Origin of the sequence: Pseudomonas fulva (genome assembly GCF_023517795.1) — a bacterium.
Taxonomy (GTDB): Bacteria; Pseudomonadota; Gammaproteobacteria; order Pseudomonadales; family Pseudomonadaceae; genus Aquipseudomonas; species Aquipseudomonas fulva_D.
Window position 1 is genome coordinate 2,285,263 of record NZ_CP082928.1, and the last position, 56,940, is coordinate 2,342,202.

The 56,940-nt window shown below is 65.5% G+C and carries 52 protein-coding genes and 1 riboswitch (2 of these 53 cut by a window edge); of the genes, 23 read left to right on the plus strand and 29 right to left on the minus strand.

The window, feature by feature from the left end:
- Positions 1-832, plus strand: the 3' portion of a protein-coding gene (locus K8U54_RS10220) for an Ldh family oxidoreductase (RefSeq protein ID WP_249910018.1). Its footprint begins 173 nt before the window's first position; 832 of the gene's 1,005 nt are visible here — the last part of the coding sequence; the start codon falls outside the window, past its left edge; it ends in the stop codon at positions 830-832.
- Here K8U54_RS10220 and K8U54_RS10225 read toward each other — a convergent pair.
- From K8U54_RS10225 to cobG, 5 genes are all read right to left on the minus strand, one after another.
- Complete coding sequence (locus K8U54_RS10225) at positions 825-1,346, minus strand: hypothetical protein (RefSeq protein WP_249910019.1); 522 nt, start codon at positions 1,344-1,346, stop codon at positions 825-827. The two genes, K8U54_RS10220 and K8U54_RS10225, sit on opposite strands and share 8 nt — an antisense overlap.
- 123 nt (positions 1,347-1,469) lie before the next feature.
- On the minus strand, positions 1,470-3,128 hold the full coding sequence (gene cobJ, locus K8U54_RS10230; RefSeq protein ID WP_249910020.1) for a precorrin-3B C(17)-methyltransferase: 1,659 nt from the start codon (positions 3,126-3,128) through the stop codon (positions 1,470-1,472).
- A gap of 37 nt (positions 3,129-3,165) precedes the next feature.
- Entirely contained in the window at positions 3,166-3,918 is a 753-nt protein-coding gene (locus tag K8U54_RS10235; RefSeq protein ID WP_249910428.1) for a precorrin-2 C(20)-methyltransferase, read from the minus strand.
- 23 nt (positions 3,919-3,941) lie between these two features.
- Positions 3,942-4,574: a precorrin-8X methylmutase gene (locus K8U54_RS10240; protein WP_249910021.1), complete on the minus strand. Its 633-nt coding sequence runs from the start codon at positions 4,572-4,574 to the stop codon at positions 3,942-3,944.
- Positions 4,571-5,926, minus strand: a complete 1,356-nt coding sequence (gene cobG, locus K8U54_RS10245; protein WP_249910022.1) for a precorrin-3B synthase — start codon at positions 5,924-5,926, stop codon at positions 4,571-4,573. The genes K8U54_RS10240 and cobG overlap by 4 nt, the downstream gene beginning before the upstream one ends.
- A gap of 96 nt (positions 5,927-6,022) precedes the next feature.
- Positions 6,023-6,356, minus strand: a riboswitch (cobalamin riboswitch).
- A gap of 341 nt (positions 6,357-6,697) precedes the next feature.
- On the opposite strand from cobG, the gene cbiE reads away from it, so the two are divergent.
- From cbiE to K8U54_RS10285, 8 genes are all read left to right on the plus strand, one after another.
- Complete coding sequence (cbiE, locus tag K8U54_RS10250) at positions 6,698-7,903, plus strand: precorrin-6y C5,15-methyltransferase (decarboxylating) subunit CbiE (protein WP_249910023.1); 1,206 nt, start codon at positions 6,698-6,700, stop codon at positions 7,901-7,903.
- Positions 7,900-8,625: a cobalt-precorrin-6A reductase gene (locus tag K8U54_RS10255; RefSeq protein WP_249910024.1), complete on the plus strand. Its 726-nt coding sequence runs from the start codon at positions 7,900-7,902 to the stop codon at positions 8,623-8,625. Before cbiE ends, K8U54_RS10255 begins: the two co-directional genes overlap by 4 nt.
- 143 nt (positions 8,626-8,768) lie before the next feature.
- Complete coding sequence (locus K8U54_RS10260; protein ID WP_249910025.1) at positions 8,769-9,479, plus strand: (2Fe-2S) ferredoxin domain-containing protein; 711 nt, start codon at positions 8,769-8,771, stop codon at positions 9,477-9,479.
- 172 nt (positions 9,480-9,651) lie between these two features.
- Positions 9,652-11,400, plus strand: a complete 1,749-nt coding sequence (locus K8U54_RS10265) for a sensor histidine kinase (RefSeq protein WP_249910026.1) — start codon at positions 9,652-9,654, stop codon at positions 11,398-11,400.
- A 92-nt stretch (positions 11,401-11,492) separates the two neighbouring features.
- Complete coding sequence (locus K8U54_RS10270) at positions 11,493-12,836, plus strand: sigma-54-dependent transcriptional regulator (protein WP_249910027.1); 1,344 nt, start codon at positions 11,493-11,495, stop codon at positions 12,834-12,836.
- Between the two features lie 395 nt (positions 12,837-13,231).
- A complete protein-coding gene (locus K8U54_RS10275; protein WP_249910028.1) occupies positions 13,232-14,188 on the plus strand; it encodes a TAXI family TRAP transporter solute-binding subunit in 957 nt (318 codons plus the stop codon).
- A gap of 113 nt (positions 14,189-14,301) precedes the next feature.
- Positions 14,302-16,365, plus strand: coding sequence for a TRAP transporter permease (locus K8U54_RS10280; protein WP_249910029.1), 2,064 nt, complete (start codon positions 14,302-14,304; stop codon positions 16,363-16,365).
- Positions 16,362-16,754: a DUF1850 domain-containing protein gene (locus tag K8U54_RS10285; protein WP_249910030.1), complete on the plus strand. Its 393-nt coding sequence runs from the start codon at positions 16,362-16,364 to the stop codon at positions 16,752-16,754. The genes K8U54_RS10280 and K8U54_RS10285 overlap by 4 nt, the downstream gene beginning before the upstream one ends.
- A gap of 124 nt (positions 16,755-16,878) precedes the next feature.
- Here K8U54_RS10285 and K8U54_RS10290 read toward each other — a convergent pair whose 3' ends face one another.
- Complete coding sequence (locus K8U54_RS10290) at positions 16,879-17,691, minus strand: ion transporter (RefSeq protein ID WP_249910031.1); 813 nt, start codon at positions 17,689-17,691, stop codon at positions 16,879-16,881.
- A gap of 187 nt (positions 17,692-17,878) precedes the next feature.
- Positions 17,879-18,568, minus strand: a complete 690-nt coding sequence (locus K8U54_RS10295) for a GntR family transcriptional regulator (protein WP_249910032.1) — start codon at positions 18,566-18,568, stop codon at positions 17,879-17,881.
- 327 nt (positions 18,569-18,895) lie between these two features.
- Here K8U54_RS10295 and K8U54_RS10300 point away from each other — a divergent pair, with 327 nt between their 5' ends.
- The 8 genes from K8U54_RS10300 to K8U54_RS10335 all read left to right on the plus strand — a co-directional run bounded on the left by K8U54_RS10300 (position 18,896) and on the right by K8U54_RS10335 (position 26,104).
- Positions 18,896-20,035, plus strand: a complete 1,140-nt coding sequence (locus K8U54_RS10300; RefSeq protein WP_249910033.1) for an ABC transporter ATP-binding protein — start codon at positions 18,896-18,898, stop codon at positions 20,033-20,035.
- Positions 20,032-21,366, plus strand: a complete 1,335-nt coding sequence (locus tag K8U54_RS10305; RefSeq protein ID WP_249910034.1) for an ABC transporter substrate-binding protein — start codon at positions 20,032-20,034, stop codon at positions 21,364-21,366. The genes K8U54_RS10300 and K8U54_RS10305 overlap by 4 nt, the downstream gene beginning before the upstream one ends.
- Positions 21,367-21,485: 119 nt before the next feature.
- Positions 21,486-22,301, plus strand: a complete 816-nt coding sequence (locus tag K8U54_RS10310) for an ABC transporter permease (protein WP_434060021.1) — start codon at positions 21,486-21,488, stop codon at positions 22,299-22,301.
- A 2-nt stretch (positions 22,302-22,303) separates the two neighbouring features.
- Positions 22,304-23,122 carry an ABC transporter permease gene (locus K8U54_RS10315; RefSeq protein ID WP_249910036.1) on the plus strand — a complete coding sequence of 273 codons (819 nt, stop codon included), beginning with the start codon at positions 22,304-22,306 and terminating at the stop codon, positions 23,120-23,122.
- Positions 23,119-23,820, plus strand: a complete 702-nt coding sequence (locus K8U54_RS10320; RefSeq protein WP_249910037.1) for an aspartate/glutamate racemase family protein — start codon at positions 23,119-23,121, stop codon at positions 23,818-23,820. Before K8U54_RS10315 ends, K8U54_RS10320 begins: the two co-directional genes overlap by 4 nt.
- A gap of 103 nt (positions 23,821-23,923) precedes the next feature.
- The gene (gene puuE, locus K8U54_RS10325; RefSeq protein ID WP_249910038.1) at positions 23,924-24,856 is read left to right on the plus strand and encodes an allantoinase PuuE; all 933 of its coding nucleotides are present in this window, start codon (positions 23,924-23,926) and stop codon (positions 24,854-24,856) included.
- Positions 24,857-24,990: 134 nt separating this feature from the next.
- Positions 24,991-25,494, plus strand: coding sequence for a GNAT family N-acetyltransferase (locus K8U54_RS10330; protein ID WP_249910039.1), 504 nt, complete (start codon positions 24,991-24,993; stop codon positions 25,492-25,494).
- Positions 25,495-25,576: 82 nt separating this feature from the next.
- Positions 25,577-26,104 (plus strand): DUF3617 domain-containing protein, encoded by a 528-nt coding sequence (locus K8U54_RS10335; protein ID WP_249910040.1) that lies wholly within the window; start codon positions 25,577-25,579, stop codon positions 26,102-26,104.
- Positions 26,105-26,111: 7 nt separating this feature from the next.
- Here the strand turns inward: K8U54_RS10335 and cls are convergent, their stop codons facing one another.
- The 9 genes from cls to K8U54_RS10380 all read right to left on the minus strand — a co-directional run bounded on the left by cls (position 26,112) and on the right by K8U54_RS10380 (position 36,418).
- Positions 26,112-27,551: a cardiolipin synthase gene (cls, locus tag K8U54_RS10340; protein ID WP_249910041.1), complete on the minus strand. Its 1,440-nt coding sequence runs from the start codon at positions 27,549-27,551 to the stop codon at positions 26,112-26,114.
- A gap of 90 nt (positions 27,552-27,641) precedes the next feature.
- On the minus strand, positions 27,642-28,421 hold the full coding sequence (locus tag K8U54_RS10345) for an IclR family transcriptional regulator (RefSeq protein ID WP_249910042.1): 780 nt from the start codon (positions 28,419-28,421) through the stop codon (positions 27,642-27,644).
- Positions 28,422-28,471: 50 nt separating this feature from the next.
- Complete coding sequence (locus K8U54_RS10350) at positions 28,472-29,149, minus strand: sarcosine oxidase subunit gamma (protein WP_434060022.1); 678 nt, start codon at positions 29,147-29,149, stop codon at positions 28,472-28,474.
- A complete protein-coding gene (locus K8U54_RS10355) occupies positions 29,149-32,046 on the minus strand; it encodes a 2Fe-2S iron-sulfur cluster-binding protein (RefSeq protein ID WP_249910044.1) in 2,898 nt (965 codons plus the stop codon). Before K8U54_RS10355 ends, K8U54_RS10350 begins: the two co-directional genes overlap by 1 nt.
- Positions 32,043-32,339 carry a sarcosine oxidase subunit delta gene (locus K8U54_RS10360; protein ID WP_249910045.1) on the minus strand — a complete coding sequence of 99 codons (297 nt, stop codon included), beginning with the start codon at positions 32,337-32,339 and terminating at the stop codon, positions 32,043-32,045. Before K8U54_RS10360 ends, K8U54_RS10355 begins: the two co-directional genes overlap by 4 nt.
- Before the next feature lie 13 nt (positions 32,340-32,352).
- Positions 32,353-33,594: an FAD-dependent oxidoreductase gene (locus K8U54_RS10365; protein WP_249910046.1), complete on the minus strand. Its 1,242-nt coding sequence runs from the start codon at positions 33,592-33,594 to the stop codon at positions 32,353-32,355.
- Positions 33,594-34,472, minus strand: coding sequence for a bifunctional methylenetetrahydrofolate dehydrogenase/methenyltetrahydrofolate cyclohydrolase FolD (folD, locus tag K8U54_RS10370; protein WP_249910047.1), 879 nt, complete (start codon positions 34,470-34,472; stop codon positions 33,594-33,596). The genes K8U54_RS10365 and folD overlap by 1 nt, the downstream gene beginning before the upstream one ends.
- Positions 34,469-35,335, minus strand: coding sequence for a formyltetrahydrofolate deformylase (gene purU, locus K8U54_RS10375; RefSeq protein WP_249910048.1), 867 nt, complete (start codon positions 35,333-35,335; stop codon positions 34,469-34,471). Before purU ends, folD begins: the two co-directional genes overlap by 4 nt.
- Before the next feature lie 483 nt (positions 35,336-35,818).
- Positions 35,819-36,418: a helix-turn-helix domain-containing protein gene (locus K8U54_RS10380; RefSeq protein ID WP_249910049.1), complete on the minus strand. Its 600-nt coding sequence runs from the start codon at positions 36,416-36,418 to the stop codon at positions 35,819-35,821.
- Between the two features lie 242 nt (positions 36,419-36,660).
- Between K8U54_RS10380 and glnT the strand changes: the two genes are divergently transcribed.
- The 5 genes from glnT to K8U54_RS10405 all read left to right on the plus strand — a co-directional run bounded on the left by glnT (position 36,661) and on the right by K8U54_RS10405 (position 42,444).
- The gene (gene glnT / locus K8U54_RS10385) at positions 36,661-37,995 is read left to right on the plus strand and encodes a type III glutamate--ammonia ligase (RefSeq protein WP_249910050.1); all 1,335 of its coding nucleotides are present in this window, start codon (positions 36,661-36,663) and stop codon (positions 37,993-37,995) included.
- 73 nt (positions 37,996-38,068) lie between these two features.
- Complete coding sequence (locus K8U54_RS10390) at positions 38,069-38,983, plus strand: class II glutamine amidotransferase (RefSeq protein WP_249910051.1); 915 nt, start codon at positions 38,069-38,071, stop codon at positions 38,981-38,983.
- The gene (locus K8U54_RS10395) at positions 38,980-39,663 is read left to right on the plus strand and encodes a protein glxC (protein WP_249910052.1); all 684 of its coding nucleotides are present in this window, start codon (positions 38,980-38,982) and stop codon (positions 39,661-39,663) included. The genes K8U54_RS10390 and K8U54_RS10395 overlap by 4 nt, the downstream gene beginning before the upstream one ends.
- 14 nt (positions 39,664-39,677) lie before the next feature.
- The gene (locus K8U54_RS10400) at positions 39,678-41,000 is read left to right on the plus strand and encodes an FMN-binding glutamate synthase family protein (RefSeq protein ID WP_249910053.1); all 1,323 of its coding nucleotides are present in this window, start codon (positions 39,678-39,680) and stop codon (positions 40,998-41,000) included.
- Between the two features lie 133 nt (positions 41,001-41,133).
- Positions 41,134-42,444, plus strand: coding sequence for an ammonium transporter (locus K8U54_RS10405; protein WP_249910054.1), 1,311 nt, complete (start codon positions 41,134-41,136; stop codon positions 42,442-42,444).
- An 89-nt stretch (positions 42,445-42,533) separates the two neighbouring features.
- Here K8U54_RS10405 and K8U54_RS10410 read toward each other — a convergent pair whose 3' ends face one another.
- The 8 genes from K8U54_RS10410 to ribBA all read right to left on the minus strand — a co-directional run bounded on the left by K8U54_RS10410 (position 42,534) and on the right by ribBA (position 52,071).
- Positions 42,534-43,946, minus strand: a complete 1,413-nt coding sequence (locus K8U54_RS10410; RefSeq protein ID WP_249910055.1) for a purine-cytosine permease family protein — start codon at positions 43,944-43,946, stop codon at positions 42,534-42,536.
- Positions 43,947-44,205: 259 nt separating this feature from the next.
- Positions 44,206-45,246 (minus strand): LLM class flavin-dependent oxidoreductase, encoded by a 1,041-nt coding sequence (locus K8U54_RS10415; protein ID WP_249910056.1) that lies wholly within the window; start codon positions 45,244-45,246, stop codon positions 44,206-44,208.
- Positions 45,247-45,391: 145 nt separating this feature from the next.
- On the minus strand, positions 45,392-46,402 hold the full coding sequence (locus K8U54_RS10420; protein WP_434059995.1) for an ABC transporter substrate-binding protein: 1,011 nt from the start codon (positions 46,400-46,402) through the stop codon (positions 45,392-45,394).
- Between the two features lie 411 nt (positions 46,403-46,813).
- Positions 46,814-47,962: an ABC transporter ATP-binding protein gene (locus K8U54_RS10425; RefSeq protein ID WP_249910057.1), complete on the minus strand. Its 1,149-nt coding sequence runs from the start codon at positions 47,960-47,962 to the stop codon at positions 46,814-46,816.
- A 17-nt stretch (positions 47,963-47,979) separates the two neighbouring features.
- The gene (locus tag K8U54_RS10430; RefSeq protein ID WP_249910058.1) at positions 47,980-48,789 is read right to left on the minus strand and encodes an ABC transporter permease; all 810 of its coding nucleotides are present in this window, start codon (positions 48,787-48,789) and stop codon (positions 47,980-47,982) included.
- A gap of 6 nt (positions 48,790-48,795) precedes the next feature.
- Positions 48,796-49,704, minus strand: coding sequence for an ABC transporter permease (locus K8U54_RS10435; protein WP_249910059.1), 909 nt, complete (start codon positions 49,702-49,704; stop codon positions 48,796-48,798).
- A gap of 1 nt (position 49,705) precedes the next feature.
- Positions 49,706-50,731: an ABC transporter substrate-binding protein gene (locus K8U54_RS10440; protein WP_249910060.1), complete on the minus strand. Its 1,026-nt coding sequence runs from the start codon at positions 50,729-50,731 to the stop codon at positions 49,706-49,708.
- 233 nt (positions 50,732-50,964) lie between these two features.
- On the minus strand, positions 50,965-52,071 hold the full coding sequence (gene ribBA / locus K8U54_RS10445; protein ID WP_249910061.1) for a bifunctional 3,4-dihydroxy-2-butanone-4-phosphate synthase/GTP cyclohydrolase II: 1,107 nt from the start codon (positions 52,069-52,071) through the stop codon (positions 50,965-50,967).
- Positions 52,072-52,145: 74 nt separating this feature from the next.
- Between ribBA and K8U54_RS10450 the strand changes: the two genes are divergently transcribed.
- Positions 52,146-52,439 carry a DUF1330 domain-containing protein gene (locus K8U54_RS10450; RefSeq protein WP_249910062.1) on the plus strand — a complete coding sequence of 98 codons (294 nt, stop codon included), beginning with the start codon at positions 52,146-52,148 and terminating at the stop codon, positions 52,437-52,439.
- 96 nt (positions 52,440-52,535) lie between these two features.
- Here the strand turns inward: K8U54_RS10450 and K8U54_RS10455 are convergent, their stop codons facing one another.
- From K8U54_RS10455 to K8U54_RS10475, 5 genes are all read right to left on the minus strand, one after another.
- Positions 52,536-53,468, minus strand: coding sequence for a PfkB family carbohydrate kinase (locus tag K8U54_RS10455; protein WP_249910063.1), 933 nt, complete (start codon positions 53,466-53,468; stop codon positions 52,536-52,538).
- Positions 53,458-54,921, minus strand: coding sequence for a purine-cytosine permease family protein (locus K8U54_RS10460; protein ID WP_249910064.1), 1,464 nt, complete (start codon positions 54,919-54,921; stop codon positions 53,458-53,460). Before K8U54_RS10460 ends, K8U54_RS10455 begins: the two co-directional genes overlap by 11 nt.
- A 67-nt stretch (positions 54,922-54,988) precedes the next feature.
- Positions 54,989-56,005, minus strand: coding sequence for an ADP-ribosylglycohydrolase family protein (locus K8U54_RS10465; RefSeq protein ID WP_249910065.1), 1,017 nt, complete (start codon positions 56,003-56,005; stop codon positions 54,989-54,991).
- A complete protein-coding gene (locus tag K8U54_RS10470; RefSeq protein ID WP_249910066.1) occupies positions 56,002-56,715 on the minus strand; it encodes a GntR family transcriptional regulator in 714 nt (237 codons plus the stop codon). The genes K8U54_RS10465 and K8U54_RS10470 overlap by 4 nt, the downstream gene beginning before the upstream one ends.
- A gap of 103 nt (positions 56,716-56,818) precedes the next feature.
- Positions 56,819-56,940 carry the 3' end of a LysR family transcriptional regulator gene (locus tag K8U54_RS10475; RefSeq protein ID WP_249910067.1) on the minus strand. The gene runs 775 nt beyond the window's last position, so the window shows 122 of its 897 coding nt (coding positions 776-897); the start codon falls outside the window, past its right edge — the gene reads right to left on this strand; it ends in the stop codon at positions 56,819-56,821.

The following is a 56,940-nucleotide window of genomic DNA, read 5'->3' on the forward strand; positions in this document are numbered from 1 at the left end:
GGCCGGCAAGGTGGTCGCCGATGCCGAGCCGGAAGTGATCGACCAGGCGCCGGCCATCGTGCGTGTGGATGCCCGCGGCGGTTTCTCGCAACTGGCCTTCCAGGCCGGGTTGCCGGTGCTGGCCGAGAAGGCCAAAGGCAATGGCATCGCCGCCCTGGCGATCAACCGCTGTGTGCATTTCTCCGCCCTGTGGGTGGAAATCGAGCAGCTCACCGAGCTCGGCCTCGTCGCCCTGGCCTGCAATCCCAGCCACGCATGGGTGGCGCCGGCTGGCGGCAGCAAACCGATCTTCGGCACCAACCCCATCGCCTTCGGCTGGCCGCGTGCCGGCAAGCAGCCGTTCATCTTCGACTTCGCCACCAGCGCCATCGCCCGCGGCGATATCGAGCTGCACCGCCGTGCCGGCAAGGCCATTCCCGAAGGCTGGGGTATCGATGCCGACGGCCAGCCGAGCACCAGTGCCGAGGCGGTGATGAACGGCGCCATGCTGACCTTTGGCGGCCACAAGGGTTCGGCGCTGGCGGCCATGGTGGAGTTGATCGCCGGGCCGCTGATCGGCGACCTGACCAGCGCCGAGTCGCTGGCCTACGACGCCGGCAGCAAGTCCTCGCCGTATCACGGCGAGCTGATCATCGCCCTGGACCCGCAGCGCTTTCTCGGCGCCGCGACCGACCAGCACCTGGCCCGGGCCGAGGCGCTGTTCGACGGCATCGAAGGGCAGGGCGCGCGGCTGCCCTCCCAGCGTCGCTACGATGCCCGGGAACGCAGCCTGGCCGACGGCGTGCAGATTCCCCAGGCGCTCTACGACGACCTTAAGGCGCTGCTCAGTTGATGCTGTAGCCGCGCCCGCTGAGGCAGGCGCCTAGGGCGCGGCGGTAGGTGTCGGTGGCGCTGGCGGCCGGCGCACTGACTGCAGTAGCCGGATCGAAACCGCTCTGGCTGACCGCCCAGCTGTGGCATTCGTAGCGGTCGCGGGCCTGCAGGTCGGCGTTCTGGCCGCGGGCCGGATAGGCGATCACGTTGTAGTTGGCCGCAGGGGCCGCCACGGCTAGCGGCGGCGCCTCGACCACCACGTACTGCCGGCGGTCGGCGTTCCACATGTAGTAGGTGCCGGCCACCACGAAGTACAGCGCGCTGCCGATCCACAGTTCACGGGCATGGTCCGGCAGGCCATGGCCGTGCCGTGGTCCCGGCCCGCCCCAGCCCGGCCCGGGACCCCCGTGCCCGGGATAGCCACCAGGCCCCCCAGGGCCGCCACCTGGCCCGCCGGGCCCCGCCAGCGCATTCAGGGAAAGCGTTGCGAGCAACAGCGCGGCGATGGCGGAACGGGGAAGGCTTGCGTTCATCATGGGGCTCCAGAGAAGACGATGACCCCGTCCGGATGGCGGGGCAGCGTCGATTATCGGGATGCCTGTGCAAGGTGCCGTCAGCTCGATGTAAAGGCGGTGTAAAGCCCTGAGCCACGTTCTTTACGGCTGTGGATAACTGCGCGGCGTATACACCCACTCGCCGTCGTCGCCACGGGGGAAGCGCCGGGTCTGGCTGGAGCCGATGATCACCAGGGTGCGCATGTCGACCATCTCCGCCGTCAGCTCGCCGAGGCTGAGTACCCGCAGCGCCTCGGCCGGGCGGCCGATATCGCGGCCGAGCACCACCACGGTATCGGGCGTGCGATGCATGCGGACGATTTCCAGGGCGCGGCCAAGCTGCCAGGGGCGGGCCTTGGAAATCGGGTTGTAGAAGGCCATGGCCAGATCGGCGGCACCCGCGTGGTCGAGGCGGTTTTCGATCACCGACCAGGGCTTGAGGTTGTCCGACAGGGAGATCAGGCAGAAGTCATGGCCCAGCGGCGCGCCGGCCTTGGCGGCAGTGGCCAGGGCCGCGGAGACGCCGGGCAGAATCTGCAGCTCGACGGCATGCCAGTCGGCGGGCGCCTCGGCCTCTTGCAGGGCTTCCAGCACCGCCGCCGCCATGGCGAACACGCCGGGGTCGCCGGAGGAGATCACCACCACGCGGCGACCGCCGGCGGCCAGCTCGAAGGCGTGGCGGGCGCGTTGCAGCTCCTCGCGGTTGTCGCTGCTATGGCGAACCTGTTCCGGGCGTAGCGGCTCGGCCATCTTCACGTAGGTTTCGTAGCCGAGCAGGTCTTCGGCTTCATCCAGGGCGCGGCGTACCGCGGGGGTCATATGTTCGGCCGCGCCGGGGCCCAGGCCGATCACGCTCAGCCGCCCCCGTGGACGGCCGATGGCTCGGGCGGCTTCAGGCGACGCGGCCTGCAGCAGTTGCAGGTTTTCGCTGCGCTGCAGTTGCGGCGGCAGAGCATCCTCAGCGCCGATAAAACGGAGCGGCACGGCAAGATCGCTGGCGACCTGGGCCAGGTGCTTGTCGGTCATCAGCGTTGGCGGCGCGAGCAGGGCAGCGAGGGATTTCTGCGCCAGGCCGGCCTGTTCGAACGCCTGGCCGATTCGCGCGGCGAGATCGTCCGCGCTGTCGACCAGGGCCAGCAGCGTACGTGGATGAATCAGCAGTTCGTCCGGCCGCGCTGGGCGTTGCAAGGGGGTGATATGCAGGGTGCGCCCGGCATTCTCGGCCATCGGCAGCTTGCTCCGATCCAGCCAGGGTGCGTCACCCTCGATGCCCAGGCGCTCACCGCCGAGCAGGTCGGAGACGAAGCGTTTGCCCTGTTCGATATCGGCCAGCACGTAGCCGCTCGGCGGGTCGAGCAGGCAGGTGCCGAAGCGCAGTTCGCCGCTGGTGGTGATCGCCGCGCTGACCTGCAGCGCAGTGGCCATCTCCCGGGCCATGCGGTTGACCCCAGCGAGGCCGCCGAGCAGCGGCACCACCGCGCTGCCGTCCTCGGCCACCGCCAGCACCGGCGGCTCGGCGCCCTTGCTGGCGAGCAGCGGCGCCAGGCTGCGGATGACGATGCCGGCGGCGCACAGGGCGATGATCGGCGCGTTGCTGCGGTACAGGCTGCGCAGGGTGTCGCCGAAGTCGTCATAGGCCTGATCGGCTTCGACCCGTCCACTCAGGCCGTGGATCACTGCCTGTGGATAAAGCGCCTGGATGCGCCGGGCGGTGGCCAGCGCGGAGGGGCCGAGAATGACGATGGCAGGGGAAACAGTCATGGCGATTCCAGATTCAACGTGCAGGAGAGGGCGCGGCTCAGCCACGCCACTGTTCGCCCGGCACCACGATCATCGAAAAATACGGCGAGGCCATCGGCTCGACTTCGTCGAGCGGCACGATGCGCTGGTTGGCCATGGTCGCGCGCTCCACGTAATGGGCGCGGTCGTGCAGGCCGAGGTCCTGCAGCACGCGGCGCACCTTCTCGAAGTTGCGGCCGAGCTTCATCACCACGGCAGCTTCGGCGCCCTGCAGGCGCTCGCGCAGCTCGTCCTCGGGCAGCACGCCGGAGAGCACCGACAGGCTCTGGTTGCGGTACACCAGTGGCACGCCGAGCACCGCGGCGCTGCCGAGCATCGAGCAGACGCCGGGAATCACCTCGGCCTCGTAGCGCTCGGCCAGGCGGTCGTGCAGGTACATGTAGGAGCCGTAGAAGAACGGGTCGCCCTCGCAGATCACCGCCACGTCGCGGCCGGCGTCCAGGTGCTCGGCGATCTGCACCGCGCAGGTGTCGTAGAAGTCGCTGATCACGCCTTCGTAGGTCAGCGGCGGCTCGAGCTTCTCGGTGGTCACCGGGTAGACCAGCGGCAGGCGCTGCTGGGCTTCATCCAGATGGGCCTCGATGATGCCGAAGGCATTGCCGCCCTGGCCGACGTTGGCCTTGGCCTTGGCCACGAAATAGCCGACCACGGGCGCCGCTTTCAGCAAGCGCAGGGCCTTGAGGGTGATCAGCTCCGGGTCGCCCGGGCCTACGCCCAGGCCGAGCAGGCGACCTTTGCCGGGGCGGCCCATGCCGGGGCGGTCCATACCGGTCATCACTCGACCTCCGTGGCCAGGGCGTTGATCGCTGCCGCGGCCATGGCACTGCCGCCGCGGCGGCCCTGGACGATCACGTAGGGCACGGCATGCTCGGCGTAGGTGGCGGCGAGCAGGTCCTTGGATTCGGCGGCGCCGACGAAACCGACCGGGAAGCCGAGGATCAGCGCCGGCTTGGGCGCACCTGCGGCGAGCATGTCGAGCAGGTAGAACAGCGCCGTCGGCGCATTGCCGATCACCACCACCGAGCCTTGCAGGTGCTCGCGCCAGTGTTCCAGGGCCACCGCCGAGCGGGTGTTGCCGAGCTGCTTGGCCAGCTCCGGTACGCCGGCATCGTTGAGGGTACAGATCACCGGGTTGGCGGCCTGCAGCCGTGCACGGGTCACGCCTTCGGCGACCATGCGTGCGTCGCAGAGAATCGCCGCGCCCCTGGCCAGCGCTTCACGCCCGGCCGCGCCGGCACCCGGTGAGAAGCGCAGATCCTGCACCACATCGACCATGCCGCAGGCGTGGATGACCCGCACCGCGAGCTTCTCCAGGTCAGCCGGAATGCCGCTCAGGTCGGCCTCGGCGCGGATGATGGCGAAGGAATTGCGATAGATCTCCTGACCATCGCGGATGTAATCGGTCATCGGGTGAAACTCCGGGTAGCGGTGAGCGAGGCCAGCAATTCGGCGGCCTCGTCAGGTGTCAGGTGGTGGCCCAGCAAGTGGCCGAAGCCGCTGCCGGGGGGCTGGCGGGCGAACAGGTCGTAACGACCCTCGGCCACCGCCAGCAAGGTGAAGGGCGCGCGATGGGCGGCGGCGCAGGAGCGGCTGCAGCCGGTGAGGTGAATGCCCGGCTGCTCGTTGCCAGCAGGGAGCAGTTCGGCCAGGCGCAGGGCATCGGCCTTGGTGTCGGCCAGGCCCTTGGCGCAACCGCTGGCGCCGGTGCAGGCGATGATGCGGGCCAACGGCGTGCTGGCATCGGCCAGCAGGCCCAGCCCATGCAGGCTGTGGATAACCCCATCGGCAGCCGCCTCGGCAACATTGGGCAGCAGCACGCTCTGCCAGGGCGTCAGGCGCAGGGCGCCATCGCCATGACGGCGGGCGAGATCCGCCAGGCCGAGCAGTTGCTCGGCCTCCAGCCGACCGAGCACGGTGGCGGCGCCGATATGCACGAGCCCCGGCTGGCGCTGCTTGTGGATACCGAGATGGGCATTGGCTTGCGCCGGGTTGCGGCGCCAGTCGCCTGCCGGCAGCAGTGCGTCTCCCAGCCGAGCCTGCAGACGCTGCAGCAGCTCGGCAGGCGAATGGATTTCCAGCAAATGGCGCATGCGTGTCTGCTCGGGCGCAGCCAGCTCCAGAAACAGGTCGAGCAGGGCGATCACCAGCTTATGAGCCAGGGCTTGGGGCACCACCGCCAGTGCGGGTGCATCTTCTGCCGTGACCGGCGGGCAACCGGCCAGGCCGAAGGCATAGCCGATGCCGTCATCGAGGGGCAGGGCGCTGAGCCAGATATCGTGGGGGTGTTCGAGCATCGCCAGGCGTTCGCCGCCGTCGAGCAGCAGAGCGAACTTCGGCGACAGGGCATGCAGGCGCGGCGTGTTTTCCAGGGTGGCCAGCAGCTCGGCGGCCAGCGGCGAGATATCCACAGGCGCCAGCGGATCGACGCCGGCGGCCGGGCTGACCATCAGGTTGCGCACGTCATCGGCGCCGGGCGTGCTGGGGCCGAGGCCTGCATCCAGCAGCTCGCCGATCAGTGCATCTTCATTGCCCGCGCAAATCCCGCGAATCTGCAGATTGCCGCGGTTGGTGGCTTCGATCACCCCGCCAGCATGTTGCTGCGCGGCCCTGGCAATGCGCTCGGCCTGCTCGGCTTCGAGGCGCCCACCGGGCAGCTTGATGCGGCAGATACCGCCATCCTTCGCCTGCACGATACGCAGCAACCCCGGACAGGCCGAGGGGCGAACAGCAGGGGTTGGAATGCGAAAAGCCTGTTTCAACGGATCACCGGAGTCGGGTCACATGGGCATCCGTTCGAGGATAGGCCAGGGAAGGGTCAGCTTCTCTCACCGGGACACCCCGCCCGGTGTGGGCACATGCGACTGAATCGGTCGGCAGGTCTCCTGGCTCGCAGGTCATGGCGCGTGGCCGGCCTTCCCGGTTTCCCAGTGGCGATTGGCGCAGGCGCTCGCTGCAACAGTTGCGGGGGCAGCCACGGCGGAAAACCTGCCCAATATCTGCTGCGCGTCGGCCCTGCCGCGTTAGAAACCGTCTCGGAATGCTCATGTACAGAAGTACACTCCGCTTCCTCGCCAATTTCTGCCTTGCAGGGCTCTAGCTCGCTAGATATTGAACAGGTTTTCTCGTGTTCCCTCTTAGGCCGCATTGGCTCACATGTAGCCGCTGGGCACCGACAGAAGCGCTATTATGCCCGCTTTGCCCGCCGGGATGAAAAGCCGCGTCGTCGGATCGCACAGTGGCATGGCCGCGATGTGGTGATATCGATCGCCGTAAAGATGGCTTTCTTAGGAGGGGTCGGTGGCGATCCGCTTTAGAATCTGTTCGCGATCTTTCACCCCAGGCTCGCTGATTTTGGCGGCTAAGTGGCGGAAGCGGCCGCTCTCCTATCCATTGTGGGAGCGCGCCATGCGCGCGAAAAATCGCGGGCATGGACTGGGCGTCCCCGCCCGCTCCCACAAATACTGCGCCGATGGCTGCCATTGCCTTTGAACACCCAATCACTGTTGGCTGCCAATGATGAGGACTAAGAAATGACCCCCTGGCTGACCGTCGTGGGCATCGGTGAAGACGGCTACCCCGGCCTCGGCAAGGCGGCGCGGCATGCGTTGCTGGCGGCCGAGCGAGTGGTCGGCAGCGAGCGCCAGCTGGCGCTGTTGCCCCCTTGCATCCGGGCCACGCGCCTCCAGTGGCCGAAGCCGTTCTCCCTGGCGGCGGTGCTCGAAGAGCGCGGCACGCCGGTGTGCGTGCTGGCCAGCGGCGACCCGATGTTGTTTGGCGTCGGCGCCAGCCTGGCCCGCGAGCTGGCGCCAGGCGAGCTGCGCATTCTGCCGGCGCCGTCGTCCGCTTCCCTGGCGGCGGCGCGCCTGGGCTGGCCGCTGCAGGGAACCACGCTGGTGTCCCTGGTTGCCAGGCCGCTGGCGGCGTTGCAGGCGCAGATCCACCCCGGCATGCGTCTGCTGGTGCTGAGCAACGATGGCGACAGCCCCGCCGCCATCGCCGAACTGCTCCGTGAGCGTGGCTTCGGCCCCAGCCGGCTGAGCGTCTTCGAGCACCTGGGTGGCGAGCGCGAGCGGCGTATCGATGGCCTGGCCGAAGGCTGGTCGCTGGAGCGCGCAGCGGATCTCAACCTGGTGGCCATCGAGTGCCTCGCTGGCGCTGACGCCAAGCGCCTGCCGCTGACGCCCGGCCTGCCGGATGACGCCTACCGCCACGATGGCCAACTGACCAAGCGCGACGTACGGGCGATTACCCTGTCGCGCCTGGCGCCATCGCCCGGCGAGCTGCTCTGGGACGTCGGCGCCGGTTGCGGCTCCATCGGCATCGAGTGGATGCGCGCGAATGCCAGCTGCCGCGCCATCGCCATCGAGGCCGACGAAGGGCGCCAGGCCCATATCGCCCATAACCGTGATGCCCTGGGCGTACCGGGCCTGCAACTGGTGGCCGGACGGGCGCCCGAGGCGCTGGAAGGGTTGGCGGCGCCGGATGCGGTCTTTATCGGCGGCGGCGTCACCCTGCCGGGCGTGCTGCAAGGTTGCTGGCAGGCGCTCAAGCCCGGCGGCCGCCTGGTGGCCAATGCGGTGACCCTGCAGAGCGAGGCGGCGCTGATCGCCTTTCGCGGCGAACGGGGCGGCGAGCTGACCCGCATCGAGGTCGCCCAGGCCAAACCGCTCGGCGGCTTCGATACCTGGCGCGGCGCCCTGCCGATCACCTTGCTAGAAGTCCACAAGCCGCGATGAAGCGCATCCTCTTGCTCGGCGGCATCGGCGAAGCGCTGGCTCTCGCCCGCCGCCTCGGCGCCGAACATATCTACAGCCTGGCCGGGCTGGGCAAGGTGCCGGAGGATCTGACCTGCCAGATGCGCGTTGGCGGCTTCGGCGGCGCCGAGGGGTTGGCCGACTTTATCCACAGGGAGGGCATCGAGTTGCTGGTCGACGCCACCCATCCCTACGCGGCGCAGATCAGCCGCAACGCGGCACGCGCCGCCGCACAGGCCGGCATCCCCTGCTGGGCGCTGCGGCGGCCGGGCTGGATGGCATCGGCCGGCGATGACTGGCGCGAGGTGTTCGACTGGCCGTCATTGATCGCCGCCTTGGCTCCATTCCAGCGGCCGCTGTTCACCCTGGGCCGCGAGCCGCTTGAGCACTTGCACGAGATTCCTGCCCATCAGCACTGGACGGTACGTTGCCTGCAAGGCCAGCCGGCGGGCGAGCGCGCCGAAGTGATCGGTGCCCGCGGGCCGTTCAGCCTCGAGGACGAACGTGCGCTGTTCGCGCGGCTGAATTGCGATGTGCTGGTCAGCAAGAACAGCGGCAGCGCCGCTACCGAGCACAAGCTGCAGATCGCCCGCGAGCGGGGTGTGCCGGTGCTGGTGTTGCAGCGGCCTTCATTGCCCGCAGTGGATCGCGAGTTCAGCGAGGCCGAAGCGCTCTGGCAGGCGTTGCAGGTAGCCAACCCGTAGCCCCGCGGTAGAGCGCAGCGCAATCCGGGGAGTGCTCTCGAGGCGTGCACCAATCCAAAGGTCAACCTGGGTATCGCTGCGCTCGACCCAGGCTACGAACTGACCACGCTGTTAAACTGCCGCACTTTTTGCGGAGCCCGACCATGACTGCCACGTCTTACGCCCAGGTATTGTTCGCCGGCCCTGATCTGCGCGTTGGTTCCTTCGCCGAGCTGTTTCGTGCCCGCCTGGTCGAACTGCGCGGCGCGGCGGCGTTGGTCGATATCGTCGACACCGGCGCCGGCTACGACAGCCTCTGGCAGCGCGTAGGCGAGGGCAGCGGTACGCTGCTGGTGATCGACCTGGAGCCGCAAAGCAGCAGCCAGCATGTCGACTGGTTGCGCAGCGAGCTGGCCGGCAAGACCGACCCCGAGCGGGTATTCGTCACCAGCCTGTTTGGCCAGCTGGATGCCAATGCGGGTGGCGCCGCCTGCGCGCTGATCGAGCGGCCTGAGTTGCACCTGGGCTGCGTCGAGGTGCCGGCGCTACCCGGCAGCCACGCCTGGTCGAAGATTCCTGCCCACCAGTACCGCGTGCTGCTGTGCAATGGCCCGCGCTGTACCCGCCGTGGTGCACTGCCGCTGTGGAAAAAGCTGCGTGAGCAGGTCAAGGCGGCCGGCAAACTGGAGTGCGAGGGCGGCGTGCATATCACCCGCACGCAGTGCCAGTTCCCCTGTGATCAGGGGCCGACCCTGACGGTTTATCCACAGGGCCATTGGTATCAGGTGCGCAGCGAAGAAGACGTGATCCGCCTGGTCGACGAGCAACTGGTCGCCGGCCGTGCGGTGCCCGAGTTGATGATGTCGCGGCCCTGAGCGGTATTGCCCGGAGCCTGGGTTGAGCGCAGCGATACCCGGGTCGCCCATCCTGAACCTGTTGCCCCGGGTTACGCCTGCGGCTAACCCGGGCCATGGCCGCTGGCATTGGCTACTCGCCCTGCGCGCATTTCGGGCTAACATGCGGGCATCATAAGAATTCGAGTCATGCATGACCGCCCTGTTTCTGCGCTATCGCACCGTCGCCATCGTGCTGCTGGTCATCTTTGGCCTGGCCGTCAGCCTGTGGCTGGCCAGCCGCTACGCCGAGCGGCGTGCCTGGGAGGATCGCAGCAACGAAGCCCATGGCCAGCTGCAGCTCTACGCGCAGTCCATCCAGACCCTGGTCGACCGCTTCCGCTCGGTGCCGCAGCTGTTGTCGATGGACGGCGACATCCAGGCCTTGCTGCACGCGCCGGATGACCCGCAGCTGCGCGACAAGCTCAATCGCCGTTTCGAACTGCTCAACACCGCCGCGGGCGCCAGTGTTCTTTACCTGATCGACCGTAATGGCCAGACCCTGGCGGCCAGCAACTGGAACGAGTGGAGCAGCTTCGTCGGCAGCAACTACGGGTTCCGCCCCTATTTCCAGGATGCTCTGCACCGCACCGCCGGCCGCTACTTCGCGGTGGGGGTGACCACCGGCGTGCCTGGCTACTTTCTCTCCCACGCGGTGTATGACGACAACGGCGCGGTGATCGGCGTACTGGTGGTCAAGCTCGAGCTGGAGGAGCTGCAGCGCGAGTGGGTCGGCCAGCCCGGCGTGCTGCTGGTCGCCGACAGCTACGGGGTGGTGATTCTCAGCAGTCGCCCGGCCTGGCGTTTCCTGGCCCTGGAAGAACTCGACGAACTCGATCACGCCGAGCTGGTGGAGGTGCGCAAGTACGCCGAGCGCCCGCTGGAGGTGCTCTCCAAGGCGCCGGGCCCGTACTTCGAAGGCAACGCCGACTGGATGAATATCGACGGCCCGGATGGCCCGCAAAGCTATCTCTGGCAGCGCCAGGAACTGGCCAGCGAAGCCTGGACGCTGCACCTGTTGATCGAGGAAAGCAGCCTTGGTGACACCGCGCGCAGCTACCGCCTGGCCGCCGCCGGCGTGTGGCTGACACTGGTGTTCCTGGTGCTGTTTCTGCTGCAGCGGCGCAAGAACCAGCGTCTGCAGGCGAGCATCCGCGAGAACCTCGAGCGCGAGGTGACGCTGCGTACCGCCGAGCTCCGTGAGGCCCAGGAGGGCCTGGTGCATGCGGCGAAGATGGCCGCCCTGGGGCAGATGTCGGCGGCCATGGCCCATGAGATCAACCAGCCGCTGACCGCCATCCAGATGCACCTGGGCAGCCTCGGCCTGCTGCTCGACAACGGCCGCGAAGCCGACGTGCGCGCCGGCCTGACGCGTATCGACGGCCTGCTGCAGCGTATGGCCAGCCTTACTGGGCACCTGAAAACCTTTGCTCGCAAGAGCCCCGCCGGGCTCAACGAGCGGCTGCTGCTCAGCGAGGTGCTGGAACAGGCGCTGCTGCTGCTGGCGCCGCGGCTGCGCAGCGAGCAGGTCGAACTGCACCGTGACGTGCGCAAAGAGGCGCGGGTCTCCGGCGATGCCATCCGTCTCGAACAGGTGATACTCAACCTGCTCAACAACGCCCTGGATGCCATGGTCGACCGCCCGCAGCGAAGCCTGGGCGTGCTGATCGAGCTGCAGGGTGACAGCTGTGTGCTGCAGGTCAGCGATACCGGTGGCGGCATTGCCGAAGAGCACCTGGGCAACGTCTTCGAACCGTTCTTCACCACCAAACCGGTGGGCGAGGGGTTGGGCCTGGGCCTGGCGATTTCCTACGGCATCGTGCGCGATCTGGGCGGCAGCCTGGAGGCACGCAATGGCCCGGAGGGGGCGATTTTCGCGATGCGGCTGCCGCGTGCCGGCTGAGCTGGCGGGCTTGGCATTTCGTGTAACGACCCGGCAGGTACCGCTGGAGTAGCCGGCGCTACACTGCGCGATCTAATAATAAGGAGGTTTTCATGGGCGCTCAGGTAATCGTCGTCGACGATGAAGAGGCAATCCGCGAGGCGGCGCAGCAATGGCTGGAGCTGTCCGGCTTCAGTGTGCAGACCTGCGCCAATGCCGGCCAGGCGCTGGCCCTGGTCAACGCCGACTTTCCCGGCGTGCTGATCAGCGATGTGCGCATGCCCGGTACCGATGGCCTGCAACTGCTCGACAAGGTGGTTGCCTGCGACCGTGACCTGCCGGTGATCATGATCACCGGCCATGGCGACGTGCCGATGGCCGTGCAGGCGCTCAAGCAGGGCGCCTATGACTTCATCGAAAAACCCTTCACCCCGGATCGTCTGCTCGACATCGTGCGCCGGGCCTTGGAAAAGCGCCGTCTGATCTGCGAGAACCGCGCCCTGCGCCAGCAGTTCGCCCTCAAGGATGGCATCGCCGCGCAGCTGCTCGGCGTGTCGCGGCCCATGGAGCGGCTGCGCCGGCAGATTCTCGACCTCGCTGGCACCTCGGTGAACGTGCTGATCCGCGGCGAGACCGGTTCCGGCAAGGAGCGCGTGGCGCGCTGCCTGCACGACTTCAGCGAGCGCGCCGACAAGCCCTTCGTGGCGCTCAACTGTGCGGCGATTCCCGAGCACCTGTTCGAGAGCGAGCTGTTCGGCCATGAGAGTGGCGCCTTTACCGGCGCCCAGAGCAAGCGTATCGGCCGCATCGAACACGCCGACGGCGGCACGCTGTTTCTCGACGAGGTGGAAAGCCTGCCACTGGCGCAGCAGGTCAAGCTGCTGCGCGTGCTGCAGGAAAAGACCCTGGAACGGCTGGGTTCCAACCGCAGCATCCGGGTGGACCTGCGGGTGATCAGTGCGGTGAAGCCGGACCTGCTCGACGAAGTGAAGGCCGGGCGCTTCCGCGAGGATCTGCTCTATCGGCTGAATGTCGCCACCCTGCAGATTCCGCCGCTGCGCGAGCGCCGCGAAGACATTTCCCTGCTGTTCGAGCACTTCGCCGAAGAGGCCGCCCAGCGCCACGGCCGCACCCTGGAGCCGCTGACGCCTGCCGAGCTGGCCAGGCTGCTCGGCCATGAATGGCCGGGCAACGTGCGCGAGCTGATCAACGCCGCCGAGCGCCATGCCCTGGGCCTCGGTGATACCGCCGCCGAGGAGGGCAGCCAGTCCCTGGCCGGACAGATGGAAGCTTTCGAGGCGCAGTGCCTGCACAACGCGTTGCTGCACTGCCGTGGCAGCATTCTGCAGACCATGGAGCTGCTGCAGCTGCCGCGCCGCACCCTCAACGAAAAGATGCAGCGCCATGGGCTGCAGCGCAGCACCTATCGGCCTGCGGGTAGCAGTGACGAGGATTGAGCCGCGACTAAGGGCGGTCTGCTTGGCTGGTGGGCTGAAGCCCACCCTACGGTTTGACGGCGGCCTTTTTAGGTCATTCAAACGATTACTCGGCAGCTGCCATTGGCCTGTTTTTGTGGGAGCCGGTGGGGACGCCTAGTCCATGCCCGCGATTCGCGCGCATGGCGCGCTCCCACAGGTAGTGCGTGCACATCATCTCCGCTCCACTCGCATAAGCGGAATACTGCCGATTGCCGCTCGCGCAATAGGCGACCTTTCGCTGCTTTCTCTCTGGTCATCAACCCGCAACGGCTCTGGCTCGCGGCTTTTTATCGCTGGCACGGCGCCTGCTAAGGCTGCTGGTACCCGGACATCCAGAACCGGCTCTCTGACAAGAATAATCACGGAGATACACCATGCGACTGACCAAGCGCGTCACCCTGTTCGCCGCGGCGGCGGCCTTCACTGCCAGCACCGCGGTACTTGCCGCACCGACCTTTATCAACGTGCTTACCGGCGGCACCAGCGGGGTGTATTACCCGATTGGCGTGGCCATGTCGCAGCTGTATGGCAGCGGCATCGAGGGTGCGAAAACCTCGGTACAGGCCACCAAGGCCTCGGTGGAGAACCTCAACCTGCTGCAGTCCGGCCGTGGCGAGATCGCCTTTGCCCTGGGCGACTCGGTCGAGGACGCCTGGAACGGTGTCGAAGATGCCGGCTTCAAGGCGCCACTGACGCGCATTCGCGCCATCGCCGCCACCTACCCGAACTACATCCAGATCGTCGCGAGCAAAGAGTCCGGGATCAAGACCCTGGAAGACCTCAAGGGCAAGCGCATCTCCGTGGGCGCGCCGAAATCCGGCACCGAGCTGAATGCTCGCGCCATCTTCAAGGCCGCTGGTCTGAGCTACAAGGACATGGGCCGCGTCGAGTTCATGCCGTACGCCGAGTCGGTCGAGCTGATCAAGAACCGCCAGCTGGACGCCACCCTGCAGTCGTCCGGCCTGGGCATGGCGGCCATCCGCGACCTGGCGTCGATGGTGCCGATCACCTTCGTCGCCATCCCCGAAGAGGTCGTGGCGAAGATCGACAGCCAGGCCTACCAGGCCAGGGTCATCCCGGCCGGCACCTACGACGGCCAGGACCAGGACGTACCGACCGCTGCCATCGTCAACCTGCTGGTCAGCCACGAGAAGGTCTCCGATGAGGTGGCCTATCAGATGACCAAGCTGCTCTACGACAACCTTCCCCGTCTGCGTACCGCGCACTCCGCGGCCAATGACATCAAGCTGGAAACCGCCACCGAAGGCCTGCCGATTCCGCTGCACCCGGGGGCCGAGCGCTTCTACAAGGAAGCCGGCGTACTCAAGTAACACGCAGGCACAGCGGGCAGCGGTACGCGCTGTCCGCGCCCTGTCGGGTCGGCGCTTGGCCATGCACCTAGGCAGTGGCGCGCCGTTATTGCAGCTGCATCGAGAATCTATCCATGAGCGATCATCCAGGTCTGACCGGCAACCCCAGTCAGTGGCCCAAGGCCGTGTTCTACGTCGCGATCCTGTTTTCGGTCTACCAGATCATCGGGGCCGCCTTCCATCCGTTCTCCAGCCAGGTGCTGCGCGCCGGGCACGTCGGTTTCGTGTTGCTGATGGTCTATCTGTGCTTCCCCATGCGTGGCCAGGGCCGGCCATGGATGCCGCTGGCCTGGGTGCTGGGCCTGGCGGGATTGGGCACGGCGCTTTACCAGTGGTACTTCGAGGCGGACCTGGTCCAGCGTTCGGGCGACCTCACCTCCTCTGACATGGTGGTGGGCGTGGCCTTGCTGGTGCTGGTATTCGAGGCGTCGCGCCGGGTCATGGGCCTGGCCCTGCCGGTCATCTGCGGCTGCTTCCTGGCCTATGGTCTGTTCGGCGAGCACCTGCCGGGCGACCTGGCGCACCGTGGTTATGACTTCGACCAGATCATCAACCAGCTGTCGTTCGGCACCGAAGGGTTCTACGGCACGCCGACCTATGTGTCGGGCACCTATATCTTCCTGTTCATCCTGTTTGGCGCCTTTCTCGAACAGGCGGGGATGATCAGGCTGTTCACCGATTTCGCCATGGGCATGTTCGGTCACAAGACCGGTGGCCCGGCCAAGGTCTCGGTGGTGACCTCGGCGCTGATGGGTACCATCACCGGTTCGGGCGTGGCCAACGTGGTCACCACCGGCCAGTTCACCATCCCGCTGATGAAGCGCTTCGGCTACAAGGGCACCTTCGCCGCGGCGGTGGAAGCCTCGGCCAGCATGGGCAGCCAGATCATGCCGCCGATCATGGGCGCCGTGGCGTTCATCATGGCCGAGACCATCAACGTGCCGTACGTGGAGATCGCCAAGGCGGCGCTGATCCCGGCCCTGCTGTGGTTCGGCTCGATCTTCTGGACCGTGCACCTGGAGGCCCAGCGCCTGAAGCTGACCGGCCTGCCGAAAGAGGAATGCCCGGACCCGTTCGCGGCCATCAAGCAGCGCTGGTACCTGCTGATCCCGCTGGGCGTGCTGGTGTACCTGCTGTTCGCCGGCTTCACCCCGATGTTCTCCGGCACCGTGGGTCTGGCCCTGACCGCCATCGTGATTCTCGGCACGGCGATCGTCATGCGTGCCAGCAACCTGTGGTTGAAGATCGCCTTCTGGATCGCCCTGGGGCTGGTCAGCTCCGCCTTCCTCAAGTTCGGCATCGGCGTTGTGTTCGGGGTGATCGCGGTGCTGGTCGCCGGCTGCTTCTACGTCAAGGGCGGGCGGGAAACCCTGCGCGCCTGCGTGTGGGCCCTGGCCGACGGCGCGCGCCATGCGATCCCGGTGGCGGTGGCATGCATCCTGGTGGGGGTGATCATCGGTGTGGTGTCGCTGACCGGCATCGCCACCACCTTCGCCGGTTACATCATGGCCATCGGCAAGGACAACCTGTTCCTGTCGCTGGTACTGACCATGCTCACCTGCCTGGTCCTCGGCATGGGTATTCCGACCATTCCCAACTACATCATCACCAGCGCCATCGCCGCGCCGGCGTTGCTGGAACTGGGCGTGCCGCTGATCGTCTCGCACATGTTCGTCTTCTACTTCGGCCTGATGGCCGACCTGACGCCGCCGGTGGCGCTGGCCTGCTTCGCAGCGGGGTCGATCGCCAAGGAGAACGGTTTGAAGATCAGCCTGTGGTCGGTGCGCATCGCCGCGTGCGGCTTCGTGGTGCCGTTCATGGCGGTGTACGACCCGGCGCTGCTGATGCAGGGCGACGACTGGGGCGCGATCCTCTACATGCTGATCAAGTCGGTGTTTGCCGTCGGCTTGTGGGGCATGGCGGTGGTCGGCTATTTCTCGGCGCCGATGCGTGCGTGGGAGCGGCTGCTGGTGTTCGCTGCCGGTGCTTCGCTGGTGATTCCGGCCTCGGTGTTCAGCTACGACCTGCTCGGGCTGTACAGCGTGACCACTGACGAAATCGGCTTCCTGATCGCCGCCGTGGTGATCGCCCTGCATGTGCTGCGCGCCCGTCGCCAGCCGGCCATGGCGGCCGCTTGATCGGCCTTTGCCTGGGCCTGGCGGGGACGGTATGGGCGACGCTACCCGTGCCGTCCTTCACCCTGGCCTGGAACCACAGCATCGAGAAGATCCGCTGGGAGGAGGACTACCGCGTCACCCCGGCCGGGCTGCTGCTCGGCGAGGCGCGGGTACGCGGCAGCGGCGCCGGCATGGAGATTCCGGATGACGCCGAACGGCGTGATGGCGCCTGGCATTACCAGCGCCAGCTGCCGCCCCTGCAGCCGCTACGTCTCGGGCGCACGCCCGAGGCGGGTGACTATCAGCTGTGCGATGCCGAGGGTTGCAAGCCTTTCAGCGAGTGGCTCGGGCCACCGAAGGCGAGTCAGCCGGTGGTGGAGTTGTGGAGCTGTGAGCTGACTGATCCTTGATCCTGCTGAAAAATGCAGCCATGACCTAATCCTGTGGGAGCGGGCCATGCCTGCGATTTTCGCGGGCATGAACTAGGCGTCCCCGCCCGCTCCCACAGACTGACTACTTGAACTGCCGCACTGCTCACTGCCCCCGGCGCATCTCGCTCAACTCCGCCCGCAAGGCCTTCAACTCCTCAAGGATCATCTCCTCGCGCCGTACCCGCGCCTCGGCTTCAGGGTCAGGCCCCTGGGCATCCTCCATGGCGTTGACCAGCACCGCGATAAACAGGTTGAGCATCATGAAGGTGGCGATCAGCACATAGGGGATGAAGAACAGCCAGGCCAGCGGGTAGACCTCCATGATCGGCCGCACCGTGCCGCTCGACCAGCTGTCCAGGGTCATCATCTGGAACAGCGAATACAGGCTGGCGGTCAGGCTGCCGAACCACTCGGGAAAGCGCTCGCCGAACAGCTGGGTGGCCATCACCGCCGACACGTAGAAGATCAGCCCCATCAGCATGATGATGCTGCCCATGCCCGGCAGCGAAGCCAGCAGCGCCTGCACCACCTTGCGCATGTTCGGGTTGATCGACACCAGGCGCAGCACCCGCAATACGCGCAAGGCGCGCAGCACGCTGAACGGCCCGCTGGCCGGCACCAGGGCGATGCCCACCACGATGCAATCGAACACCGCCCACGGGTCGCGCAGCAGGCCAATGCCCCGGGCCGCGAAACGCAGCGCCAACTCGACCACGAACACCGCCAGGATGAACCTATCCACAGGCAACAGCAGCCAGCCCCACTCGGCGACGATCTCTTTGGAGGTCAGCATGCCGAGGATCGCCGCGTTGATCAGGATCAGCACGGTGATCAGGCGCTGCACGGGCTTGCCATCCATGACCTCGGCCAGTTTCAGGCGCCAGGGGGTGCTCGAAGAGGGTAGGGGGGCGTTCATGGTGGGCGTCAGTCGATGTCCGGTTGGGTAGGAGGCTGACGATTCTAAGGTGTCCGGCTGACGGTGATCAGGCGGCAGAGGGGCTGCAGCGGGAGTTTCGGGTTACCCATTGTTTCAGCCGGCCAACCCTGGGCCGGTGTCGTCGGGAAGATCCGTGGGCACCCGCCAGGCTCCTGGGTGCGAAGCGTCAGGCCGGACGGCTGGTGAACACCTTGAACAGATCGACCTCGCCGCGTACCGGCGGGGCCAGGCGCAAACGCTGTTCGATATTCAGCAGGTGGTCCTCCATGCACCGCGTCGCCTGTTGAACATCGCCGTCGAGCAGCGCTGCAGCCAGGGCCTCGTGCTCGTTGTGCGAGCACTGCACGCCGTCGTGCCGCTCGTACAGGGCGATGATCAGCGAGCTACGGGCAATCAGGCCTTCGAGCATTTCGCCCAGCGTGCTGTTGCCGGCGATACGCGCCAGCAAGCGATGAAAGTCGCCCGACAGGCGGATGAACTCGGGTTTGGCCGGCTCATGACCGAGAGCCAGTTCAGCCTGCAGGTGCGCTTCGATGGCGCGCCGGTCAGCGGCCTGCATGCGCCTGCAGGCTTCCTCGATCAGCGCCTTTTCGATCACCCGGCGAGCGGCGAACACTTCGCGGGCCTGTTGCGGCGTGGGTTCTTCGACGAAGGCGCCGCGGTTCATCTCCAGGCGCACCAGCTTGAGGTGGGCCAGGTCGCGCAACGCACTGCGGATGTGATTGCGGTTGGCCTGGAACACCTCGACGAGGTTGAGTTCGGTCAGGCGGGTGCCAGGCGGCAGACGCTGCTCGACGATGGCATCGTAGATCGCGTCATAGATGCGTTGCACTTCACGGATGACGTGACTGGCCATGGACGATGCTCGTTTGCGTGGGAAGCCGGGGGTGGCTGGAAATTGCTGGCAGTGTAATTGTTAACAATGCTATCGCAAAGTAGCTGCTTATCGGCGTCTGGTGCACAACCTTGTCGCACTGTTCCAAGGCTGTGCACCAGGAACGCATTCTTCAGGCTGTTTGCGGACATCCGGCGTATACCTGGGCGGGCCGTGGAAAGCTGCGGGTTATCAGTGGTTTACCCCCTTGTACCTAAGGGCTGACCGCATCGATGACCGTCAAGCGGATGCCTGGCACAGTGATTGCTAACAATAAAAATAAAATGTTTAGCAATTTAGGCGGCAGCCATGTCTGGAAAAGGTCAGGTCGAATTGGTGGCGGTGCACAAGGCCTACGGTGCGCGTGTGGCTGTCACCGATCTGCATCTGAGGATTCCCAGTGGCAGCTATTGCTGCCTGCTCGGCCCCAGCGGCTGCGGCAAGAGCACCACCTTGCGCATGCTGGCCGGCCACGAAGCGGTGAGCGACGGCGACATCCTCATGGATAACCGCAACGTCACCGATTTTTCGCCGGCCCAGCGCGGTACGGCGATGATGTTCCAGAACTACGCGCTGTTCCCGCACATGAGCTGCCTGGATAACGTCGCCTTCGGCCTGCGCATCGCCGGCATGCCCAGGGCCGAGCGCCACGCCAGAGCCCGCGAGCTGCTGGCGCTGGTCAATATGCAGGACTATGCCGACAGCTACCCCGAGCAGCTTTCCGGCGGCCAGCAGCAGCGCGTGGCACTGGCCCGGGCCTTGATTACCCAGCCGGACGTGGTGCTGCTCGACGAGCCACTGTCGGCCCTCGACCCGTTCTTGCGGATTCGCATGCGCAAGGAACTCAAGGCGATCCAGAAGCAGCTGGGGCTGACCTTCATCCACGTCACCCATTCCCAGGAAGAAGCCTTCGCCCTGGCCGACCTGGCGGTGGTGATGGACGGCGGCAGGATCCAGCAGGTCGCCCCGCCGCGGCAATTGTTCGAGCACCCGGCCACGTCCTTCGTCGCCCAGTTCATCGGTGGCCACAGCCTGATGCGCGGTGAGCTGGGTGGCCGCGAGGGTGATCGCGTGATGCTCAGCGTCGAGGGCACGGGGCAGGGCAGCCTGAGCCTGGCGCAACTGGGCGCCCAGCATGCTGCCGCCGCCGCGGGTACGCCACTGGCCTTCTCGGTACGCTGCGACCACCTGGACATCCTGCCGCCCGGCAGCGCGCCGCCGGCCGGGCAGTTTGCCCTGCCGGCGCGGGTCTGCGATGTCGAGTTCCAGGGCGCCTTCATCTATGTCGAATGCCTGACCGCCAGCGCTACGCCGCTGATGGTTTATCTGGCCGACCGCCAGCGTCAGGTGCCTGAAATAGGTGCCGAGGTCACCCTGACCTGGGACGCCGCGCACCTCAACCTGTTCTCCCCGCAACACGCCAACCCCACCGAGGAGGTTCACCGATGAGCGAGCACGACGACAGCACCCCGCAATGCCCCGCCGAAGCCCCGCAGGTGGAGTCCGCCAAGGGATTGTCCAGGCGCAGCCTGATCAAGGGCCTGGGGGTGGCCTCGGCGGTGGCCGTGGGTTCCGGCGCGATCAGCGGTTTTCCGATGATCTGGGCGCAGAACATCAAGAACGTCACCCTGCGCCAGTTCGGCACCGGGGTCTCCAACCTCAACGACATCGCCATGAAGGCCAAGGAAGACCTGGGCATCACCCTGCAGCTCACCGCCCTGGATTCCGACGCGGTGGCGCAGCGGGCGGTGACCCAGCCGCGCTCCTTCGACATTGCCGACATCGAGTACTGGATCGGCAAGAAGGTCTATCCATCCGGCACCATGCAGGCCATGGATACCAGGCGGCTGAAGAACTTCGACAAGATTTCCCGGCTGTTCATCGACGGCAAGCTGACCCCGGAATCGACCATCGCCCAGGGCACCGCGCCGCATACCGTGGGCTTCGTCGAAAGCGCCGATTCGCTGAAATTCGCCAGCGAACCGACCCGCTGGATGACCCTGGTGCCGACCATCTACAACGCCGACACCCTGGGCATACGCCCGGACCTGGTGGGCCGGCCGATCACCCATTGGCGCGACATCCTGGACCCGGCCTTCAAGGGCAAGACCTCGATCCTCAACATCCCGTCCATCGGCATCATGGATGCGGCGATGATCTGCGAGTCCATGGGCGAGATCCGTTACGGCGACAAGGGCAACATGACCCGCGCGGAGATCGACAAGACCATCGCCATCCTCATGCAGGCCAAGAAGGACGGCCAGTTCCGTGCCTTCTGGAAGAGCTTCGACGAGTCGGTGAACCTGATGGCCTCCGGTGAGGTGGTGATCCAGTCCATGTGGTCGCCGGCCGTGGCCGCGGTGCGCAGCCGCGGGGTGCCCTGCACCTACCAGCCGCTCGAAGAGGGTTACCGCGCCTGGGGCGGCGGTATCGGCCTGGCCAAGCACCTCAGCGGGCTGGAACTGGATGCCGCCTATGAATACATCGACTGGTACCTGTCGGGCTGGGTCGGGGCCTATCTGAACCGCCAGGGCTACTACAGCGCCGCGCCGGAGACCTCCAGGCAGTACATGAGCGCCGATGAGTGGGGCTTCTGGATGGAGGGCAAGGCTGCCCAGAGCGACATTCTCAGCCCCGACGGCAAGGTCATGGAGAAGGCCGGTGCGGTGCGTGATGGCGGCTCCTATGAGCAGCGCATGGGCAGCGTGGCCTGCTGGAACTCGGTGATGGACGAGAACCGCCACATGATCCGCAAGTGGAACGAATTCATCGTTTCCTGAACCGGCCGTAGCGGTGGATGACCTCGTTTCCTCCACCGCTGCGCCTGCGACACCCTACTTTTCCGCAGCCTGGATTCGATATGCGCACCGGACTCGCCAACCTCAGCCACCTGCAGGCCATGCCGCTGGCGCTGACCCTGCTGCTGTTCCTGGTCTTTCCCATCACGGTGATCGTGGTGGTGAGCTTCTGGGACTACGACTCCTACCAGCTGATCCCGGACTTCATCTTTGATAACTACCGCTACCTGCTGTCCTCGCCGACCACCCTGCAGGCCTACCTGAATACCTTCAAGTACGCCCTGCTGACCTGGCTGATCACCCTGCTGCTGGGCTTTACCGTGGCCTATTACCTGGCCTTCCACATCCGCAGCAACAAGGTGCAGACCTTGCTGTTCCTGCTGTGCACCATCCCGTTCTTCACCTCCAACATCATCCGCATGATTTCCTGGATTCCGCTGCTGGGGCGCAATGGCCTGGTCAACGGCAGCCTGCTCGGCGCCGGGCTGATCGACCAGCCGCTGGAGTTTCTGCTGTACAGCGACTTTTCCATCGTGCTGGCCTACGTGCACCTGTACACCCTGTTCATGGTGGTACCGATCTTCAACACCATGATGCGCATCGACCGCCGCCTGCTCGAGGCGGCGCGGGATGCCGGGGCGCAGACCTGGCAGATCCTCGCGCTGGTGATCGTGCCGCTGTGCAAGTCGGGCATCCTCATCGGCAGCATCTTCGTGCTGACCCTGGTGATGGGCGATTTCGTCACCGTGCGCATCATGGGCGGCGGCCTACATGCCTCGGTCGGCGTGCTGATCCACAACGAGATCAGCCTGCTGCAGTACCCGGCGGCAGCGGCCAGTGCCGTGGTGCTGCTGGCCACGGTGCTGCTGATGCTGGTGGTGATGTTCCGCCTGGTGGATATCCGCAAGGAGCTATGACCATGAAAATCACGGCACGGCCGTTGAGCTTCTATTGCCTGAGCCTGTTCTTCGCCCTGTTCGTGCTGTTTCTCTACGGCCCGACCCTGACCATCGGCATCCTCTCGTTCCAGGGGCCCGGCGGTGGGCTGACCTTTCCCATGAACGGCATCTCCCTGCACTGGTTTCACAACCTGTTCCAGGCCCAGCAGGTGGGCGATTTCGCCGGCGCCTTCAGCCGCTCGATTCTGCTCGGCATCGCGGTCATGGCCTGCACCCTGGTGTTCTCGGTGCTGGCCGGCTTCGCCTACCGGCGCCCGTTCGCCGGCAGCCAGGCCCTGTTCTACCTGACGTTGGCGAGCCTGATCATTCCCTCGATCCTGGTCAGCCTGGGCATCGGCCTGATGTTCGATCGCCTCGGCTGGGAGCCGATCTGGTACAGCTCGGCCTTTGGCGCGCACCTGACCTGGACCCTGCCGTTCGGCCTGCTGATCATGTTCGCGGTGTTCAACCGCTTCAACCGGGCCTACGAGATGGCGGCCCGCGACCTGGGCGCCAGTGCCTGGCAAACGGTGCGCCTGATCGTCCTGCCGCTGATTGCCCCGAGCCTGTTCGGCGTGGCGCTGTTCGGCTTCACCCTGTCCTACGACGAGTTCGCCCGCACCCTGATGGTCTCCGGCAGCTTCAATACCTTGCCGCTGGAAATCTTCGGCATGACCACCAACGTCACCACCCCGGTGCTCTACGCCCTGGGCACCCTGACCACGCTGTTCTCCCTGGCACTGATCGCGCTGGTGCTGCTGCTGATGAGCCTCAGCCAACGGATGAGAAAAAACCCATGAAGATTCGCGTGATCAATCCCAACGGCTCGGCAGGTATGGCCCGGCTGCTGGACACCACCTGCCAGGGCATCAAGGCGCCGGCTACGCAGTTGAGCGTGATCCATCTGCCGGGCTCCGTGGCGAGTATCGAAGGCGCTGCCGATGGCGTGTACGCGGCGTATCACCTGCTGGGCGCGATGCGCCAGGCGCAGGACGAGGGTGTGCAAGGCGTGGTGATCGCCTGTTTCGATGACACCGGCCTGGATGCCGCCCGCGAACTGGCCAGCGGCCCGGTGCTGGGTATCGGCGAAGCGGCCATGCACGCGGCGAGCATGCTCAGTGTGCGTTACTCGATCCTGACCAGCCTGCCGCGCTCGATCCATATCATCGAGCGCAACATGCACGGTTACGGCCTGCAGCGGCGCTGCGCGAATATCCATGCGGCGGATATCCCGGTGCTGGAGCTGGAGCGCGACCCGGCCCATTACCTACGCTTGCGCGACCTGGGCCAGCGGATCCTGCGCGATGACCGCAGCGAATGCCTGGTGATGGGCTGCGCGGGCATGAGCCAGTGGGCGCAGCGCCTGCAGGAAGATCTCGGCGTGCCGGTGGTCGACGGCGTGCAGGTGGCGCTGAAATGGGTGGAGGCGCTGGTGCAGCTGGGCCTGGGCAGCAGCAAGAGCCTGAGCTATGCCTGGCCGCGCAACAAGGCGCTGTAAGCGCCAGGCCGACTTGAGTAACGACGGCTCCGGTGGCTGCAGCATGCTGCCGATTCCCCCCGGGCCTGTCATGGCTACAGCCGCGTAAGGAAGAAAACCATCCATGATCCAGTCCCATCCACACTATCCCCGGGATCTGCGCGGTTACGCAGGCCACCCGCCGCAGCCAAAATGGCCGGGAAATGCGCGAATCGCCGTACAGTTCGTGCTCAACATCGAGGAAGGCAGCGAGAGCTGCGTGTTGCACGGGGACCCGCAGAGCGAAACCTTTCTTTCCGAAATCGTCGGTGCGCAGAGCTTCGCCGATCGCCACATGAGCATGGAGTCGATGTACGAATACGGCTCCCGCGCGGGGGTGTGGCGCATCCTCGATGAGTTCCAGCGCCGCGACCTGCCGCTGACCGCCTTTGCCGTCGCCATGGCCCTGGAGCGCTGCCCGGAAATCACCCAGGCGCTGGTCGCACGCAACCACGAGATCGCCAGTCACGGCTGGCGCTGGCTGCATTATCAGAATGTGCCGGCCGACCTCGAGCGCGAGCACCTCCAGCGCGCGGTGCAGCTGATCACCCGCCTTACCGGCGCTGCACCGCTCGGCTGGTACACCGGCCGCGACAGCCCCAACACGCGGCGCCTGGTGGTCGAGCAGGGCGGCTTTCTCTACGACAGCGATTATTACGGCGACGACTTGCCGCTATGGAGCACCGTAGAGACCCGCGACGGTACCCGCCAGCCCCACCTGATCGTGCCCTATACCCTCGACGCCAATGACATGCGCTTCTCCAGCCCGGGCGGATTCAACAGCGGCGACCAGTTCTTCGCCTACCTGAGGGACACCTTCGACGTGCTCTACGCCGAGGGCGAAACGGCGCCGAAAATGATGTCGGTTGGTCTGCACGCGCGCCTGATCGGTCGCCCCGGGCGCTTCCGTGCGCTGCAGCGTTTCCTCGATCACATCGAAAGCCATGATCGCGTCTGGGTGGCGCGCCGGGCCGATATCGCCCGCCACTGGGTCGAGCACCACCCTTACCAGCCGTAGCAACGCATTACCTCGGCGGATCATGAGGTCGGCGTACGGGATTGCACGGCGCGGATTGCCGAATTCATCGCGGGTCATTAGCCTGCGCTCTTTGCCTGGGCCAGGTGGCCCTGACCAACACGACGGATCACGGCATGAGCGAGCAGGGCAGCACCACCACCTTCTACCTGGAAATGCACGGCCCCGAGCAGGTGCGCGGCAAACCCCTGCCCGATGACCTGCAGGTGGTCGAGTGCCGGATCAAGCAGTTCCAGCTCAACCGCTTCCTCTACCAGCTGGTCGGCGAGCCCTGGGCGTGGACGGACAAGCTGGCCTGGTCGGACGCGCAGTGGCGCGAAGCGATCGAAAGCGACGATCACCGCACCTGGGTGGCCTACCACGAGGGCGCCATCGCCGGTTACTACGAACTGCAGCGCGATGCCGAGGGCGCGGTGGAGATTCTCTATTTCGGCCTGGCCGCCGCCTTCTTCGGCCGCGGCTTCGGTGGCCCGCTGCTGACCCACGCGCTGCAGTCCGCCTGGGCCTGGCCTGGCACCCGGCGGGTGTGGGTGCACACCTGCAGCCTCGACCACCCCAGTGCGCTGGCCAATTATCAGGCGCGAGGCCTCAGGCTTTACCATCAGGAACCTGCGGGCTGAAGCGGATTGCGTCGAGACATCCCGGTGGCGGCGCTGTCGGATATCGAGCGAGCCGCATCGCGGTCACTGAATGGAGTTTCCTATGCCAAAGCTTAGTGTGAAGTTACTGCCTCTCTGCCTGCTGGCGCTGCCCTTCGTGGCATCTGCCGAGCAGCAGATCCAGCCCGGTCTCTGGGAGATCACCTCGAACAACATGCAGCTCGGCGGCAAGACCCTGCCCAGCAGCGACGTGATGCTGCAGCAGTTCAAGAGCCTGCCCCAGGCCCAGCGTGAAATGATGGAGCGGGCCATGGCCAAGCAGGGCATCCAGCTCGGCGAAAAGGGCGTGCAGTATTGCATCAGCCAGGCCCAGGTCGATGCCCAGAACATCCCCCTGCAGGACCCCAACTGCAGCCAGCAGATCACCTCCCGTGACAACGACCGCTGGGTGTTCAACTTCACCTGCCCGCAAGGCCGCGGCCAGGGCGAGGCGCATTTCCTCGACGACAAGAACTTCACCACCCAGGTCAACGGCGAGTTCGACAGCGGCGCCGGCCGCCAGCAGGGCAGCATGGAATCCGAGGCCCGCTGGGTGTCGGCAGACTGCGGCGCGTTGCGGCCGCGTCAGTGACAAGCCGCTAGAGAATCGGCGAGATCAGCCGCGCCACGCGCATGCCCAGTTGCTGCAGGCGATGCACTTCGCGGCGGTCGGCGCCGATCAGTTCGCGGGACTGGCTGAAGTCGTTCTCCAGCATCGCTTCGACCTGGCGGGCGAACTCCGGGTCGACCGTCACCAGGGTGATTTCGAAGTTCAGGCGGAACGAGCGGTTGTCCAGGTTGGCGCTGCCGACCACGCCGATATCCCCGTCGATCAGCGCGACCTTCTGGTGCAGGAAGCCCGGCAGGTAGCGGAAGATCCGCACGCCGGCGCGCAACGCTTCCAGGGCGAACAGGTTGGAGGCGGCGTAGACGATGCGGTGGTCCGGCCGTGAAGGCAGCAGGATGCGCACGTCCACGCCGCGCAGCACGGCCAGGCGCAGGGCGGCGAACAGCGCCTCGTCGGGGATGAAGTAGGGGCTGGTCAGCCAGATGCGCTCGCGGGCGGCGTTGAGCATTTCCACGAACAGCAGCGAGCAGGTTTCCTGGGCATCGGCCGGGCCGCTGCTGATCACCTGGCAGAGCATGCCTTCGTCCGGGTAGCGCTCGGGCAGCAGCAGCGGCGGCAGCTTGCGGGTCGCCCAGAACCAGTCTTCGGCGAAGGACTCCTGCAGGCAGGCCACCGCCGGGCCGTGCACGGCGACATGGGTGTCGCGCCACGGCGACAGGCGCGGTTTCTCGCCCAGGTATTCGTCGCCGACGTTGTGGCCGCCGAGAAAGCCACGCTCGCCATCGACCACCACGATCTTGCGGTGGTTGCGGAAATTCAGCTGGAAGCGGTTGAGCACGCCGCCCCCGGTGGGGAAGGCATGCACGTGCACGCCGCCTTCGCGCAGGCGCTTGATATAGCGGCGCGGCAGGGCATGGCTGCCGACCGCATCGTAGAGGAAGTACACCTGCACGCCAGCCGCTGCGCGCTCCAGCAAGGCTTGCTGCAGGCGGCGCCCGAGCTTGTCGTCATGCACGATGAAGAACTGGATGAGGATCACCTGGTGCGCTTCGGCAATCGCCTGGAAGATCGCCTCGAAGGTGGCCTTGCCGTCGACCAGCAGGTTGACCTGGTTGCCGGCCAGGCAAGGCATGCGCCCCAGGCGCGGCAGCGCGCGCAGCTGGCCATAGGCTTCGGACTCGCCGGCGGCGATGGCCTCCTGCACCCAGGGTCGCCAGTCCAGCGAGGCCATGGCCTTGTGCATCTGCCTGTCGACCATCCGGCGCGCCTCGATATAGGCGTAGAAGCGGCTGCGCCCGAAGATCACGTAGGGCAGCAGGGTCAGGTAGGGCATGAAGAACAGCGACAGCGCCCAGGCAATGGCACCCTGGGCGGTGCGCACGGTGAGGATCGCGTGCACGGCAGCGAGCGTACCCAGTACATGGATCGCTGCGATCAGGTAACCGAAGAAATGCTGGATGCCGAATTCCATTGCCGTTCGCTTGATGACTGCCGTGCCAGCATAGACCACGCTATCGATGGGTCGTCACCGATAGAAATCAGCGTTCCACGTGAAACGCTCTCAGCCGGCCCGATAGCCAGCGCTGCGCGAGATTTGCGCCGCGCAGCTCAGCAGGGCTTCATGCAGTGCCTGTCGGGTGGCATCGTCATTCATTATCGCGTCCGGGCCGGACAGGTTGATGGCCGCGATGATCTGTCCACTGTGGTCACGCACCGGGGCGGCGATGGCCGTGGAATAGTCCGAGCGATGCAGAACGAACCCGCGCGCGCGATCATCGCCGCTCATGCGCAGCAGCTCTGGCAGCGTCTTGGGGGCCGGCGTCGGGTAGCCATCCAGGCGTACATGGGTATACAGCGCGGCCAGGGCGCCTTCCTCCAGTTCGCTCAGCAGCACGCGGCCCAGTGCGGTGACGTGACATGGCAAGCGTGTGCCGATCGGCACGTTGACCGACAGCCGCTGGGCGGCGAAGGCGCGGTACAGGTAGATCACCTCGGTGTGCTCGCGGATGCCCAGGTGACAGGACATCGAGGTGCGGTCGCGCAGGGCGTTGAGGTGGGGCATGGCGATATACACCAGGTCACGGCTGGCCAGGTAGGCGAAACCGTCGCAGAGCACCTGGGGGCCGAGTTCGTAATTGTTGGTGCCCAGTTTGCTCAGGTAGCCCATATCCGTGAGCGTCACCAGAATCCGGTAGATGGCCGAGACGCTGACGCCCAAACGCTCGGCGATCAGGTTACTGCTCAGGGTGCGCTGGCTGGCAGTGAACATCTGCAGAATGGCGAGCCCGCGTTGCAGCGCGGGGACGCGGTAGTCGGTCAGCTCATCTTTGTCGGCGGCCATGGGCGAATCTCGGTTATTGATGGCTCTGACATGGGGACGATTACCGCCGCTCAACGCAGCGCCTCGATGCCGGCGGTTTTGCCGCCGAATTCGTCCATGGCGTCCAGCAGGGCGCCCCACAGGTAATGCGCGGATGCGCGATCACACAGCAGATGGAAGACCGGCAGCGCCGCGGTGCCGGCATTGACCACGATGGCGTTCAGGCGCGCCACCGAGGTCTGCACCACCGCGCCGAGCGGGAAGGCTTCTGCGCGCAGGTCGACGCCGCAGAGCTTGGCGAACAGCTCCGGCAGGTGCGCGCCGGTCAGGGCCAGCCAGGCGTGGCTGTCCTGGCGGGGCAGCAGGTAACTGGCCTGGTGCCCGTCGTAATGCCAGCCCGCCTCGTCAGCGGCGATGCGGGCGCCGCCGTCGGCCAGGCTGCCGAGCAGGAAGTACTCGGTCTGCGACAGGCGCAGCACCTGCTCGCCACTGCCTTGCAGGTAGGCCTGGTTGGGCCTGTCCGGCAGTTGATAGCCCTGGCTTTGCAGATAAGCCGCGCTGTCGGTACCACGGAAGCCGACCCGCGGCAGGTTGCTCAGGTCGATCAGCGCGCAGCGTTGCAATTGCTCGCCTTCGCCGGCGGAGCCGGCGACGAACAGCCGCTCGCCCAGCAGGGTCAGCGGCGCCGCGCGGTGCAGGTCATAAATGGGGCTGCGTTCAGCGTGGTCGCGAATGGTCAGGCTCATGATCACAGCTCCTGGCGTTGGCTTTCGGGGTCGAAGAAGGGCAGTTGCACCACGGTGGCCTGGACGATTTCACCGCCCTCCACACGAATCGGAATCTGCATCCCCGGCGTGGCCTGGTCGGCGCCGGCGTAGGCCATGCCGATGATCGCGCCGACCGTCTCGGAGTATTCGCACGAGGTGACGTTGCCGGTGATGTCCGGGCCGTTGAGGACAAGGTGGCCTTCCAGGGGTTTGCTTTTGCCTTTGGGCAGGGTGAAACCCACCAGCTTGCGCTTGAGGGGCTGCGCCTCGAGGATCTCGATGGTGCGCTTGCCGACGAAGAAGGGCTTCTTGCGGCCGATGGCCCAGCCCATGTCGATCTCGGCGGGGTGCGTCATGCCGTCGGTGTCCTGGCTGATGATCACGTGGCCTTTTTCAAGGCGCAGCAGGCGCTGGGTTTCCACCCCGAACGGGCGGATGTCGAAGGCTGCACCGGCTTCCATCAGCGCATCCCAGAGGTGTTCGCCGAAGCGTGCCGGCACGTGGATCTCGTAACCCAGTTCACCGACGAAACCAACGCGCAGCAACCGCGCCGGAACCCCGGCGACCTTGCCTTCGCGCACGCCGAGGTAAGGGAAACCTTCGGGCGACAAATCGACGTCGCTGCAGACCTTTTCCAGCACCTGGCGCGACAGCGGGCCGGCCAGGTTGACTGCGGCGAAGGCGGCGCTGACGTTGGCGATGTCGACGTTCAGGCGCCACTGCGCGTTCCATTTGAGCATGCTGCGGTACACGCGATCCACGCCGCTGGTGGTCGCCGATACGTAGAAGTGCTGTTCGCTCAGGCGGCAGGCCACGCCGTCGTCGATCACCACGCCGTCCTCGGCGGTCATCAGCGCGTAGCGGGTACGGCCGATGGCGAGCTTCTTGAAGCCGAAGGTGTACAGGCGCTCCAGCAGCTCGGCGGCATCCGGGCCGCGCACATCGAGGCCGCCCAGGGTGGAGACATCGATCAGGCCGACCTTTTCGCGCACATGGCGGGCTTCTGCCTGCATGCAGGCTTCACGGTCTTCGGCCTTGCCGTAGAAGGCCGGGCGCTGCCACACGCCTGCGGGCATCAGCTTGGCACCGAGCTCGACGTGGCGCTGGTGCATGGCGGTCTGCCGATAGGGGTCGAAGCCGCGCCCGGCGATGTGCGCCAGTTTTTCCGCCGAGAACGGTGGGCGGGCCGTGGTCACCCCGGTTTCGCTGACGCTGCGGCCAGTGGCATCGGCCACCAGGCGCGCTGTGGGCAGCGCCGAGTGGCGGCCTTGGGACGGCCCCATGCCGACGGTGGAGAAGCGCTTGACCAGTTGCACGTCGCGATAGCCGTGACGGGTGGCGTTGACGATGTCCTTGATCTGCAGGTCTTCGTCGAAGTCGACGAATTCCTTGCCTTGCGGATGGGCGAAGATCGGCCAGGGAAAGTTGACCCGGCTGTCGTCCTTGTCCGCGCCGGTTACCGCCGTGACCTGCAGACCGAGGTCGGCGAGGGCTTCGTTGGCGGCCCGCTGGCCATCGGCCAGGACGCGCTGCAGATCGTGCCGACCATTCACCGAACCGGCCACGCGCAGAATCTTCGGTAGGTTGTGAATCGAGAATGCCGCGTGTTCGTCGGCGTAGCGCAGGCTGCCGCCGGCCTGGCAAAGCAGCTGATACACCGGCATATAACCGGCGGACATGCACAGCAGGTCGCAGTCGATTCGCATGCTGGCCTCGGCCACCTTGCCTTGCCCATTGATACGCCTGACCTCGACGGCGCTGAGGTGGCGGGTGTTCTTGCCGGCGAACGCTTCATAGACGGTGTGGCCGGCGTGGCAGGCAATGCCATTGGCTTGCACGGCGCTGATCAGGCTTGAGGTGTCGCTGCGCGCGCGCATGTCGACCACCGCGGCGACCTCCACCCCGGCCTCGAACAGGTCGAGCGCGGCCAGGTAGCCGTCGTCGTTGCCGGTCAGTACCACCGCGCGTTTGCCCGGTTTGACCGCGTACAGTCGCATCAGCCGCTGGGCGGCGCTGGTCAGCATCACGCCGGGCAGGTCGTTGTTGCGGAAGATCACCGGCTGGTCGAAGGAGCCGCTGGCGACGATGCACTGCCTGGCGCGTACCTTGTACAGCCGGTTGCCCTGGATCACCGGCAGGTAGTTGTCGGCGAACCAGGCGTTGCAGATCGCCGACTCGAGCACGCGGATATTGGCATGGCCCTGCACCGCACTGACCAGCTCTTCACGCAAGCCCATGGCGGCATTGGCATCGAGGCCGAAACGGGCGTAAGTCAGCGAGCCGCCGAGCACCGGGTTCTGTTCGATCAGTAGCACCTTGGCACCGCCGTTGGCGGCGTGCAGGGCCGCGGCCAGGCCGGCGGGGCCGGAACCGACCACCGCCAGGTCGCAGAACAGGTAGGCCTTGTCGTGGTAGGTCGGCTCGAACTTCAGGTCGAGCACGCCGAGGCCTGCTTTCTTGCGGATCAGCGGTTCCCAGCGTTTCCACATGCCCTTGGGTTTGTAGAAGGCGCGGTAGTAGAAGCCTACCGGCATGAACTTGGAGAACGCGCCGAGAATTGCGTCGCGATCCTTTTCCAGGCTGCCGTTGACATTCTGCGGCGTCACGGTCATGCCCGCCGCCAGCGGGTATTCGTCCGCCAGCACGTTGGGTTCGTGCGGCAGTTGCACCAGGGTATTGGCGTCTTGGCCGGCCATGGTCAGCGGGCCACGCGGGCGGTGGTATTTGAACGAGCGCGACAGCAGCCAGCGGCCGTCGGCGGCCAGGGCGCTGGCGATGGTATCGCCGGCAAAGCCCTGGCAGGTGTTGCCGTCGAAGCTGAAGGTCAGCGGCTTGTTGCGGTCGATCAACAACCCCATGGGAGCGGGCAGGCGATTCATTGGGCAGCCTCCGGGGCGGCGAAGTCGACACGCCGATTGAACAGTTCACGAGGGTCGAAGGTGCGCAGGATTTCGTCGCTGCCGGTGTGGCGCTCGACCAGAAACCAGTAGCTGGACGCCGTGTGCATCCACCATTCGGTGACCACGCCGAGCAGGTTCTCGCTGTTGAACACGTAGTCGGCCCATTCGGCGACGCTGCAGGTCGTCGGGTCGGGCATGTGCTTGAGTTCGCCGCCGTAGGTGAATTCGCTGATGTTGCGCGGCCCGTTGAGCGGGCAAGTCATGATCTTCATTGGCTATAACCCGTCAGTGGCTGGCCGCCGTGGCGCCCATTTCGTTGACCTGCTGGAAGCGACTGAAGCGATCCAGGCCGAACGGCGCGATCAGCTCCGGCACTTTGCCGCCGCTGGCGACCAGCTCGGCCATGGTCTTGCCGCATATCGGTGTGGCCTTGAAGCCCCAGGTGCCCCAGCCGGCATCGAGGTAGTAACCGTCGATCGGCGACAAGCCCATGATCGGGCTGTAGTCGGGCGTCATGTCGGTGATGCCGGCCCACTGACGCATCAGCTTGGCGCCCGCCATGAACGGGAACATCTCGACGGCCGAGGCCAGCAGGCTTTCCTTGAGGTCCAGGGTCGAGCGAGTGTTGTACAGCGGGTAGGGGTCGGAACCGCCGCCGAAAACGATCTCGCCACGGCTGGTCTGCTGCACGTAGCAATGCAGGGCCGAGGAGCTCACCAGCGGATCGAGGAACGGCTTGAACGGCTGGGTGACCATCGCCTGCAGCGGGTAGGTATGGATCGGCGCCTTGATCTTCAGTTTGTTCATTAGCAGCGAGCTGGTACCGGCCACCGCCTGCACCACACAACCACAGGCGATGGTGCCGCGATTGGTCTGCACCGCGCGAATGCGTCCGCCTTCGACGACGAAGTCCTGCACCTCGGTGAGCTGGTGGATTTCCACCCCGCGTTTGGCCGCGCCCTTGGCGTAGCCCCAGGCCACGGCATCGTGGCGAGCGGTGCCGCCGTCGATGTGCCAGAGGCCTGCCAGCACCGGGATATGGCCGGGGTCGAGGTTGAGGCTCGGCACCAGTTCGCGGATCTGCTGGCGGTCGATCATCTCGGTGCGTCCGCCAAAGTGCTTGTTCACCTCCGCGCGCTGGCGGAAAGCGCGCACGGTGGCGTCGGTATGGGCCAGGGTGAGCTGGCCACGGTGCGAATACATGATGTTGAAGTCGAACTCGTTGGAGAGGTTCTCGAACATCCGCACCGATTCGATATAGAACTTCACACCTTCGCTGGTCAGGTAGTTGGAGCGGATCACTGCGGTGTTGCGCGCGGTGTTGCCGCCTCCCAGATAACCCTTCTCCAGCACCGCGATGTTGCTGATGCCGTGGTATTTGGACAGGTAGTAGGCGGTGGCCAGGCCATGCCCGCCGGCGCCAATGATCACCACGTCATAGGAGGCTTTCAGCTCCTTGGAGGCGGGCAGGTCGACCTCGACGGGATACTCCGACGACAGGCCGTATTTGAGCAGCGAGAAAGGCATCAGCGAGCCTCCTGAATGGCCTGCCCGGTCTGCTGACGGGCGGCGAGTACGGTGTTGTGCATCAGCAGGGCGATGGTCATCGGGCCGACGCCACCGGGTACCGGGGTGATGGCCGCGGCCACCGGTTGCACGGCGGCGAAATCCACATCCCCGACCAGGCGACTTCTGCCGTCCTCGTCGATACGGTTGATGCCGACGTCGATCACCACGGCACCGGGTTTTATCCAGCCTGCATCGATCATTCTCGGGCGGCCGACGGCGGCGATCACGATGTCGGCCTGGCGGCACAGCGTCTGCGGCTCGAGGCTGCGCGAGTGCAGTACGCTGACGCTGCAATTGGCCGCCAGCAGCAACGCGGCCATCGGCTTGCCGACGATGTTCGAACGGCCGACCACCACGGCGTGCTTGCCGGACAGATCGCCCAGGGTGTCACGCAGCAGGCGCATGCAGCCGGCTGGCGTGCAGGGCGTCAACACCGGGCGGCCCTGGCTGAGGCCGCCGACGTTCTCGCTGTGGAAACCGTCGACGTCCTTGGCCGGGTCGATGGCCTGCAGCACGCGCACTTCGTCGATATGTTCGGGCAGCGGCAACTGCACCAGAATGCCGTGCACGGCCGGGTCGGCGTTCAGCGTGGCGACCACCGCCAGCACCTCATCGGCACTGGCTGCGGCCGACAGGCGATATTCGAGCGAACGGATACCCACTTCCCCGGCACGCAGCACCTTGTTGCGCACGTACACGTGGCTGGCCGGATCGTCACCCACCAGCACCACGGCCAGTGCCGGTTCGAGGCCCTGGGCATGCAGTTGCGCGACTTCTGCCTTCACCTCGGCGAGCACCCGGGCGGCCGCGGCCTTGCCGTCGATCAACGTGCTCATCGGAAGATCACCGTGCGGTCGCCGTTGAGGAATACGCGGTGTTCGGTGTGGTACTTGACCGCCCGCGACAGCGCCACGGTTTCGGTATCGCGGCCGATGGCGACCAGGTCGTCAGGCTTCAGAGCGTGATCCACGCGCTGCACTGCCTGCTCGATGATCGGCCCCTCGTCGAGGTCCGACGTGACGTAGTGGGCGGTGGCGCCGATCAGCTTCACGCCGCGCTCGAAGGCCTGGTGATAGGGCTTGGCTCCCTTGAAGCCGGGCAGGAAGGAGTGATGGATATTGATCGCCCGGCCCGCCAGCTGCTTGCACAGGTTGTTGGAAAGAATCTGCATGTAGCGCGCCAAGACCACCAGCTCGGTGCCGGTTTCATCGACGATCTTCATCAGCTCGGCTTCCTGAGCGGTCTTGCTCTCCTTGGTCACCGGCAGATAGACGAAACGGATGCCCTCGCGCTCGGCCATGGGCCGCAGGTCGAGGTGGTTGGACACGATGGCGGTGATCTCCATGTTCAGCTCGCCCTTCTGGTGGCGGTAGAGCAGGTCGGCCAGGCAATGGTCGAACTTGCTGACCATCAGCAGGACGCGCATCGGCTTGCTGGTGCTGAACAAGCCCCAGGTCATGTCGAAGGCGCCGGCTACGGCGGCAAAGCCTTCCTCGATCTTCGCCAGGTCATCGGTCACGCCCGTATTGAAGCGGAACACCGCACGCATGAAGAAGGTGCTGCTGACCTCGTCATCGAACTGCGACATCTCGCTGATGTAGCACTGATGCTCGGCAAGAAACGACGCCACCGCGGCGACGATGCCCGATGTGGCCGGGCAACTGATCTTGATCACGTACTGGTTCTGGGCGTGCTGCATGTCGGATCCTCGGAACGGTCAGCGGCAGGATTTTTATGGGTGAATGCATTGTTCGCCTATGAATATATTTTCGTGTGGCGAATCTAATTTTCTTGATGGTGATTTTTATAAGCGGATGACGTATGCGTGTCTATGCCTTTTGGGAATTTATTTATCCTCACAGGAATTTATGGGGTATGTCGCGAGGATGATGGCGATGACGTCATCAGTGTTGGCGTCAGGTCGCGGGTTATCTTGGGGGCGAGAAAAAAGAAGGTGGCATGGCGCCCTCAGCTATCCCAGCTCTGTTCGATCTGGAGGGCGCGCGCTGCAAGAGAAGAAGGGTATTGAGAGCGATGTGGGCTGTCGAAAGGCAGAAGCAGACGTAGGGTGGATGACGCTCTTTTCATCCACAATTGCGATCGCACAGTGGTGGACGGGTGAAGCGTCGTCCACCCTACGAGAGGCCGCTCTGGCCTTACAGCCGCTGAATGAATATGGCCTTCACTCTTTGCCGTAATTCATGATCGACAGCAGGCGGATCGGTACCTGGATCAGCTGTTCCGGGCCGTGGGGGACTTCGGCGTCGAAAGTCAGGCTGTCGCCGGCCTGCATGGCATAGAGCTGGTTGCCGTGGCGGTAGACCAGTTCGCCTTCGAGCAGGTGCAGGAATTCGGTGCCCGGGTGGGAGAAGGTCGGAAACTCCTCGCTGGCATCGTCCATGCTGACCATATAGGCCTCAAAGCTCTTCTTCGGCCCGCGGGTATGGTTCAGCAGGTGATAGGTGTGGCCTTTCTCGGTCCCGCGGCGCACCACCTCCAGGCCTTCATCGGCTTTCACCAGCAGCGCCCCGCTGCCTTGCTGGTCGTATTGGCTGAACAGCTTGGACATCGGCATGCCCAGCACGTCGCACAGGCGGCTGAGTGTTTCGAGGCTGGTGGATACTTGGGCATTCTCGATCTTGCTGAGCATGCCCTGGCTGATGCCGGCGATGCGGGCGACCTCGGCGATCTTCAATTCTTGGGCCAGACGTTGACGGCGAATCTGCATGCCCAGGTACTGTTCCAGTTTCAAACGAGGGGGGGCGTCTTTAATTTCACTCATACGGACCGTTTTCTAAATATGAATATTAATTTCGCACCAGGAATTGGCTCGGTTGCGTCGTAATGGTGCAGGCTGCAGCCAAAAGTTCCTGCTATGAAAGCATTTTTATTCTTTATAGAGGACAAAACCTGGGTTTTGTGGGCTGTCAGTGGCGGGTTTTGCGAGTTGGCAAGCTGATTGCATTCTTATTGGGAAAGTTAATTTCCTAATTGGAATAATTGGCGGTCAACAGGAGACACGTGATGTTGCCAAGCGAAACCCAGCGGGTCATCGAAAAGCACGCGATCAAGTATGTACTGGCCCAGTTCGTGGATATACATGGCTCGGCCAAGACCAAGTCGGTACCGGTTTCGGGCCTGGAAGCGGTAGCGGAGACCGGCGCCGGGTTCGCGGGTTTCGCCATCTGTGGCATGGGCATGGAGCCCCACGGGCCCGACTTCATGGCCAAGGGCGATCTCTCGACCCTGGTTCCGGTGCCATGGCAGCCGGGTTACGGCCGCGTGGTGTGCATCGGTCATGTCGACGGCCAGCCTTGGCCCTACGACAGCCGCTATGTATTGCAGCAACAGGTGGAGCGCCTGCAGGCGCGCGGCTGGACGCTCAACACCGGCCTGGAGCCGGAGTTCAACCTGATGCGCCGTGATGAAAGCGGCACCCTGCAGCTGGTGGATGCCAGCGACAACCTCGACAAGCCGTGCTACGACTACAAGGGCCTGTCGCGCTCTCGCGAGTTTCTGGAAAAACTGACCGAAGCGCTGCAGCCGGTGGGTTTCGACATCTATCAGATCGATCACGAAGACGCCAACGGTCAGTTCGAGATCAACTACACCTACAGCGATGCCATGGAGTCGGCAGACCGCTTCACCTTCTTCCGCATGGCCGCCGGGGAGATTGCTAACGACCTGGGCATGATCTGCTCGTTCATGCCCAAGCCCGATCCGAAACGTGCCGGCAACGGCATGCACTTCCACCTGTCCCTCGCCAGCGCCGAGAGCAAGAACCTGTTCTTCGATGCCAGCGACAAGAACGGCATGGGCCTGTCGAAGCTCGCCTACCACTTCGCCGCCGGCCTGCTGGCCCACGGTCCTGCGCTGTGCGCCTTTGCGGCGCCGACGGTGAATTCCTACAAGCGGCTGGTAGTCGGCAACTCGCTGTCGGGGGCCACCTGGGCGCCGGCGTTCATCGCCTTTGGCGCCAACAACCGCTCGGCGATGGTGCGCGTGCCCTATGGCCGCCTGGAGTTCCGCCTGCCGGATGCCGGCTGTAATCCGTACCTGGTCAGCGCCGCGATCATCGCCGCCGGCCTGGATGGCATCGACCGCCAGCTGATGCCCGAGCAGATCTGCAACGAGAACCTCTATTCCCTCGGACTCGAAGCCATCGCCGCGCGAGGCATCAAGACCCTGCCGCAGTCGCTCAAGGAAGCCTGCGACGCGCTGGAAGCCGACTCGCTGTTTGCCGAAGTGATGGGCAAGGAGATCGTTGGCGAGTTCATCAAGCTCAAGCGCATGGAATGGGTGGAGTACAGCCGTCACGTCTCCGACTGGGAGATCAAGCGCTACACCGAATTCTTCTGATCCGACCCGTCCGTTCAACCGTTTTCCGGCGCCCGCCCGTGGGTAGGGCGCCTTCTGCCCAGGAGTTTTAGCTATGTGTGGAATCGTGGGGCTTTACCTGAAAAATCCGCAGCTGGAATCACAGCTCGGCAAGCTTTTCGAACCGATGCTTGAAGCCATGACCGACCGCGGCCCGGACAGCGCCGGCTTCGCCGTCTATGGCGATGAGGTTGCCGATGGCTGGATCAAGCTGACCCTGCAGGCCGCCACGGAGGGCTACGATTTCGCCGCCCTGGTGGGCGCCGTCAAGGAAAAGCTCGGTGCCGAGCTGGACTGGTTCCAGAACGCCAGCGCCATCGTGCTCAAGATCAAGGCCGAAGAAGCCTCCATACGCGCTGTGTTGACCGAGCTGGCGCCGAGCGTGCGCATCATGAGTGCCGGGCAGAGCATCGAGATCCTCAAGGGCATGGGCTTGCCGCGGGAGATTTCCGAGCGCTTCGGCCTGGCCTCGATGAAGGGCAGCCACATCATCGGCCACACCCGCATGGCCACCGAAAGTGCGGTGACCATGGAAGGCAGCCACCCGTTCTCCACCGGCGCCGACCTGTGCCTGGTGCACAACGGCTCGCTGTCCAACCACTTCCGCCTGCGTCAGCAATTGCGCCGCGAAGGCATCCACTTCGAGACCGAGAACGACACCGAGGTCGCTGCCGGTTACCTGGCCTGGCGTCTGCAGCAGGGCGACTCGCTGAAGCAGGCGCTGGATAGCTCGCTGGAAACGCTGGACGGTTTCTTCACTTTTGCCATCGGCACCCGCAACGGTTTCGCGGTGATCCGCGACCCGATCGCCTGCAAGCCGGCAATCCTCGCCGAGACCGATGACTACGTCGCGATGGCCTCCGAGTATCAGGCGCTGTCGAGCCTGCCGGGCATCGACAAGGCCAAGGTATGGGAACCGGTTCCCGCCACTCTGTACATCTGGGAACGCAAGCAGGAGCACGCCGCATGAAAACCATCGATCTTTCCAGCGCCAGTGTGCGTGACCTCAACCAGGCCCTGCACGACCAGGCCAAAGCTGTCGAAGAGCGCGAGTGGCTGGTGGCTCACCCTAATGGCGCCCACAACCTGGCGGTCGGCGTCAACGAAGCCATCTCCATCGATATCCAGGGGCATGCCGGCTACTACTGCGCGGGCATGAACCAGAAAGCTTCGATCACCGTGCATGGCAACGTCGGCGTGGGCTGCGCCGAGAACATGATGAGTGGGTATGTACGCGTCAAGGGCAGCGCCTCCCAGGCCGCCGGTGCGACCGCCCATGGCGGCCTGCTGGTCATCGAGGGTGATGCCGGTGCCCGTTGCGGCATTTCCATGAAGGGCATCGACATCGTGGTCGGCGGCAGCATCGGCCACATGAGCTGCTTTATGGGCCAGGCGGGGCGCTTGGTTGTATGTGGTGATGCGGGCGATGCGTTGGGCGATTCACTGTACGAAACCAAGATATTCGTCAAAGGCAGCGTCGAGTCACTGGGGTCGGACTGCATCGAGAAAGAGATGCGCCCCGAGCACATCGAAGAGCTACAAGCGCTGCTCAATCGCGCCGGCTTCAAGGAGAACGCCGCCGATTTCAAACGCTACGGCTCGGCCCGTCAGCTGTACAACTTCAAAGTCGATAACGCCAGCGCGTACTGATCAGGAGCCTCATCATGAGCGACAAACAATCCCCCGTGCTGCGCGAATCGGCCACCTTCGACCGCCTGGCCATCCAGGAAATCCAGCGCGCCGCCGAAACCGGTATCTATGACATCCGTGGCGGCGGCACCAAGCGCAAGCTGCCGCACTTCGATGACCTGCTGCTGCTCGGCGCCAGCGTGTCGCGCTACCCGCTGGAGGGCTACCGCGAGAAGTGCGGCACCGACGTGATCCTCGGCAACCGCTTCGCCAAGAAGCCGCTGCACCTGAAGATTCCTGTGACCATCGCCGGCATGAGCTTCGGCGCGCTGTCGGCCAACGCCAAGGAAGCCCTGGGGCGTGGCGCCAGCATCGCCGGCACCAGCACCACCACCGGCGACGGCGGCATGACCCCGGAAGAACGCGGCCAGTCCCAGCATCTGGTCTATCAGTACCTGCCCTCGCGCTACGGCATGAACCCCGACGACCTGCGCAAGGCCGATGCCATCGAAATCGTCCTTGGCCAGGGCGCCAAGCCGGGCGGTGGCGGCATGCTGCTGGGCATGAAAGTCACCGAGCGTGTGGCCGGTATGCGTACCTTGCCGATTGGCGTCGACCAGCGCAGCGCCTGTCGTCACCCGGACTGGACAGGCCCGGACGACCTGGCGATCAAGATCGCCGAGATTCGCGAAATCACCGACTGGGAAAAACCCATCTACGTGAAGATCGGCGCCAGCCGGCCATACTACGACGTGAAGCTGGCGGTTAAGGCCGGCGCCGACGTGATCGTCCTCGACGGCATGCAGGGCGGCACGGCGGCGACTCAGGAAGTGTTCATCGAACACGTCGGTATCCCGATTCTGCCGGCCATTCCGCAAGCCGTGCAGGCGCTGCAGGAAATGGGCATGCACCGCACGGTTCAGTTGATCGTCTCAGGCGGCATCCGCAACGGCGCCGATGTGGCCAAGGCCATGGCACTGGGCGCCGATGCGGTGGCTATCGGCACGGCGGCGCTGATCGCCCTGGGCGACAACCACCCGCGTCTGGACGACGAGCTGAAGAAGATCGGCTCGGCTGCCGGCTTCTACGATGACTGGCAGAACGGCCGCGACCCGGCCGGCATCACCACACAGGATCCGGAGCTGTCCAAACGCCTCGATCCGGTCGAGGGTGGCCGCCGCCTGGCAAACTACTTGCGTGTGCTGGTGCTCGAAGCGCAGACCATGGCCCGTGCCTGCGGCAAGAGCCACCTGCACAACCTCGATCCTGAGGATCTGGTGGCGCTAACCGTCGAGTCCGCCGCCATGGCCCGCGTGCCGTTGGCCGGCACCAATTGGGTGCCTGGTCAGCAGTATTGAGCACCTTCTAACCACGCCCGGCGGACTTTCCCCGGGCGTTTTCGTTTGTCCGACACGCGCCAGCAGAGCCGCGGTCGCCGCCGTCTTTTTCTACTGCCGATCCTTCCAACTTCAACTGCAAGGAATCGACATGATGGGTGAACGAACAACGAAAGCTGTCTTGCTGGCGCTGGCATCGCTACCAGGCCTGGCCAGTGCGCAAGAGGCCACGCTCGACAGCGGCGACACGGCCTGGATGATGGTTTCCACCGTGCTGGTGCTGATGATGCTGGTGCCGGGCCTGGCCCTTTTCTATGGCGGCATGGTGCGGGCCAAGAACCTGCTATCGGTATTCACCCAGTGCTTCGCCGTGGCTGGGGTGATCGGCATGCTCTGGGTGATCTATGGCTACACCCTGTTCGCAGATACCACGGGCATGGAAGAAGGTGTGATCAACCTGCGCAGCCTGATTGGCGGTTTCGAGCATTTCCTGCTGATCGATCTGAGCCGCGAGAGCCTGACCGCAGCCATTCCGGAGAGCGTGTTCGCCACCTTCCAGATGACCTTCGCCCTGATCACGCCGATGATCATCGCCGGCGCCTTCGCCGAGCGCATGAAGTTCTCGGCTGTCGTGCTGTTCGCCGCATTGTGGTTCACCTTCTGCTATATCCCGCTGGCGCACATGGCCTGGAGCGGGCCGGGCGGCCTGTTGTGGGACTGGGGCATTCTCGAGTTCGCCGGCGGCACCGTGGTACACATCAACTCCGGTGTGGCCGGGCTGGTCGCCTGCTTGGTGCTGGGCAAGCGCAAGGGCTATCCCACCACGGCGATGCCGCCGCACAACATGGGCTTCGCCCTGACCGGCGCTGCCTTGCTGTGGGTCGGCTGGTTTGGTTTCAACGTCGGCTCGGCAGTGGCAGCCAGTGCCAATGCCGGCATGGCCATGCTCACCACTCAGGTCGCGGCCTGCTCAGGCATCGTCGGCTGGTTGGCGGTGGAAGTGTGGAAAACCGGTAAGCCCAGCGCCCTTGGTGCGGCATCCGGCGCCCTGGCCGGGCTGATTACCATCACGCCGGCCTGTGGTTTCGTCGGGCCGGGTGGGGCGCTGGTCATGGGCTTCATCACCGGGGTGATCTGCTTCTTCGCGGTTGCCGGGCTCAAGCGTTCGCTGGGCTATGACGACTCGCTCGACGCCTTCGGCCTGCATGGCGTGGGCGGTATCGTCGGTTCGATTCTGACCGGCGTGTTCGCCTCGACGTCTCTGGGCGGTTTTCAGGAAATCGACATTGGTCCGCAGGTACTGATCCAGGCCAAGAGCGTGCTGTTCACCATCGTCTACTGCGCCGCGGTGACCTTCATCCTGCTCAAGTTAACCAGCCTGCTGACTCGCGGCCTGCGGGTCAGCGAGGAGGTCGAGCAACAGGGGCTGGACATCAGCCAGCACGGGGAGCGAGCTTATACCTGAACGAACAGGGCGTCGCTGGCGCCATGGCGTGAAAACACAAAGCCCCCGCCGGTGTGCACCAGCGGGGGCTTTTTCATGCGGTGAATCTGTCAGCCGGCGGCGTTGGCCAAGGTGGAGATCTGCTGACGGCGGTAGGCCGTGTCGCGACGCGACAGCAGCAGGTACAGCGGCAGGGTAACGATGATCGCCACCAGCCACGACAGGTCGACGCCGTCGAGCTTGCTGGCGATGGGGCCGGTATAGATCGGCGTGACCGCGAACGGCAGCTGGACCAGGATGCCGATGGCGTAGGCGCTGACCGCGTTGGGGTTGAAGCGCCCGTAGATGCCACCCGTGGCGTCGAACAGCGAGGGAATGTGATAGCGCTGCTTCTGTACCAGGTAGAAGTCGGCGAGGTTGATCACCGCCCAGGGCACCAGCACGATCATCATCGCCAGGATCAGCTGCATGAAGCGCGCGATGAAGTCCGCCGGCGCGGTTACCGCAACCACGCAGCAGGCCACCAGCAGGATCGCCGAAAGGGCCACCCGGGCCTGGCGGCTGGGTGCCCAGTCGGCGGCGAAGGTCTGCACCGAGGTGATCAGCGCCAATACCGCGCCATACAGGTTCAGGGCGTTGTGGCTGATGATGCTGAGGATGAACAGCACCATGAGCACCGGGCCGAACACGCCGGTGCTCTGCTTCACCGCATCCATGGTGTCGGTCTCGGCGCTCACCGACAGCGCCACCAGGGTGCCGAAGATGAAGCACAGCGCGGTACCCAGTACGGCGCCGCAGTAGGTGGCGACAAACGGCTTCCAGATGCCCACGTTGCGCGGCAGGTAGCGCGAATAGTCCGAGGTGTAGGGCGCGAAGGAGATCTGCCAGATGGCGCCCAGCGAGGCCATCGCCAGCCAGCCGGCCAGGTTGAAGCCGCCGCGGCTGGCGAAGTCCGCCGGCAGGCCGTTGGCGAACAGGGCGATGAAGCCGGCGAGCAGGCCGATGCCCATCACCCAGGTGCCGATACGGTTGAGGGTGTGGATGAAGTTGTAGCCCAGAATGCCGATCAGCGTCGCGGCGCAGGCGCCGATCAGCACGGCGGCGGGCAGGGGCAGGTCCGGCGCCACGCTGTGGATGGATTTGCCGGCCAGCACGCAGTTGGAAATGAAGAAGCCGATGTACAGCACCGCGGCGATCACCACCACCAGCAGCGCGCCGTAGCGGCCGAACTGACCACGGCTCTGCAGCATCTGCGGCAGGCCCATCTGCGGCCCCTGGGCCGAAGCCAGGCCAAGCACGATGCCACCAAGCAGGTGGCCAACCAGGATGGCGCAGATCGCCCAGCCGATGCTCAGGTGGAACACCTGCACGGCCATGGCACCGGTGACGATGGGCAGCGGCGCGATGTTGGTGCTGAACCAGAGGGTGAACAGGTCACGGACGCGGCCGTGACGATCGGCATCGGCCACCTGGCCGACGCTGTTGCTTTCGACGAGTTCTTGCGGAGCAGTGGAGTGGGACATGTCGGGTTCTCCTGCGCAAAGCGGTAGCGGCACGGTGCGCACAGGGCGGGCAGCGCCGGGTGGATGCGTGGGGTGTCGTGGCTGGGGTCAGCCGCGCTCGCGGCGGGCAAGGCCGCCGGCAATGGAGAACGGGCAGGGGTAAGGCATTGGAAAGGCACGCAACAACATGGGAAAAACCTACTTCTTGTCTTTATTGGGATAGCAGCGTTTTCGATCGTTGCAGCAGCCCGGCGCGGCGCCGGGCTGTGCGGGGTGAGGCTCAGCGGAAGGCTGGCACCACGTGCTGGATGAACAGCTCCAGGGACTTTTTCTTCTCGGCGTAGGGCAGGCTGTTGTCGGCCCAGAAGCTGAATTCGTCGACGCCCAGCTCCTGGTAGTGACGGATGCGCGCGATGATCTCTTCGGGGGTACCGATCATGGTGTTCTTGCGGATGTTCTCCAGCTCGAACGCCGGCACTTCGGCGAACTTGGACTCCGGGCTCGGCTCCAGGAAGCCGTTCACCGGGGCGGTCTTGTTGCCGAACCAGGCATCGAAGGTGCGGTAGAAGCGCGAGATGGCGGCGGCGCCGACCTTCCAGCCTTCCGGATCATCGGCCAGGTGCACGTGGGTGTGGCGCAGCACCATCAGTTGCGGGCGCGGCACGTCCGGGTTGTTGGCCAGGGCGGCGTTGAACTTGTCGTTCAGGTCGACCACTTCCTCGTCGCCTTTCATCAGCGGCGTGACCATCACGTTGCAGCCATTGGCCACGGCGAAGTTGTGGGAGTCCGGGTCGCGGGCAGCGATCCACATCGGCGGCTGGGCGTTGAACGGCTTGGGTACGCTGGTGGAGGTAGGGAATTTGTAGACCTCGCCGTCATGGGCGTAGTCGCCTTCCCACAGCTTGCGCACCACCGGGACCATCTCGCGCAGCGCCTTGCCGCCGTCGGTGGCCGGCATGCCGCCGGCCATGCGGTCGAATTCGAACTGGTAGGCGCCACGGGCCAGGCCCACCTCCATACGACCGTTGCTGATCACGTCGAGCAGGGCGCATTCGCCGGCCACGCGGATCGGGTTCCAGAACGGCGCGATGATGGTGCCGGCGCCCAGGCGGATGGTGTCGGTGCGTGCGGCCAGGTAGGCCAGGATCGGCATCGGGCTCGGCGAGATGGTGTATTCCATGGCGTGGTGTTCGCCGATCCACACGGTGCTGAAGCCGCCGGCCTCGGCCAGCAGGGTGAGCTCGGTGAGCTGTTCGAACAGCTCACGGTGGCCGACTTCCTGGTCGTAGCGTTCCATGTGGACGAACAAAGAGAATTTCATGTCGCGTTCCTCGATTCTTGTAAGGCCCCAGGCGCAAGGCGCCGTCGGGAGTGGCCACCTGCAGGATCAGGTGACTCATGGTCTATGGTATACCATAATATAAAATACTTTGGCGAGTACCCGAGACCCCTCCTGTCGAAAAGCGTCAGTCGCTGGCGGCCTGCCAGGCGTACCAGCGTTCGGCGATGCGCTCGCCGTTGAGGCTCCAGTATTTGAAATCGAGGGTGATCTGCCCGGCTTTGTGGGCGCCCGGCTGGTTCTCGGCGAGCTTGGGATCGACCAACGCCGAGGCCCCGAGGTTGACGGGCGCGTAGCCGGTCAGCGAGGAAAAGTCCGCCTGCGCCTTGGGGCTGTTGGCATGGGCGATAAAGGCCCGCGCCGCCTCGACGTTGGGCGAGCCGCGGGGGATGACCAGGAAGTCGCCGGTCACCAGGTTCTGCTGCCAGTTGATGGCCACCGGTGCGCCCTGATCGCGCAGGGCATTGACCCGGCCGTTCCAGAACATGCCCAGGCTGGCCGTCCCGGACGAAAGCAATTGCTGTGACTCGTCGCCACTGCCCCACCAGGCGATATTGTCCTTGATGCTGTCGAGCTTGTTGAACGCGCGATCCAGGTCCAGCGGGTACAGCTCGTCGGCGCTCACCCCGTCGGCGAGCAGGGCAATCTCCAGCACACCGGGGCTCGACCATTTGTACAGCGCACGCTTGCCGGGAAAGGCACGGGTATCGAACAGCGCTGCCCAATCCTGGGGCGCTTCATTCAATACACTGGTGTTGTAGCCGAGGATAAACGAGAAGTAGAACGAGCCGGTGCCGTAGATGGTGACGAAGCGCGGGTCGATGGTGCGCTTGGCGATCTGCTTGAAGTCCAGTGGCTCGAGCAGGCCTTCACGGCCGGCACGCAGGGCGAAGTCCGCCTCCACGTCGACCACGTCCCAGGTGACCTTGCCGCTTTCCACCATGGCCTTGAAGGCCGCGTAGTCGGTGGGCCCGGCCTGGTCGACGCGAATGCCGGTCTGCTCGGTGAAGGGTTCGCTCCAGGCGCGGGTCTGCGCGGCCTGGGTGCTGCCGCCCCAACTGACGAAGGTGAGGCTCTGCTCGGCGTGAGCGGTGGATAACAGCTGCAGTCCCAGCAGCATGGCCAGCAATGTGCGCATGGAAATCCCTCCCGAACAATTGAAGATGCCCTTGGCTGCCGACTTGGCGAAGACGCCGCGGTCACGCGCCGTACTGGCACATTGCAAGATGCGCTCCAGATTGCCCGAAGCGCTGCGGCGGGCAGCGGCAGTGTCGGCCGCCGGGCGCGCTGGCGTGGCGTGGGAAAAGCAGTACCACTTGCCAGGGGCAGATGTAACGCTCGAGGGGGCTTTCAGTGATCCAGTGTGGGAGCGGTGCACGATGCGCTTCTCCCACAGGATCGTGAGAGATCACTCAAACCCGTAGGAGCCCCGCCCCGGGGCGAAGCGATCATGGCCATCCTGAAAAAGCGGCGTCGTGACTGCCATTCGCCGCGAGGTCACAGCTCCCCAGGATCGCGCGAGATCCTCACACCTGCATTGGGCAGCGGCTCAATGCGCCCCGGCACCCTTGTTCAGATCACTCTCGTTCCAGCTGTCATACAGGCAGGCCTCGCTGGCCGCCCAGCGCACCTTGGCCTGGGCACCGGGTTGCAGCGGTTGCAGGCCGCTGCCCATGGCTTTCAGGGTCAGGTGGCAGCCGCCCGGCGTGACCACGTGGCAGGTCAGGCTCTCGCCCAGGAACACCACTTCGGCGACCTGCACGGCGATCTCGTTCCAGCCGGCCGGTAGCGGGGTTTGCGCGGCGACGTCCAGGGGCAGCACCTGGGCCTTTTCCGGGCGCAGCATCAGCAGCACCTCCTGATCGTTGTTCAGGTTGGCCGTTGGGGTGATGGCCAGGCTCTGCTGCTCGAACTGCACGGCGGCCTGGCTACTGACTTTCGCGCGCAAGAAGTTGGAGTTGCCCAGGAACGAGGCGACGAAGGCGTTCGGCGGATTCTGGTAGAGGTCATAGCCGGTGCCCAGGCCGACGATCCTGCCGTGGCTGAAGATGGCGATGCGCTGGGACAGGCGCATGGCTTCTTCCTGGTCGTGGGTCACGTAGACGATGGTGATGCCCAGGCGGCGGTGCAGGTGGCGCAGCTCGTCCTGCAGGTCCTCGCGCAGCTTCTTGTCCAGGGCGCCGAGGGGTTCGTCCATCAGCAGGATGCGCGGCTCGTAGACCAGCGCCCGGGCGATGGCCACGCGCTGCTGCTGGCCGCCGGACATCTGCGACGGGCGGCGGTGGGCGAAGGCTTCCAGCTGCACCAGCTTGAGCATGGCGTCGACCTTGCGCTTCTGCTCGTCGGCGCTGAGCTTGCGGATGCCCAGGGGGAAGGCGATATTGTCACGCACGTTGAGGTGCGGGAACAGTGAATAGCGCTGGAACACCATGCCGATATCGCGCTTGTGCGGTGGCACGTTGACCAGGGATTTGCCCTCCACGAGGATTTCCCCCGAGCTGGGCGTTTCGAAGCCGGCCAGCATCGACAGCGTGGTGCTCTTGCCCGAGCCGCTGGAACCGAGGAAGGTCAGGAACTCGCCGTCCTGGATATCCAGGGAAATGTTGTCCACAGCGGTGAAGTCGCCGTAGTGCTTGTTCAGGTTGCGCAGGCTGACCAGGGTCTGGGGGGCCTGTTGTTCTTTGATGACGGCACTCATGGGGTTCTCCTCGGCGCTCAGCCCTTGGCTTCGGCGCGCCGGCGTGCAATGGCGGCAATGAACATGACCAGCAGGGAAAGGGCGATCAGCAGCGTCGAGGCGACGGCAATCACCGGGGTGAGATCCTGGCGCAGCGTCGTCCACATCTTCACCGGCAGCGTCTGCAGGCCGGGGCTGGCCATCATCACGCTGAGCACCACCTCGTCCCAGGACACCAGGAAGGCGAACAGGCCGCCGGCTACCAGGCCCGGGCGAATCGCCGGGAAGGTCACCTTGACGATGGCCTGCAGGCGCGTGGCGCCGCAGATCACCGCGGCATCTTCGATGGACTGGTCGAACAGCTTCAGCGAGTTGATGATCGAAATGATGGTGAACGGCAGCGCGACGATCACGTGGCTGACCACGAAAGCGAACAGCGTGCCGGTGTAGCCGAGCTTGAGAAACAGCGCGTACACCGCCACGGCGATGATCACCAGTGGCACGATCATCGGCAGGGTGAACAGCGCATAGAGCAGTTCACGGCCGGGAAACTTGCCGCGCACCAGGGCGAAGGCGCTGGGCAGGCCGATGGCCAGGGCGCACACGGTGGTGAGCAGCGCCACCTTGAGGCTGACCAGGGCCGAGTCCATCCACTGGGCGTTGGAAAAGAACTGCCCGTACCACTTGAAGGTCCAGCCCGGTGGCGGAAACACCAGCCACTGTGAAGAGCCGAACGACAGCAGCACGATGAACAGAATCGGCAGCAGCAGGAACACGGCGATCAGCGCAGTGGTCGCGCCCAGGCCGTAGCGCAGGCCACGACCCATGGCATTGGGTGACAGCAGCATGACGACTTACCTCGCAGTGCTGGATGCGACCGGCGATTCCGGTTGCAGCTTCAGGTAGACGTAGAACAGCACCAGGGTGATGAGGATCAGCAAGGCTGCTGCCGCACTGGCGATGCCCCAGTTGAGGAACGATTGCACCTGCTGGATGATGAATTCGGGCAGCATCATGTTCTGCGCGCCGCCTAGCAGCGCCGGGGTCACGTAGTAGCCGAGGGACATCACGAAGACCATCAGAGCGCCGCTGAAAATGCCCGGCCGGCACAGCGGAATGAACACCTTGAAGAAGTTGCGCCATGGGCTGGCACCGCAGATCGAGCCGGCCTGCAGCACCATCGGATCGATGGCGCTCATGGTCGCCTGCAACGGCAGCACGATGAACGGAATCATGATGTAGCTCATGCCGATCACCACACCGGTCAGGTTGTGCACCATCGCCAGGGGTTGATCGATGATGCCCAGGCCCATCAGGAATTTGTTGACCACCCCCGAGGACTGCAGCAGCACCAGCCACGAATAGGTACGCGCCAGCAGGCTGGTCCACATCGACAGCAGCACGATGTTCAGCAGCCAGCGACCCCAGCCGCGTGGCATCAGGGTGATCGCCCAGGCCAGGGGAAAACCCAGCAGCAGGCTGATCAGGGTGACCAGCCCGGCCACCGCGAAGGTGTTGAACAGCACCTTGGAGTAGGCCGAGTTGGCGAACAGCTGGGCATAGTTGCCCAGGCCTGGCTCCGGCTCCAGCACGCCGCGCAGCAGCAGGCTGACCAGCGGCGCCAGGAAGAACAAGCCGAGAAACAGCAGGGCCGGCAGCAGGTACGGGGCACCGCGCCAGCGCGCTGCCCGTTCCGGGTTGCCGTCAGCGTTGCCACGCTGACGGTCTGCTGCACCGACCTCGGGGGTACGGAGCGCGGTCATCTCATTTCACCAGCCATTCGTTCCAGCGGGTGGCGATCTGCGCGCCGTTCTTGGCCCAGTAGGCGTAGTCCAGGGTAATCTGGTCAGCCTCGTGGGCGGTCGGCAGGTTTTCCGCCAGCACCGAGTCCAGGCGCGCCACGCTGTCCAGGTTGACCGGGGCGTAGGCGGTCAGGTTGGAGAAGTCGGCCTGGCTCTTGGCGCTGCTGGCGTTGGCCAGAAACTTCATGGCCGCCTCCTTGTTCTTGGCGCCCTTGGGAATGACCAGCATGTCGGCCATGACCAGGTTCTGCTTCCAGCTCGCCGCCACCGGCGCACCGTCTTCCTGCAGGGCGTGGATACGGCCGTTCCAGAACTGGCCCATGCTCGCCTCGCCGGAGGCCAGCAATTGCTGCGACTGCGCGCCACCGCCCCACCAGACGATGTCCTTCTTGATGGTGTCGAGTTTCTTGAAGGCGCGGTCCAGATCCAGCGGGTACAGCTTGTCCTTTTCCACACCGTCGGCCAACAGGGCCAGTTCCAGCACCCCGGGGCTCGGCCATTTGTACAGGGCACGTTTGCCGGGGTAGGTGGCGGTGTCGAACAGCGCGCTCCAGTCCTCAGGCTTCTGGCCGCCGACCTTGCCTTCGTTGTAGCCGAGCACGAAGGAGAAGAAGAACGAGCCGACGCCGTGGTCGTTGACGAAGCGCGGATCGATGCGATCACGCTCGATGACGTTGAAGTCCAGCGGTTCGAGCAGGCCTTCGGCCGCGGCGCGCAGGGCGAAGTCGGCTTCCACGTCGACCACGTCCCACTGCACGTTGCCGCTCTCCACCATGGCCTTGAGCTTACCGTAATCGGTCGGGCCATCCTGGACGACGGTGATCTTGGTGTCGCGGGTGAAGGGGTCGGCCCAGGCGGCCTTCTGCGCATCCTGGGTGGTACCGCCCCAACTGACGAAATTGACGGTTTCCGCCGAGGCGCTGGTCGTGATTGCAGCACTCAGGAGGCTCGCGGCGAGCACCGAGGTAACACCTTTGATAAACACCATCTTTCTTGCCCTCTTTGTTGTGTTTGTGCGCAAGCGGGCGTTTGCCCGCTTAACCGGAGCAGTGGATCCAAGGGATCTTTAATGGCGGCCTGTATCGAGTGCTGTGTTTGTCGTTGTCCCTTGCGGGGCACAGGATAAACTGACTGGCCTTAGGGATATCATATTATGGTATTCCAAACTATGCGCAAGCGATTTGCCATACAAGGTGTTGCGTTCGTACAACGGGTCGTCCATCACTCGAACGGCACTGTTTCCACCACCTCCAGCTCGTAACCGGCGAGTCCCGCGTACTTGAGCGGCGGGCCGAGGTGGCGCAGCTTGCCGACGCCCAGGTCCTGCAAGATCTGCGCCCCGGTACCGACCTCCGAATACACCCGGCTCTGCCCACGGTTGAATGGCCGCTGCGGCTGGGTCAGCTGCGGAACCCGGTCGAGCAGGGCCTGCGACGACTCATGGTTGGCCAGCACCACGACCACGCCCTTGCCGTCTGCGGCGATGCGCTCCAGGGCGGCCCACAGCGTCCAGCTGCGCGGGCCGGTGTACTCGGCGCCGACCAGATCGCGCAGCGGGTCGATGGCGTGAACCCGCGCCAGGGTCGGCTCGTCATGGCGGATGTCGCCCATCACCATGGCCATGTGCACGCCGCCGGCGATGCGGTCTTCATAGGTGATCAGGCGGAATTCGCCATGCACCGTGGGCAGCTCGCGCTCGCCGATGCGGGTGATGGTGTGTTCGGTGCTCAGGCGGTACTGGATCAGGTCGGCGATGGTGCCGATCCTGATGCCATGGGCGTGGGCAAAGGCTTCCAGCTCGGGGCGACGGGCCATGCTGCCGTCCTCGTTCATCACCTCGACGATCACTGCGGCGGGCGTCAGGCCGGCCAGCCGCGCCAGGTCGCAGCCGGCCTCGGTATGCCCGGCGCGGGTCAGCACACCGCCTTCCTTGGCGCGCAGCGGGAAGATATGCCCAGGCTGCACCAGATCGGCTGCGGTCGCGCCCGGCGCCACGGCGGTCAGCACCGTGTGGGCACGGTCGGCAGCGGAAATGCCGGTGCTGATGCCGCTGGCGGCCTCGATGGACACGGTGAAGGCGGTGGAAAATACGCTACCGTTGCTGGGCACCATCTGTTCCAGGCCGAGGCGCTGGCAGTGCTCGTCGGTAAGGGTCAGGCAGATCAGGCCGCGGGCTTCGCGGGCCATGAAATTGATCGCCTGGGGGGTGCAGAATTCGGCGGCGAGCAGCAGGTCGCCCTCGTTCTCGCGGTCTTCGTCGTCCACCAGCAGGACCATCTTGCCCTGGCGGAAGTCATCGATGAGATCACGGATGGGATGGAAGGGCATGGCGGTTCTCGCAGGTCTGGTTATTTTGAATTATGGTATACCGTAATACGAAATCAAGTTAAAGGAGGTCGACCATGAAGGGTTACTGGATCGCGCACGTGGACGTTACCGACCCCGAGCGCTACGTCGAATACACCCGGCGCGCCCCGGCGGCGTTCGCCGCATTCGGCGGCAGGTTTCTCGCCCGCGGTGGGCGTTCGGAAGCGCAGGAAGGCCGTGACACGCCTCAGCGCAGCGTGGTGATCGAGTTTGAATCGTACGAGCAGGCGCTCGCCTGCTACCGCTCCGAGGCCTATCAGGAGGCGAGCAGCCACCGGGCCGGTGCGGCGCGGTCGGAAGTGATCATTGTCGAGGGGATGGCGCCCTGATCGGGTAGGCCCCTGGGGTACAGCCCTCGATCAACCTGGAGTCGCTCGCGGGCCATCGAGGGCGACGCCTTCAGCAGGCTGAACGGCCTGCCCGTGTCAGCCCACGGCCTGTTCGGCCAGAAAGGCATCGAGTTCGCCCGCCGTCGGACAGGTCGCCGGGCCATGCCGGGTGACCGCAATGGCCGCTGCGGCGTTGGCGCGCGCGGCGGCGGCTGGCTCGGGTAGCCCGGCCGCCAGGCTGGCCAGCAATACGCCGATATGCGCATCACCGGCGCCATTGGTATCCAGTGCAGTCACGGCAAAGCCCGGTACCTGCAGGCGCCAGTCGTCCCGGGCCAGCCAGCAGCCCTGGGGGCCGTCGCGCAGGATCACCAGCGCGCCCTGAGGCAGGCGCGCCGTGAGCCGTTGCAGCGCCTGCTCCAGGTTTTCAGCGGCGGTGAATTGCAGGGCTTCTTCACGGTTGCTGCTCCAGATCGCCAGCCGCGCCAGCAACTGCTCGGCGCCAGGGATATCCGGGTTACAGGCCAGCGGGCCGGGGTCGAACACCAGGGCACCTGCAACGCCGCCCTGCTGCAGCCAATTCAGCAGCGGGCCCGCCTTGTCGGCGTGCAGCAGGCTGTAGCCGCTGACCATCACCCAGTCATCGGCCGTGGCGGTTTCGCTGTCGAGATCCTCGGCCTGCAACACGCCTTCGGCGCCGACGCGGGTGATGAACGAGCGCTCGGCGCTGGCATCGGTCAGCGCCACGCACAGGCCGGTGTCGCCGTCATCGCTTGGCGCCAGCCGACAGTCGATGCCCTCGGCCTGCATGGCCTGGCGCGCCATGTCGCCGAAGCGGCCGATCCCGTGCCGGCCCAGGTAGCAGGTGCTCAGGCCATGGCGTGCGGCGGCGGCCATCACGTTGAAGCCGCCACCCACTTCGAAGGCCGCGCTGCTGGCCAGCACATCCTGGCCCGTCGCTGGCAGGGCGCTGACGCTCATCACCAGGTCGACGACCACCTGGCCGGTGTACAGCAACCTAGCGGCCATGGGCGGCCTCGTGGGTCACCGCGGCACGGCGGTCACGGCAGCCACCGAGCAACCCATAGAGGCCACCGGCGACGACGAAGGTGACGATCCAGCCCAGGCCATTCTGGCCAAACCAGGAATCGGCCAGCCAGCCGTGGAACAGCACGTTGTCGGCGCCGATCTTCACCGTGGTGAAGCTGAAGCCCAGCACGATCGCCAGCGCCCAGGCACCCAGGGCGCGCCATTCCACGCCACCGGCGTACCAATAGGCGCTGCTCGGGCTGACGTTCATCAGGTCGGCTGGCTCATAGCGCTGGCGGTGGCGCAGGTCGACCAGGAAGATGCCCACCCAGGCGGTGATCGGCACCGCGAGCATGGAGATGAAGGTGATGAACGGGCCGTAGAAGCTCTCGGCGATCAGCATGAAGTAGATCGAGCCGATGAAGATCACCACGATATCCACCACCACGGCGTAGACCCGCTTGACCTTGAGGCCGAGGGTCAGGGTGGTGAGGCCCGCGGAATACACCGACAGGTTGTTGGACAACAGCAGGCCGCCGAACGCGGTGATCAGGTAGGGCACGGCCATCCAGGTCGGCAGCAGTTCGCGAATCGCCACGATGGGGTCGGTCGCCGAGGCCAGGTGGTCGTTGCCCACCGAGATCAGGCCGCCCAGGGTGATCAGCAGCACCAGCGGGATCCCTGCGCCAAAGGCCGCGGAGGCCACCAGCCCGGCCGCGCGAACGCTCTTGTGCTGGTAGCGCGACATGTCGGCGCCGGCATTGGCCCAGCCGATACCCGTACCGGCCGCCATGGTGCCGACGCCGATCAGCACGGCGGACAGCGGCGCCGGGGTGGCCGCCCATACCAGTGCCCAGTCGATGTGCAGGGCGAGAAAGCCGCCGACCACCAGGTTCAGCGCGCCGAACACCCAGGTGGCCCACTTCTGGATCACCAGCAGGGTGGCATGGCCGAGGCCGGAGACGCACAGGGTCAGCAGCACGAACAGGCCGATGAACAGCAGGGTGAGAAAGGGCGCGGACTTGGCCTCCACCGGCGTGCCCTGGATGATCGACACCAGAGACAGCAGCACGAAGGCCGCCGTGGTGGTGTTGACCGTCTCCCAGCCCAGGCGCGAGCCGAGCGACACCAGGGTCGGGCCGATATTGCCGCGCATGCCGAAGATCGCCCGGGACAGCGTCAGGCTTGGCGCGCGACCTCGGCGACCGGCGATCGACAGCAGCCCGACGATGGCGAAGGAGCCGCCGGCACCGAGAATGGCGACGACCAGCGCCTGCCCGATCGACAGGCCCTGGAAAGCGATCAGGGTGGCGCCCAGCGGCAAGCCGAGGATGCTGATATTGGCCGCGAACCAGACCCAGAACAGCTGCAACGGGTGGCCGTTGCATTCATGTTCGGGCACCGGCTCGATGCCGCGGGTTTCCAGCTGGCCCACCTGTTCGGATGCGCGCATGGCGTGACTCCTGCAATAGTTGTTGTTGGCAGGGCTGGGTGGCCGCATGGGCGGCCACCCATGGGGTTCAGGTGGTTCGCAAGGCCAGCAGCCGGTCGGTCAAGGGCGCCAGGTCGATCTGGCTCACCGCGCAGACCTGCGCCAGCGCCTCTCTCGGCCACGCCTCCAAGCCAAAGGCGGCGCCGAGCATGGCGCCGAGCACGGCGGCGATGGTGTCGGTGTCGCCGCCCAGGCTGGCGGCCATGCACAGGGCCTCGTAGGGCGCCAGCTGGCCGTCGGCGACGGCGCGCGCCAGGGCGAACGCCGCGACCACCGATTCCTGGGACGCCACCGAGGTGCCGATCACCTCGTAGATCAAGTCGGGCAGTGCTTCGGGGGCGGCGTCGGCGCAGAGTCGCGCTGTCCACTCGATGCGTGCGGCGATATCGCCGCCGGCCACCCAGTGGCCGAGCTGCTGGCCTTGGCGAGCGGCCGCGACGCCGCTATCCAGGGCACTGGCCAGGTTGTCGCCATTGATACCCGCCGATACCACCGCCGCCACGGCAGCGGCGCTGGCGATGCCCGGGCCGGTGTTGTGGGTTACCTGGCAGGCCTGCAGCACCTGCTGCATGAAGCGCTCGGGGTCACGCACGTCGGCGGCGATGCCCACCGGTGCAATGCGCATCGCCGCGCCATTGGTGGTGCCGAAGCGCCCGGCCTGTTCCGGGCTGGCGCCGGCAAGAATCATCTCGATGGCACGCTTGGTCGACGGGCCGAGCAGGTCCTGGGAGCCCTTGGCGCGCATGGCCGCCTCCCAGTCGATCAGGCTTCGTGCGAGCATGGCGGGTTCGATGCGGCCCTGGCCGGCAACCAGCAGCTCGCCAACCAGGATCGCCTGCTCGGTATCGTCGGTGATCGCGCCGGCCGGCATGTTCGGGGCGATGGGTTGGTCGGCATCGGCATCGATCAGGCCGTCGATACGGCCGTAGCGTGCGCGAATCTGTTCGCGTGACAGCGACTGGGTCGGCATGCCGAGCGCATCGCCCAGAGCCAAGCCGTGGAAGGCGCCGAGAGCGCGGTCGCGCGCAGCGGAAAAATGGCTCACTGGGCGTCCCCGAAGTCGAGATGAAGTTGAAAGTGCAGCGGGTCCAGGTAGCTCTCGACGCGCTCCATGAAACGCCCGCGGCTGTCGAAGGTTTCCCGGATCACCCGGAGGAACACACTGCCCGGCGTGCGTTGCAGCTGGCTGGCCGCCTCGATGTCGAGCGGCGCGGCACCGATCCACTGCTTGCCCTGCCCGGCGCGATAGCCATGGGCGGCCAGGGTGGCGGTCAGCGAGTCCTCGAGCAGGCCCTCTTCAGCGAGGTATTCCAGGCCATCGCAGGCTGGAATCAGTGCGCGCTCGAGCGACACCAGGCTGCCATCGGCGGCCCGCCGGCGGCGCTCGACGAGCATGAAGCGGGCACGGCCGAAGCGTTCGGCGAATTCCTCGCGCTCCACGCTGCTGATGCCCAGCAGCTCGGTCTGCACCTGCACGCCACCGGCGGCCAGGGCCTGTGCCCAGCCGCCACCCTGGTGCAGGGGCACGCCGTCATAGGTGACCACCGAGCCGACGCCCGGCTGGGTGCCGATGTAATTGCGTCGCTTGAGTTCGGAAAGCGCCTCGCGCAGGGTGCCGCGGCTGACATCGAAGGCCGCCGCCAGCTCGTGCTCACCGGGCAGCCGTTCACCGGCGCCGAGCACGCCCTGTTCGATGCGTTCGGCCAGGGCGCGAACCACACGGGTTTTCTTGTCGAATCGAACCTGTCTAATCATGTACAAATTAGTACGCTCAGAACGCTCCGTTCGCAAGCGCTTTTTGGCGAATGGTCCGTTCCGGATGGCCATGCAGGGGGCTGCAGGGCTGGCACGCGGCCTTTCAGCCCGGGTGAACAACGCCGGAAAGGTGGCTCACCAACTGGCGGGCATGGGAGGGCAGGCTCTGCCAGTCGCGGATGCACAGGCGCAATTCCCGGCTGGCCCAGCTGTCGGCGATGTCGA

Coding starts and splice junctions, on each gene's coding strand:
- K8U54_RS10225 (WP_249910019.1), bottom strand. CDS start 1,346: ATGAACGCAAGCCTTCCCCGTTCCGCCATCGCCGCGCTGTTGCTCGCA.
- cobJ (WP_249910020.1), bottom strand. CDS start 3,128: ATGACTGTTTCCCCTGCCATCGTCATTCTCGGCCCCTCCGCGCTGGCC.
- K8U54_RS10235 (WP_249910428.1), bottom strand. CDS start 3,918: ATGGGCCGCCCCGGCAAAGGTCGCCTGCTCGGCCTGGGCGTAGGCCCG.
- K8U54_RS10240 (WP_249910021.1), bottom strand. CDS start 4,574: ATGACCGATTACATCCGCGATGGTCAGGAGATCTATCGCAATTCCTTC.
- cbiE (WP_249910023.1), top strand. CDS start 6,698: ATGACCCCCTGGCTGACCGTCGTGGGCATCGGTGAAGACGGCTACCCC.
- K8U54_RS10255 (WP_249910024.1), top strand. CDS start 7,900: ATGAAGCGCATCCTCTTGCTCGGCGGCATCGGCGAAGCGCTGGCTCTC.
- K8U54_RS10260 (WP_249910025.1), top strand. CDS start 8,769: ATGACTGCCACGTCTTACGCCCAGGTATTGTTCGCCGGCCCTGATCTG.
- K8U54_RS10265 (WP_249910026.1), top strand. CDS start 9,652: ATGACCGCCCTGTTTCTGCGCTATCGCACCGTCGCCATCGTGCTGCTG.
- K8U54_RS10270 (WP_249910027.1), top strand. CDS start 11,493: ATGGGCGCTCAGGTAATCGTCGTCGACGATGAAGAGGCAATCCGCGAG.
- K8U54_RS10275 (WP_249910028.1), top strand. CDS start 13,232: ATGCGACTGACCAAGCGCGTCACCCTGTTCGCCGCGGCGGCGGCCTTC.
- K8U54_RS10280 (WP_249910029.1), top strand. CDS start 14,302: ATGAGCGATCATCCAGGTCTGACCGGCAACCCCAGTCAGTGGCCCAAG.
- K8U54_RS10290 (WP_249910031.1), bottom strand. CDS start 17,691: ATGAACGCCCCCCTACCCTCTTCGAGCACCCCCTGGCGCCTGAAACTG.
- K8U54_RS10295 (WP_249910032.1), bottom strand. CDS start 18,568: ATGGCCAGTCACGTCATCCGTGAAGTGCAACGCATCTATGACGCGATC.
- K8U54_RS10300 (WP_249910033.1), top strand. CDS start 18,896: ATGTCTGGAAAAGGTCAGGTCGAATTGGTGGCGGTGCACAAGGCCTAC.
- K8U54_RS10305 (WP_249910034.1), top strand. CDS start 20,032: ATGAGCGAGCACGACGACAGCACCCCGCAATGCCCCGCCGAAGCCCCG.
- K8U54_RS10310 (WP_434060021.1), top strand. CDS start 21,486: ATGCCGCTGGCGCTGACCCTGCTGCTGTTCCTGGTCTTTCCCATCACG.
- K8U54_RS10315 (WP_249910036.1), top strand. CDS start 22,304: ATGAAAATCACGGCACGGCCGTTGAGCTTCTATTGCCTGAGCCTGTTC.
- K8U54_RS10320 (WP_249910037.1), top strand. CDS start 23,119: ATGAAGATTCGCGTGATCAATCCCAACGGCTCGGCAGGTATGGCCCGG.
- puuE (WP_249910038.1), top strand. CDS start 23,924: ATGATCCAGTCCCATCCACACTATCCCCGGGATCTGCGCGGTTACGCA.
- K8U54_RS10330 (WP_249910039.1), top strand. CDS start 24,991: ATGAGCGAGCAGGGCAGCACCACCACCTTCTACCTGGAAATGCACGGC.
- K8U54_RS10335 (WP_249910040.1), top strand. CDS start 25,577: ATGCCAAAGCTTAGTGTGAAGTTACTGCCTCTCTGCCTGCTGGCGCTG.
- cls (WP_249910041.1), bottom strand. CDS start 27,551: ATGGAATTCGGCATCCAGCATTTCTTCGGTTACCTGATCGCAGCGATC.
- K8U54_RS10345 (WP_249910042.1), bottom strand. CDS start 28,421: ATGGCCGCCGACAAAGATGAGCTGACCGACTACCGCGTCCCCGCGCTG.
- K8U54_RS10355 (WP_249910044.1), bottom strand. CDS start 32,046: ATGAATCGCCTGCCCGCTCCCATGGGGTTGTTGATCGACCGCAACAAG.
- K8U54_RS10360 (WP_249910045.1), bottom strand. CDS start 32,339: ATGAAGATCATGACTTGCCCGCTCAACGGGCCGCGCAACATCAGCGAA.
- K8U54_RS10365 (WP_249910046.1), bottom strand. CDS start 33,594: ATGCCTTTCTCGCTGCTCAAATACGGCCTGTCGTCGGAGTATCCCGTC.
- folD (WP_249910047.1), bottom strand. CDS start 34,472: ATGAGCACGTTGATCGACGGCAAGGCCGCGGCCGCCCGGGTGCTCGCC.
- purU (WP_249910048.1), bottom strand. CDS start 35,335: ATGCAGCACGCCCAGAACCAGTACGTGATCAAGATCAGTTGCCCGGCC.
- K8U54_RS10380 (WP_249910049.1), bottom strand. CDS start 36,418: ATGAGTGAAATTAAAGACGCCCCCCCTCGTTTGAAACTGGAACAGTAC.
- glnT (WP_249910050.1), top strand. CDS start 36,661: ATGTTGCCAAGCGAAACCCAGCGGGTCATCGAAAAGCACGCGATCAAG.
- K8U54_RS10390 (WP_249910051.1), top strand. CDS start 38,069: ATGTGTGGAATCGTGGGGCTTTACCTGAAAAATCCGCAGCTGGAATCA.
- K8U54_RS10395 (WP_249910052.1), top strand. CDS start 38,980: ATGAAAACCATCGATCTTTCCAGCGCCAGTGTGCGTGACCTCAACCAG.
- K8U54_RS10400 (WP_249910053.1), top strand. CDS start 39,678: ATGAGCGACAAACAATCCCCCGTGCTGCGCGAATCGGCCACCTTCGAC.
- K8U54_RS10405 (WP_249910054.1), top strand. CDS start 41,134: ATGGGTGAACGAACAACGAAAGCTGTCTTGCTGGCGCTGGCATCGCTA.
- K8U54_RS10410 (WP_249910055.1), bottom strand. CDS start 43,946: ATGTCCCACTCCACTGCTCCGCAAGAACTCGTCGAAAGCAACAGCGTC.
- K8U54_RS10415 (WP_249910056.1), bottom strand. CDS start 45,246: ATGAAATTCTCTTTGTTCGTCCACATGGAACGCTACGACCAGGAAGTC.
- K8U54_RS10420 (WP_434059995.1), bottom strand. CDS start 46,402: ATGCGCACATTGCTGGCCATGCTGCTGGGACTGCAGCTGTTATCCACC.
- K8U54_RS10425 (WP_249910057.1), bottom strand. CDS start 47,962: ATGAGTGCCGTCATCAAAGAACAACAGGCCCCCCAGACCCTGGTCAGC.
- K8U54_RS10430 (WP_249910058.1), bottom strand. CDS start 48,789: ATGCTGCTGTCACCCAATGCCATGGGTCGTGGCCTGCGCTACGGCCTG.
- K8U54_RS10435 (WP_249910059.1), bottom strand. CDS start 49,704: ATGACCGCGCTCCGTACCCCCGAGGTCGGTGCAGCAGACCGTCAGCGT.
- K8U54_RS10440 (WP_249910060.1), bottom strand. CDS start 50,731: ATGGTGTTTATCAAAGGTGTTACCTCGGTGCTCGCCGCGAGCCTCCTG.
- ribBA (WP_249910061.1), bottom strand. CDS start 52,071: ATGCCCTTCCATCCCATCCGTGATCTCATCGATGACTTCCGCCAGGGC.
- K8U54_RS10450 (WP_249910062.1), top strand. CDS start 52,146: ATGAAGGGTTACTGGATCGCGCACGTGGACGTTACCGACCCCGAGCGC.
- K8U54_RS10455 (WP_249910063.1), bottom strand. CDS start 53,468: ATGGCCGCTAGGTTGCTGTACACCGGCCAGGTGGTCGTCGACCTGGTG.
- K8U54_RS10460 (WP_249910064.1), bottom strand. CDS start 54,921: ATGCGCGCATCCGAACAGGTGGGCCAGCTGGAAACCCGCGGCATCGAG.
- K8U54_RS10470 (WP_249910066.1), bottom strand. CDS start 56,715: ATGATTAGACAGGTTCGATTCGACAAGAAAACCCGTGTGGTTCGCGCC.